Raw genomic sequence first — 57,671 nt, 5'->3', positions numbered from 1 at the left:
CCCCATTCTCCAAAGCCCGGCGGACTTCTTCAAAAAAAAGTTCGACCATGTCTTTGGCCTCCCGTTTGCTAAGGCCAAGTTTTTCAACTAGGTGTTCTGACATTTCAGCTTTAGTAAGCGCCATAAATTCAATCCCTCAAGGATGCTTGGAATCGCTGTTTTAATGCTGCTACACATCTTGCGACAATAGCAGCAATCTCCTCTTCCTCCAGTGTACGGGCAATATCCTGCAATACAAGACTCATCGCTAAACTCTTGTAACCCTCTGCGACACCCTTGCCTCGGTACACGTCGAATAAGTTTACGCCAACTAGCTGATTTGTGCCAATTTTCCTGCACTCATCCATAACCTCTTCTGCAGAAACACTTTCAGGCACTAAAACAGCTATATCTCGGCGATTTGCGGGGTAACGAGAAATCTCACGCGCACTAGGCACGACACGGCTTGCAGCCTTGTTCCACTCAATTTCAAACGCCACAGTGCGCGTATTCAGATCGAGCTTGCGTTCCAGTTCTGGATGGATCACACCAATAAAACCGATGCGCTCATCCTGCAAATAAATTGCGGCACTCTGCCCTGGATGCAATGCTGGATGAAACTCTGCTCTAAACTGGACTGCAGACAACAATCCTGTCAATTCCAGTATAGCCTCGACATCCCCCTTTAAATCATAGAAGTCCACTGGATTTTTTGCCAAATCCCAATGCTCTTCATGTTTATTACCCGTGATCACGCCAGCCAGCATCATCTCTTGCCGGATACCTAAATTGGCCTCCTCATCTGGCACAAAACGTAATCCCGTTTCAAACAAGCGCACTCGAGCCTGCTGACGATTTTGGTTATACACGGCGGCAGAAAGCAAACCTGTCCATAGCGAAAGGCGCATTGCCGACATTTCAACCGAAATCGGGCTAGGCAGCATCAGCGCCTCTTCCCCCGGATATAACAATTCCTGCAGTTTAGGATCAACAAAACTATAGGTAATTGCCTCCTGAAAACCACGATCTACCAACAGCGTTTTAACGCGTGCTAATGGCAAATCAGCTTCTTTGTGTTGCCCCATGACTAATTCGGCATGGACTGGTACGTCCGGGATATGGTTATAACCATAAACTCGAGCGACCTCTTCAATCAAATCTTCCTCGATCGCCATATCAAAACGCCACGTCGGCGCCAGTGCCTGCCAAGCATCCTGTTGCTCAGTAACCTGACACCCTAAACGACGCAGAATGTCACTGACCTGCTGATCAGGAATATGATGACCAATCAGACGATCAAGTTTGCTGCGGCGCAGCACAATGTTAGCCGGTTTTGGTAATGTCGCTTCACAAGTCACGTCAATCACTGGTCCTGCTTGCCCACCACAAATCGCCAGCAACAATTGTGTCGCGCGTTCGATTGCTCGATGCTGCAATGCCGGATCAACACCACGTTCATAACGATGTGAAGCATCAGTGTGCAAACCATAACGACGTGCACGCCCAGTAATTGCTAATGGTGCAAAAAAAGCACACTCGAGCAAAATATTATGCGTTTCACTACTGACCCCAGAATCAAGGCCACCAAAAATACCACCAAGCGCTAATGCCTTTTTATCATCGGCAATTAACAATGTATCCGGTTGTACCTTTATTTCACTACCATCCAGCAGACGTAAAGTTTCACCTTCCGTCGCCATGCGTACTACTATACCACCTTCAATACGATCTAAGTCAAAAGCGTGCATCGGCTGCCCTAATTCCAGCAGCACATAATTGGTCACATCCACCACGGCATCAATAGAGCGAATTCCGGCACGACGCAGTTTTTCACGCATCCATAATGGTGACGCAGCGTTAACATTGATCCCTTTTACCACTCGCCCCAAATAACGCGGGCAAGCTTGCTCAGCTTCAATACGGATCGGTAAGGTATCAGTAATCGTCGCTTCAACCGGCTGGATCTCAGGCTGATTAAGTGGTAACTGGTTTAACACCGCCACATCACGTGCGATCCCCAGAATACCCAAGCAATCGGCTCGGTTTGGCGTGACACTGATCTCAATCATGTTGTCATCAAGTTGCAGATAATCACGAATGTCAGTGCCGATCGGTGCATCATCAGGAAGCTCAATAATACCGGCGTGATCATCGGAAATGGCCAGTTCGGAAAACGAGCAGAGCATACCTTCTGAAGGCTCACCGCGCAGTTTGGCTGCTTTGATTTTAAAATCGCCCGGTAATAGCGCACCAACTGTCGCTACTGCGACTTTCAAGCCAGCACGACAGTTTGCAGCACCACAAACAATATCCAGCAACCGTTCCGCGCCGATATCAACTTTTGTTACACGTAGTTTGTCTGCGTTAGGGTGCTGAGCACACTCTACGACCTGCCCGACTACCACGCCACTAAACACACCAGCAACCGACTCTACGCCATCCACTTCCAGACCCGCCATAGTGATCTGTTCAGATAATGCCTCGCTACTGATAGGCGGGTTTACCCACTCGCGCAACCAGCTTTCACTGAATTTCATCTGATAACCGCCTTATTTAAACTGCTTGAGGAAACGTAGATCATTTTCAAAGAATGCACGCAGATCGGTAACTGCATAACGCAGCATGGTTAAACGTTCCATTCCCATGCCAAAAGCAAAACCTGAATAGACCTCTGGATCAATGCCTACATTGCGCAACACATTGGGATGCACCATGCCGCATCCTAACACTTCTAGCCATTTGCCATTTTTCCCCATTACATCCACTTCAGCAGAAGGTTCGGTAAACGGGAAATAGGAAGGACGAAAACGCACCTGTAGTGACTCTTCAAAAAAGTTATTCAGAAAATCGTGCAGTGTCCCTTTCAAATTGCTGAAACTGATATTTTTATCGACAATCAGTCCTTCCATTTGATGAAACATCGGTGTGTGTGTCTGATCGTAGTCATTACGGTAGACCCGACCTGGCGCAATGACGCGGATCGGTGGCTGTTGGTTTTTCATGGTGCGGATCTGTACACCCGAGGTTTGCGTGCGCAGCAAGCGTGTGGCATCAAACCAAAAGGTGTCGTGATCAGCTCGAGCAGGATGATGACTCGGAATGTTCAACGCGTCAAAATTATGGTAATCGTCTTCAATCTCTGGGCCATTTTCAACCCGGAAGCCTAACTCAGTAAAGAATTCGGTGATCCGTTCAATAGTGCGTGTAACTGGGTGTAGACCGCCATTTTCCATACGCCGCCCAGGCAGTGAAACATCGATCGTTTCTGCTGCCAAACGCGCATTGAGTGCCGCTGTTTCCAGCGCGTCTTTGCGCGCGTTCAGCGCGTCCTGTACCTGTTGCTTCGCCTGATTAATCACCGCCCCTGCTGCTGGACGTTGTTCTGCGGGTACTTCACGTAGCGACTGCATCTGCAAGGTGAAATGACCTTTCTTACCCAAATACTCAACGCGCACCAGATCTAGCGCGCTAACATCCTGGGCATCTTGTATGGCTGCTTCTGCCTTGGCAACCAGCTCTGCGAGATGTGGCATTATTTCCTCTTCTTTACTGGCCAATATGGCCTCAGTGATCGCTGACTGATCTGTCTCTGTGCATTGAAGTGTTAACTGATAATCCGCCCACTAACTTACTGCAAGATACCGTCAGCCGACAATGGTAAATTGACTCGCATAACGAGAAAAATCAAAGATATTAGTCTTAAAAAAAAAGCCTCCACACTGGGAGGCTTAGGCGCTATTTTCCTTTTCTTCTCTTTTGCGCGAAGCCCCTTCTCTCTCAGGTGCTAAGGTAAAAAAAGAAAAGGAAAATAGTGAGATCCATGCTTTCGTTTCCTTATCAAGGAAAAATTGGTTACTCAAAAGCAGAGTAGCCGTATTCGCACGTTAAGTTAAAAGAGGGAGCAAAAACTCCCTCTGAAAACTCGATTATGCCAGTGCTGCTTTCGCCTTCTCGACCAGTGCACTAAAAGCCACTTTGTCGAATACTGCGATATCAGCCAAGATCTTACGATCAATTTCAATCGAGGCTTTTTTCAACCCGTTGATGAACTTGCTGTAAGACAAGCCATTCTGACGAGCTGCAGCATTGATACGCGCAATCCAGAGCTGACGGAATTGGCGCTTGCGCTGACGACGGTCACGGTAAGCATACTGACCTGCTTTGATAACCGCCTGAAAGGCAACACGATAAACGCGCGAACGGGCACCGTAGTAGCCTTTCGCTTGTTTCATGATTTTTTTGTGACGTGCGCGTGCAATTACACCACGTTTTACGCGAGCCATATGCTCTCTCCTAACGTCTTATTCTTGATTAAAAAAAATGTTTATGCGTAAGGCAGACACGCACTAACCAGTACCAGATCATTCTTCGACACCATACCCTTTGGACGCAGGTGACGTTTACGCTTGGTTGCTTTTTTAGTCAGAATATGACGCAGGTTAGCATGTTTGCGCTTAAAACCACCGCTACCGGTTTTTTTAAAACGCTTTGCTGCACCGCGTACAGTTTTAATTTTTGGCATTTTTACTTAATTTCCACTTCGCATTGTTAAACAACGAACCAACAAGGCGAACCCAACGCATCCAGCAGCCGCATTAATCACCGCCACCGAGCGCATCCGATTACTTGATTGCCTTACTGTTTCTTCTTAGGAGCGAGCACCATAATCATCTGGCGACCTTCAATCTTGGTTGGGAAAGATTCAACCACCGCCAGATCACTATCTTCACACAGATCTTTGCGAACGCGGTTAAGCATTTCCACGCCAATCTGCTGGTGAGCCATTTCACGCCCACGGAAACGCAGGGTGATTTTGGCTTTATCGCCATCTTCCAGAAAGCGAATCAGGTTGCGTAGCTTGACCTGATAATCGCCATCATCGGTACCAGGCCGGAACTTAATCTCCTTGACCTGAATAACTTTCTGTTTTTTCTTCTGCTCTTTGTTGGATTTGCTCTTCTCATAGAGGAACTTGCCATAATCCATAATGCGGCAAACTGGCGGTTCAGCATTCGGGCTGATTTCCACTAAATCAACACCGGCTTCCTCGGCTTTCTCAAGAGCTTCATTTAGGCTAACAATACCAATTTGCTCACCATCGACGCCAGTTAGGCGAACTTCTTGCGCGCGGATCTCTCTGTTAATGCGATTGGGGCGCGCTGGTTGAACTCGTTTTCCGCCTTTAATACCTTATTCCTCCAGTTGATGAAGACTTCGACTACGGATCTCTTGCCGCAGTCTGTCTATAACTTCATTTACGTCTAGGCTTCCTAAGTCTTTGCCACGGCGGGTACGAACGGCAACTTGGCCTGTTTCTACTTCTTTATCCCCGCACACCAGCATGTATGGAACCCGACGCAAAGTATGCTCGCGAATTTTAAAGCCAATCTTCTCGTTTCTCAAGTCTGCTTTTGCGCGAATTCCGGCATCTTGCAGTTTTTTGGTTAATTGTTCAACGTAATCAGACTGGTTATCAGTAATATTCATCACCACCACTTGCACAGGTGCAATCCAAGTTGGATAAAAACCTGCATACTCTTCGGTCAGGATGCCGATAAAGCGCTCCATCGATCCAAGTACTGCACGGTGGATCATCACTGGTGTCAGGCGTTCGTTATTTTCACCTACATACGAAGCCCCTAGACGCCCCGGCAAGAAGAAGTCGAGTTGCACGGTACCACATTGCCATGCACGATCCAAACAATCATGCAAGGTAAATTCAATTTTAGGCCCATAAAATGCCCCTTCACCCGGCTGATACTCAAATGGAATGCCATTTTCACTCAATGCAGCAGCAAGATCTTCCTCTGCCCGGCTCCACATCTCATCACTACCGATACGCTTTTCTGGTCGTGTCGAAAGCTTAACAGCCACTTTCTCAAAACCAAAAGTGTGATACATATCGTAGACCATTTTGATGCAGCCGTTCACTTCTGCACGCACCTGATCTTCGGTGCAGAAAATGTGAGCATCATCTTGGGTAAAACCACGCACCCGCATTAAGCCATGTAATGAACCTGAAGGCTCATTACGATGACAACTGCCAAATTCTCCCATGCGCAGAGGCAAATCACGGTAGGACTTCAGACCTTGATTGAAGATCTGTACATGGCCGGGGCAGTTCATCGGCTTGATACAATACTCACGGTTCTCAGATGCGGTGGTGAACATGGCATCTTTGTAATTTTCCCAGTGCCCTGTTTTTTCCCATAGCACACGGTCCATCATAAATGGGCCTTTAACTTCCTGATATTGGTACTCTTTGAGCTTCATGCGCACAAAGGCTTCCAACTCACGAAAAATAATCCAACCATCATTGTGCCAGAACACCATACCTGGTGCTTCTTCCTGCATATGGTAGAGATCAAGCTGTTTACCAATCTTACGGTGATCGCGTTTGCTGGCTTCCTCTAGGCGTTGTAAGTAGGCATTTAACTGCTTTTTATCAGCCCAAGCCGTGCCGTAAATACGCTGTAACATTTTGTTTTTACTGTCACCACGCCAATAAGCACCTGAAGTTTTCTGTAATTTAAAATGGTGACAGAAACGCATATTTGGCACATGCGGGCCACGGCACATGTCAATATACTCTTCATGATGATAGAGCGCTGGGCTATCATCACGACTGATGTTTTCATCAAGGATCGCCACTTTGTAGCTTTCACCTCGTGCGATGAAAGTATCACGGGCTTGTTGCCAACTGACCTTTTTCTTGATGACATCGTAATCTTTGTCTGCCAGTTGATGCATCCGTTGCTCTAGCCGTTCTAGATCTTCCTGTGTCAGTGCATGATCAATGTCAACATCGTAGTAGAATCCATTATCAATCACCGGGCCGATTGCCATTTTGGTGTCTGGCCACAGTTGCTTAATCGCATGTCCTAGCAGATGCGCACAAGAGTGGCGCATGATCTCTAACCCTTCGATATCCTTAATGGTGATGATGGCAAGTTGCGCATCGGTTTCAATCGGATCACACGCGTCGATTAATTCACCATTAGCACGGCCGGCAATACAAGCCTTAGCCAGGCCTGGGCCGATATCCCGCGCAACATCGAGTGGGGAAACTGCATGGTCGTAATGACGTTGACTTCCATCAGGAAGAGTAATAACTGGCATTGATTATTCCTTATCCACAGTGGTGATCCACACGACAGACCACATGAAGAAATATAATATTATTTAATAAGATAGGTCATCACCGTTCTTCAGCTCTACTGTGCCGAATAGATACACACGTAACACGTTTTTCATAACGCACTCGGGTATGACGAGATAACCGACCGAGCATACTAGCATTATCAACAGGGTAACGGCTATAGCTTAACGGATAGAGTGGCTAGGATCACCCTATCTACTCAGCACTCACGCGTTATCCAGCCTGAACTAGCTCTAAAAATTCAGCACTGTCTCGAGTGTATCAGCGTACTACTGCATTTTCACGATTCATCCGTTAACCATTAGGGATGAATAAAAATAAACTTAACTAAAATATAGCCACAAACAGCAATCAACAGCGGTAGGACATAAAGCCGAAAGAATTGTAAAAAGATGGTGTGATGTGGCAATTTTATGCGCGCTTCTAACTGTGATCGCGTTTGCCCCTCACTGCCTTTCGCCTGTTCTAGGATCATCTGATTTTCCAGATTTTCACGTACAAACTTCACTTGACGTGCTATTCGTGCGCCTGAGGCTTGTAGTGCCAAACCAACAAACATCAGAAAATAGATGATAACAAAAACTAAATTCCGTCCTTCAAAAATACCGTGCTCCAAGGTTGGCAGCGGTGAGTTGCGCCAAAAGATATCCAACCACTCGGTATTGAAACGGATGACATCAATTGCCAAGTAGAGAAAATCGAGCATCACCGCATTGATCCCTCGCCACTCGGCACCATACTGCTGCATAAACCCCAGCAGTGAAATGACGGTTGAGATCAATGCCGGGATAAAAATTGCCCAGCCGAAAATGCGCTTAAGCATTGCAACGCGGCCAGCTTGTTGATAGGTCATTTGCTCTCCTAAAATCGCCTCAAGATTTATCTATCAAACAGCAACAACATAGCACTATGTCAGCCCGTATTATGCCTTTTTGTTACCATCCACTGATATTTGCGATACGTTAAGTATAAAGTAGTAAAAATTTTCATTTTAACTGATTAAACAGGAGTGAAAGGTCTATGGCTTATGGGCAACATATACAAAGCGTTATCTTCGATATGGATGGACTACTGATCGACTCAGAACCACTGTGGTTACAAGCTGAATTGGATATTTTTGGCGCGTTGGGGGTCGATCTCTCCCTACGTCAAAAACTGCCCAATACACTAGGACTGCGTATCGACCAAGTCGTTGAATTGTGGTACCAAGCAATACCGGCCCCCAATATTCCACAACAAATTGTCGCTGAACAGATTATCGAACGTACCATCGAGCTGATAAAACAAAAACGCCCGTTACTGCCAGGTGTACACCACGCTCTGGAACTGTGTCGTAACCTGAAACTGCCTATTGCACTTGCTTCTGCTTCACCGCTGCATATGCAACAGCAGGTATTACAACTGTTTGATCTCGAAAGCTACTTTGACCATCTTGTTTCCGCTGAACATCTGCCTTATAGCAAACCCCATCCCGAAGTTTATCTTGTTGCAGCAGAACGTCTCGGCACTCGCCCTCAGCACTGTATCAGCTTTGAAGACTCGTTCAATGGCATGATCGCGACCAAAGCAGCACGCATGTATTCGATAGTGGTTCCCGCCCCAGAGTATAGCCAAGATCCACGCTGGGCATTGGCTGATCATAAACTCACCGCACTGACCCAACTCACCGAGCACCATTTAAGCTAATCCATTAGCTATCAGTGCTGGCTATAAAAAGCCACAGGTGCCAACCTTACTGCTAACTGCTTATTCAAAAGCAGTTAGCAAAGCAAAATCGCACCTGAGAACTTAAACCAATTGGATCACTATAGCGCGCGTAAGATAGCTTCTACGCTCGCCTTGGCATCACCAAACAACATTTGACTGTTGTCTTTGAAGAACAATGGGTTCTGAACACCTGCATAGCCGGTATTCATCGAGCGCTTAAACACAACAACGCTTTGTGCTTTCCACACTTCCAACACTGGCATACCGGCGATCGGGCTGCGCGGATCTTCCAACGCTGCCGGGTTAACAGTGTCGTTGGCACCAATCACCAATACCGTGTCAGTATCTGGAAAATCGTCGTTGATCTCATCCATCTCAAGCACAACGTCATAAGGTACTTTGGCTTCCGCCAGCAAGACGTTCATGTGCCCAGGCAAGCGACCTGCCACAGGGTGAATACCAAAGCGTACTTTGATGCCACGAGCACGCAGTTTCTCAGTGATTTCAGCCACTGGATATTGAGCCTGCGCAACTGCCAAACCATAGCCTGGGGTGATGATCACTGAAGAAGAGTTCTTCAGTTGTTCAGCCACTTCTTCTGCTGTGGTTTCACGATACTCACCCATCTCTTCAGCGTTACCGGTTGAGGAACCATCAGTACCAAAACCACCGGCTATTACACTGACAAATGAGCGGTTCATCGCCTTACACATGATGTAAGAGAGGATTGCACCAGAAGAACCCACCAATGCACCGGTAACAATCAATAGATCGTTACTGAGCATAAACCCTGCTGCTGCGGCGGCCCAACCGGAGTAAGAGTTAAGCATCGAAACCACCACCGGCATGTCAGCACCACCGATAGAAGCCACTAGATGCCATCCGAATAGCAGTGCAATCACAGTCATCACCAACAGTGTAAATACCTGAACTGAACCACTGTCGGTTTGTAAAAACACCACTAACAACAGGAAGGAAACCACCAGCGCCGCCAGATTCAGTTTGTGGCGATGTGGTAACATCAATGGGTTAGATGAAATAATGCCGCGTAACTTACCAAAAGCAACGATAGAACCGGTGAAGGTAACCGCACCAATGAAGATACCAAGGAAGACCTCAGTTAAATGAATGTTCTTCATCGTGCTTAAACTGGTCAGATTCAGTTGTTTCGTCATAGCCAACTGCGCTTGCTCACCGAGCGCCGAAAGCACAGCATTCATCGGCGCAAATTCATGAGCAAAATGTCCATAACTGTTAAAACCAACCAGTACGGCGGCTAAACCGACAAAGCTATGTAGCATTGCTACCAATTCTGGCATCTCGGTCATTTCGACTTTCTGTGCCAGATAGATACCAATAGCACCACCGATGACCATGGCGATAAGTATCCAGGCAATATTGGCGGTGTGTGGGCCAAAAATGGTCGCCACTAAGGCAATAGCCATACCTGCCATACCAAACAGGTTGCCCTGCTTGGAAGTCTCGTGGCGCGAAAGCCCTGCCAAACTGAAAATAAACAAGATAGCGGCAACAATATATGCTGCTGTAACTAATCCTTCAGACATTTTTGTCACCCCTTAGTTTTTGCGGAACATTTTCAGCATACGCTGAGTCACGGTGAAGCCACCAAAAATGTTGATGCTGGCAATCAGTACAGCGATAAAGGAGAGCACGGCTATCCAACCACCCTGACCAATCTGCAGCAACGCTCCCACCACAATAATTCCCGAGATCGCATTAGTCACCGACATCAACGGCGTATGCAATGCATGGCTGACGTTCCACACCACGTAGTAGCCCACTACGCACGCCAATGCGAACACGGTAAAGTGCGATAAGAACTCTTTGGGTGCTGAGTCTGCGAACCAGCCGAACAGCACAATAGCCAAAGCAATCAGGCCATATTTCACCCAAGGAGAGGTCGGTTTCTTCTCAACTTTTTCAATTGGTGCTGCTTCCTGCTTCGGCTGTGCCGAAACTTGAATCGGTGGTGCTGGCCAGGTGACTTCACCTTCGCGTACTACGGTAACACCACGGATCACTGTGTCTTCAAAATCGATATTAATTTCGCCGTTTTTCTCTTTCGACAGCAGCTTCAACAGGTTGACTAGGTTGGTGCCATAAAGCTGTGAAGATTGGGTCGGTAACCGACTAGGCAAGTCGGTATAACCAATAATTTTGACGCCATTTTCAGTGACTGTGACTTTATCGGCAACAGTTAGCTCACAGTTACCGCCGTTTTGTGCTGCCAAATCAACAATTACACTGCCTGATTTCATTGAAGCGACCATCTCTTTGGTGATCAGCTTCGGTGCCGGCTTACCCGGGATAAGCGCAGTGGTTACGATGATGTCGACATCTTTAGCCTGTGCAGCAAACAGTTCCATCTCAGCTTTGATGAAAGCTTCTGACATCACCTTGGCATAACCATCACCGCTGCCAGCCTCTTCTTCGAAATCAAGTTCGAGGAATTCTGCCCCCATACTTTGAACTTGTTCTTTTACTTCTGGCCGCGTATCAAAAGCACGGACTATTGCACCCAGGCTGCCTGCGGCACCAATTGCTGCTAATCCTGCTACTCCCGCACCAATAATCATCACTTTTGCTGGCGGAACTTTACCTGCTGCCGTGATCTGACCGGTGAAGAAACGGCCAAATTCATGTGCTGCTTCAACAATAGCGCGATAACCAGCAATATTTGCCATTGAACTCAATGCATCCAGCGACTGCGCACGTGAAATACGCGGTACTGAGTCCATCGCCATCACCGTCACTTTGCGCGCGGCAAGCTTCGCCATCAACTCAGGGTTCTGGGCTGGCCAAATAAAACTGACCAACGTGCTCCCCTCTCGCATTAAAGCAATTTCGTCGTCTTGTGGGGCATTGACTTTGAGGATCAAATCCGATTGCCATATATCAGCCGTATTACTGATCGTTGCACCGGCTGCCTGGTAGGCAGCATCTTCAAAACTCGCCATTTTGCCCGCTGCACTTTCAACTGCAACGGTGAAACCCAATTTCAGTAACTGCTCCACCGTTTTCGGTGTGGCAGCAACCCGGGCTTCATTGGCCAACCGCTCTCTTGGTATACCAATACGCATAATCGTTCCCTTCTCATCTGTTGATGATGTTTATTATCTTCTCGCTCACCGCAAAAATAGCACAACCGAGTTATGCTTTCTGTTGTGAGCAAATAAAGACGCCATCTAATTGACTCGCTATGAACTTCAGTTATGGTACTGCTTACCACAACCTTACCCTTTTCAGGGTTACTCCCCCCTGAAAAGATCTGAAGTAAACTGTCGTGGATCCAACCAATAGTGCATAGCCACCACTGACTGTTGAAGCCGTTCAATTCTGTTAACTCTGGTTTGTCTATCGGAACAGGAAATTTGAGCAGCCGAACACTGCTTAATCAACAGGCACGAAATTTGCTTGGCTAATACCTCCCGTCATCTCCCCATTCATAAACAGAGTTGCAGAGTGAAACACACCACTCATATTACAATTGTCGCTGCATCACAAGCCATTTAGCACAGCGGTAATAACTGACTAACCAGCTTATTGACAGACATTCACACTGCCATCTTGACAATACCCTCACTGAAAATATGCATCATGATCCATAATTGCTTACGCTTTGCTAGCAGTTTTTACACAAGAAATTAGCCTAACGACATGACAAATTGCAAGTTTGAGTGAAAAAGATACGGTTTTTGACTTTTTTTCTTCCGCCAATCTCAATAGAAGCCGACAACAATTAACCCTCAACAGCAAATCCCTTGTCGCTGGCTGCCCTGTTATATCGTGAAACCCACATCGTTACCACTCTTCCAGATCACTCATCTGCGACTTCTTACTGCCAAGCAGGTTTTCCGCCGCCAAATTCACCTGACTGTTGGCAGCAAACACTAATAAGGGTATAAATAGCCACCAATCCCTAATTCAACTTGGCACTGCATCATTGCCCGTCGCTTGGACAACAGCTCGTTAGTTCCCTTCGCGAGCGAGAAAAACGAGATTAGTACCCTGGTCAGTTATCAAGATCGTCAATAAATAAATTTGACGGCAATATCGCGATGGCTTTACAGGTTAAAAAAACGTTACTACTGATGCTCTGGCAATATCTCCAACAAAAGGAATTCTTATGAAGCTCAACACCACTATTAGTTTATTTACTTTGTTATCACTGAGCACGTGTTATGCACATGCAGCACAAGAATTAACACCCGAAAGAGCTGCTGAGCTAAAGCCGTTTGAGCGTATTACGATTGTTGGTCGTTTTAACACAATCAGCGATGCCGTGAAGGCTGTTTCGCGCCGCGCGGATAAATCTGGCGCCGATTTTTTTTATGTCCAAGATAGTAACAGCGCCAGTAACAGCGGCAATTGGCGCGTTGTCGCCGATCTTTACCATAAAGACTCCGCTAAAAACAGTAACGAGTCAGAATACCGCATCATTGAAGGGCTGAAAGAGTTACCCAAAGCTGAAGCATTACGCCTTGAACCCTACGATACCGTAACGATACGCGGTTTCTATCGTAGTCAACCTGATGTCAATAGCGCGATCGCCAAAGCAGCAAAAAAGAAGGGGGCTGATGCTTTCTTTATCGTACGGCAAGTTGATGTCAATCAGAGTGGTAATCAGGCTATCACTGCTTATATCTATACAGCTGATGCACCAGTGCGTCAGGTTCAAAGCCCCGATCTTATTCCTGCTGACTCTGAAGCTGGCAGAGCGCTACTAGCGGCTGGCGGCGATCAAGCTGCCAAAGTGGAAATTCCAGGCGTCGCCTCTTCAGCCTCGCCCAGCCGTGCTATAGGCCGTTTTTTCGAGACTCAATCAACCCAAGGGCAACGCTACACCGTGACACTGCCAGATGGTACCAAGATCCAGGAACTGAATAAAACCACTGCAGCACAAATGACTGCTTTTGCTTCCGTCACCGTCTCCGGTCACTTTGGCAGTATGACTCATGCTTCTCATGAAGTAGCAAAGCGAGCTGCCGCCAAAGGCGCCAAGTACTATCACATAACCCGACAACGGCAGAACAATAGCGGCAACAATACCACCATCTACGTCGATCTGTTCAAGTAACACACTCGGTCGCGATTCATGTTGCAATCAGCAGTCGGTGAGCCTAGACACCGCCTGCTGTTACGGTTTACCACACCGGGCAAGGTGAGCAATTTAACAGCATCACTCCACTTGCCAGATAAAATTTTTCTGCTTTATATACTGGCATTTTATAAATTTTATGCTTACTGGTTGCTCTTCAAATGAGATTCTTCTATTTCTCTTCATTTTTTAACCATTTTGCAAACAAAGCTGCAAGTTTGTTCGAACGAACAGAATTAAACGCCTAAACAAAAAATTTTATTCTCTTTCGAAAAGGGATTGTGTAATACTTACTATCGCTACGTGGAGATTAACTCAATCTAGAGGGTGTTATAATGAATCGTACTAAACTGCTGGTTGGCGCTGTAATTCTGTCTGCTACTATGCTGGCTGGTTGCTCAAACAGAGCGCAAATGGACCAACTGTCTTCTGACGTTCAAGCTTTGAACGTTAAAGTTGACCAACTGAACAGCGATGTAAGTGCAATCCGTTCAGACGTTCAAGTTGCAAGAGACGAAGCTGCTCGTGCTAACCAGCGTTTGGACAACCAAGTTCACTCTTACAAAAAGTAAGAGACTTCGGTGAAGTTAAAAAAACGGCGCATTCTATGCGCCGTTTTTTTATTTTTGAGCTACCCCAACACCGCAGTCGTTAAACGTGAAATAGAGCATAGCCGTTGCCGATCATCAAAAATTTCTATCTGCCATACTTGGTTATGACGCCCAACATGCAGTGCCCGGCAAACGCCTCTTACCTGTCCCCCCAATACGGCTCGCATGTGATTTGCGTTAATTTCCAAACCGACCACCTTCTGGTTACCTTCCGTGCAGAGGTAACCGGCAATCGATCCCATCGATTCAGCAAGTACCACCGATGCACCACCATGCAATAAACCAAACGGTTGGGTTGTTCGCTGATCAACCGGCATCACTGCCTCCAGAGACTCTGCGGTAATGTGAGTGAACTCAATACCAACATGGCTAATCATACAACCATCACCAATTTGGTTAAGTTTTTCCAGCGTGATCTCTCGCTTCCAGATATTCACTGCACTATCTCCAGTAATGCCTGTAGTGGATGGCGTAAGCCGTGCCCTTCAATACGCTTCACTTGGCTACGACATGAGTAGCCGCTAGTCAGACAGCGCTGTGCCGGCAACTTCTGTAATACCTGCTGCCAAGAGAGGGCATAAATAGCACGCGAGTTTTCTACATTCACTGTTTCGTGTCCATAAGTTCCCGCCATACCACAGCAACCCACGTTTACATTGACTAGCTTGACACCAAAGTGGGCGAAAATTGCCTGCCATTGTGCCGAGCTGTTCGGCAGTGCCGTAGTTTCGGTACAGTGCCCTAATAGATACCAGCACTCCTCAGTTAGCGGTTGCTGCGTTCCCGACAACAGCGGCTGTAACCACTCATGTACCAATTGTACCTGGAACTGGTTACTCTGCTCAGGCAAAACTTGTTTATATTCATCGCGATAACATAATACCAATGCCGGATCGACCCCTACCATCGGCATATTAAGCCTGGCGACGCGATTGAGTAATTCACTTGTTTTCTTTGCCGTTTTGGCGAAGCGTGCCAGAAAGCCTTTGACGTGCTGTGCTTTGCCATTGGGTGAGAATGGTAACAGCACAGGTTGGTAGCCCAGCCGTTCTACTAAGCGGATAAAGTCTGCCACCACTTGGGCATCGTAATAGCTGGTAAACGGATCTTGTACCACCAGCACCCGCTGTTTCCGTTCGTTATCAGTCAATGCCTCCAACTGCTCCAGCGTCATATTCGCCGCACTATGCCCAGCCAGTTGTTGGCGCAATGTCGGATAAGAAAGTGTTGGCAAATCAACCATGCCAATGGTCGCTTTGCTCAGTTGTTGTAGCCAGGGCTGCTGTAGGAAGAAATTAAACAGCCGTGGTGCTTTCGCCATTAATGGCGTATAGCTTTCGACACTGGCAACAATATGATCACGTACTGGACGTAAATAACGTGTGTGATAGAGCTGTAAGAAACGGGCACGAAACGCGGGCACGTCAATTTTGATTGGACACTGTGTTGCACAGGCTTTACAAGCCAAGCAACCTGACATTGCCTCTTTCACTTCATGAGAAAAATCATATTCCCCTTTCATCGCCCGCCAACTATTGCCCGTTTTCTCCAACAACGCGCGTAGACTCACTTTGGGCTTGGCCAACTGTTTTTCTAACAATAACGGATCGACCCCCTGCTCAGCCAGTAATCTCAACCACTCACGTACCAATGTTGCACGCCCCTTTGGCGAATGAATGCGGTTTGCGGTCACTTTCATTGAGGGGCACATCGGGCTGCGCAGATCAAAATTGAAACAGAGCCCATTGCCATTGCACTCTAACGCGCCCCGGTAGGAGGTGCGTACTGCTAGCGGGATTTGGCGATCAAAGCTGCCACGTTTCACGGCATCGACCGTCATCATCTGCCCATCCATAGTCGCAGGTGGGCAAATTTTTCCTGGGTTGAGGCGGTTAAGGGGATCAAACGCCGCCTTGATCACCCGCAGTTCCTGGTAAAGCGTATCGCCAAAAAATGCCGGGCTATACTCTGCCCGAAACCCTTTACCGTGTTCACCCCACAATAACCCACCATATTTTGCCGTGAGCGCGACCACCTGGTCAGAGAGTTGCTTTAACAATATCTCCTGTTGTGGATCACACATATCTAGCGCAGGACGAACATGCAGCACACCCGCATCGACATGGCCAAACATGCCATAACTTAAGTTGTGACTATCAAGCAACTGACGGAATTCAGCAATATAATCGGCCAGATGCTGTGGCGGAACACAGGTATCCTCAACAAATGGCAGTGGCTTAGCAGCACCTTTGGCGTTACCTAGTAGACCAACTGCTTTCTTGCGCATGTTGTAGATACGTTCGACACTGGCAAGATCATCACAAACTTGGTAGCCAATCACTCCAGCCTGTTGGCTGGTCATTAATTGATCCAACTGCTGGCAAAGTGCAGTGAGCTGCTGGTTAATCAATATCTGATCCGAGCCGGCAAACTCAACAATGTTTAGCCCCAACATCTCCTTCTCCGGCACATCAGTAATAAGATCACGCACGGAATGCCAAACGATATCTTCACGCGCCAGGTTTAAGACTTTTGAGTCAACCGTTTCGACCGAGAGTGCTTTCGCTGCCAACATCAGCGGCGCATTACGTAATGCAGAATCGAAAGAATCATATTTAACGTTCACCAAGCAGCGCACTTTCGGCAGTGGCGTAATATTCAGCGTAGCCTCGGTGATAAAAGCTAAGGTACCCTCAGAACCGGTCAAAATGCGACTTAAATTAAATGTCTGCAAATCATCACTGAACACATGGCGTAGATCATAACCCGTCAGAAAACGGTTAAGCTTAGGAAACTTTTCTAGGATCAATGCGCGCTGTACACGACAACGGTTCAGCACTTGCTGGTAGATGTTGCCTTCGCGTGTCTGTTCTGTCGCGATCGTCTCTGCCAGTGCAGTTGGCATCGCGCGGGTATCAATGATATCGCCACCCAGTAACACCGCTCGCAACGCAATAACATGATCGGAGGTTTTGCCGTAAACCAGAGAACCCTGGCCAGAGGCGTCGGTATTAATCATGCCGCCAATCGTGGCTCGGTTGCTGGTCGAAAGCTCTGGTGAGAAGAAGTAACCAAATGGCTGCAAATATTGATTGAGCTGATCTTTAATCACGCCAGCTTCCACCCGCACCCAGCCCTGTTCCAGATTGATTTCTAGGATCTGGTTCATGTAACGCGACATATCCACCACAATGCCACAGTTTAGCGACTGACCATTAGTACCGGTACCGCCACCTCGTGGGCTGAAAGTCAATGCCTGAAAATCAGCCTGCTGGGCTAAACGAGTCAGTAACACCACATCAGCTGTTGAACGGGGAAAAACCACCGCATCAGGCAAAAGCTGGTAGACGCTGTTGTCGGTCGCCATACTCAGTCTATCCGCATAGCGGGTGGCGACATCCCCCACAAAGCCACTCTGTTTGAGCAAGGACAAAAAATCTAACACCGGTTGAGCAAGGCCCGGAGCCTGACGAATTTGTGGGATCATGGACGTTATGACTCTTCTTCTCTGTTTTTAGATCGACAATTGAGGTCTGCAACCAGACCATCCGTATTCTCACTGCTTCTCACTTAAGGATAAATGCATCGCGCCTCCTCACCGCTATTCGCCTACCTGCCAGCGGAGAAAACGCGCGGCGGTTGATCGGCAATCGGCTTTGCGCACTAAACGCTAACACATTTCGTTTCACTAAGGCAGCCTGGGCTAGAATTATCATTTTCTGCCGGTGAGTTGCTAACAACGCGTGCGATTAACCAAGAAAATTGCCACAATAGCATTCACAACAAGTTACAACTGGATCAATCAGAACATAGCGGATTTTTCCGACACAGGATCAAGCGTACTCATGATACAACCATCACGCCGATACGATTTGCCAACCATTATTTTTGCTGTGCTGTTTATCGCCGCAATGTGCATTACCAGTTTCTGGGTTATTCAACCATTCATTCTTGGTTTTGCCTGGGCTGGCATGGTAGTCATCGCCAGTTGGCCGTTATTGATCAAAATCGAACGCCTGTTATGGGGGCGCCGTTCATTGGCCGTGTTCGTGATGATCTTATTGCTGATTGTGGTGTTCATTTTCCCAATCACATTGTTAATCAATAGCATGGTCGACAATAGTGCCGCCGTTGTCAGTTGGTTCAATACCCCAGGCAAAGTAGCAATCCCCGAGCTGGCCTGGTTAAAAGCAATTCCGATGATAGGTGACAGTATCTATAGCAACTACCACCAGTTGATCAGCACTAATACTTCTACCCTGCTGGCAAAAGTCCAGCCTTATATTGGTAAAACCGTCAGTTGGATGTTCTCACAAGCCGCTCAACTGGGGCGCTTTTTAGTTCACTGTATTCTGATGCTACTGTTCAGCGTGCTACTCTATGCCCGTGGCGAACAGGTGAGTCTGGCGATCCGCCATTTTGCGGTGCGCCTTGCTAATAGCAGAGGTGACGCTGCAGTGCTGCTCGCTGGCCAAGCCATCCGAGCGGTAGCGCTAGGTGTTGTGGTCACTGCGCTGGTGCAATCGGTACTTGGTGGTATTGGCTTGGCGGTAGTCGGAATTCCTGCTGCAACGCTGCTTACCGTACTGATGTTTATCTGCTGCCTAGCACAACTCGGCCCTCTGCTGATTCTGATCCCTGCCATCCTCTGGCTCTATTGGAGCGGTGATACCACATGGGGTACCGTGCTGTTGGTATGGAGTTGCTTGGTTGGCACGCTCGATAACTTTTTGCGCCCAGTATTAATTCGTATGGGTGCCGACTTACCGCTCTTCCTGGTACTGTCTGGTGTGATTGGAGGGCTACTGGCTTTCGGCATGATTGGATTATTTATTGGCCCAGTGGTCCTAGCCGTTTCCTACCGCCTGATCAGCGCCTGGATTGACGAAGTTCCCAAGCCAAATGACCATCAAAATGGCGACTGACTAAAGTCGCCCTCATGGGATACATCGTTAACAAAAAATCTGACCAAGGAGTCGTTATGGAGCGAAGTGTTTTTTATATCTCGGATGGTACTGCAATCACCGCAGAAGCATTAGGTCATGCCGTGCTATCACAATTTCCTATCCATACCACTACTTACACCTTGCCATTTGTCGAAACACCAGCGCGCGCGCACGAAGTTTGCAAACAGATTGATGATATTTACCAACAGACCGGTACTCGCCCTCTGGTTTTTTACTCGATCATCTCGACAGAAGTTCGGCAGATCATCATACAGAGCAAAGGATTTTGCCAAGATATTGTACAGGCACTCGTCGCACCGCTACAGTCGGAGCTGGGCATCAATCCGATCGCAGTAGCAAACCGCACTCACGGCCTGACAGAAAGCAACTTAAGCAAATATGACGCTCGTATCGCGGCGATTGAATACACCTTGGCACATGATGATGGCATTTCACTACGTAATCTGGAGCAAGCACAGGTGATCCTACTAGGGGTCTCTCGTTGTGGCAAAACGCCGACCAGCCTCTATTTGGCGATGCAATTCGGTATCTGTGCTGCCAACTACCCGTTTACCGCCGATGACATGGATAATCTCTGCTTGCCGGCAGCATTAAAACCATTCCAGCATAAGCTATTTGGCCTAACCATCGATCCAGAACGATTGATCGCTATCCGGGAAGAACGGCGAGAAAACAGCCGTTATGCCTCAGCACGCCAATGCCGCATGGAGATCTCAGAAGTAGAAGCACTATTTCGTCGCCATCAGATCCGCTATCTCAACACCACCAACTACTCAGTAGAGGAAATATCGACTAAAATCTTGGACATTCTAGGCATGAGCAGAAGAATGTTCTAAAAAATATCGCCCTCTGCGCACGAAAGGAAGACACAGCACTGATCACGTCTGTTCACGTGCGCAGTCTCACACAGTGACGGGAAAGATCCATTTCGCATAAAAAATTATATATAATTCGATTTCCATATAACCAAGCCTATCGTCAAACTGTTACGATGCTCGAGTTGTTGCACGTCACTGCATCAATAACCTCATGAATAAAAAAGAGAATTGGAGAGACCGGGATGAATTTACCGCTCGTATTGAACGTGCTGGTTTTTACTGCTTTGCTACTACTGTTGGCACAAACTCGCCACAAGCAGTGGAGTCTGGCAAAAAAAGTGTTAGCTGGGCTGATACTGGGTGTGGTGTTTGGTTCACTACTACAGTTGATCTACGGCGCAGAAAACCCTGTGTTAAAGGAATCGATAGGTTGGTTTAACATCGTCGGCAATGGCTATGTACAACTGCTACAAATGATCATCATGCCATTGATCTTTGCCTCTATTTTGAGTTCTGTCGCTAAACTGCACAACGCCTCTTCCCTCGGCACCATCAGCCTACTGACACTCGGCACACTGTTATTTACCACCTTCATTGCGGTGTTAGTCGGTGTCTTAGTTACCAATCTGTTCGGCCTGACCGCCGACGGCCTGGTGCAAGGAAGCCAAGAAACTGCACGCCTCTCAGCGATTAACAATAACTACGTCGACAAAGTTGCCAATCTCAACATACCACAACTGATTTTGTCGTTTGTACCGAAAAATCCTTTTGCTGATCTGACCGGAGCCAAACCAACCTCAATCATCAGTGTGGTGATTTTTGCCACTTTTCTTGGTATTGCCGCGTTACAACTGTTGAAAGATGATCAACCCAAAGGCGAACGCGTGCTCGCTGCGATTGATACCCTGCAAGCATGGGTGATGAAGCTGGTGCGTTTGGTAATGAAACTCACACCTTATGGTGTCATGGCATTAATGACCAAAGTCGTCGCCAGTTCCAACATTCACGAAATCGCGAAATTAGGCAGTTTTGTTGTTGCCTCTTACCTTGGCTTGGCGTTGATGTTCGTTGTTCATGGCCTGTTACTCAGCGTTAGTGGAGTAAACCCTCTCAAATTCTTCCGTAAAATCTGGCCAGTACTGACTTTCGCTTTTACCAGCCGTTCCAGTGCTGCCACCATCCCACTTAATATTGAAGCGCAGACGCGTCGTCTTGGTGTCCCTGAGTCGATCGCCAGCTTTTCTGCCTCGTTTGGTGCAACTATCGGTCAAAATGGATGTGCTGGGCTCTATCCAGCGATGCTCGCAGTGATGCTGGCACCAACAGTGGGTATTAACCCGCTTGATCCGGTTTGGATTGCAACGTTGGCCGGGATTGTCACTATTAGTTCCGCCGGTGTTGCCGGTGTCGGTGGCGGTGCAACTTTCGCAGCACTGATCGTTCTTCCCGCGATGGGGTTACCGGTGACACTGGTGGCGTTATTAATTTCAGTCGAGCCGCTGATTGATATGGGGCGAACTGCACTGAATGTAAGTGGTTCGATGACCGCCGGAACCATCACCAGTCAACTGATGAGGCAGACCGACAAGCAGATTATGAATAGCGACCAAGAGCACCAACTGACTCATCACTCATAACCTGGCGATAACTTGATTGCTTATAGGTATAGGCATCGACGACTGATTGTCGATGCCTGTTTGATGTGATAGCGACTACTTTAAGTACTCACCAGAACGCAGTGCCGCGATGCGTTTGTCCAACGGTGGGTGTGTCAGAAACAGCTCGCTGAATGACTTGCCTTTACCGTTAATACAAAACGCCATCATGCTGCCCGCTTCTTGTGGCTCATAGCTGGTCTTCAGCCGCTGTAGTGCGGCGATCATTTTTTCACGCCCCACCAGCTTAGCGGAACCGGCATCAGCATGAAACTCACGATAACGCGAGAACCACATGGTAATAATGCTGGCCAAAATACCGAACACCAACTCCAGCACCATCGATATGGCAAAGTAGATCATCGGGTTGCCACCACTTCCTTCGCCCTCACCATCACGGTTGCTCAGGAACGCAGAAGCTGCTTGGGCAAGAATACGCGAAATGAAAATAACAAAGGTGTTAAGTACGCCCTGTAGCAGGGTCATGGTTACCATATCACCATTAGCAACATGGCTGATTTCATGGGCGATCACCGCTTCAGCTTCATCACGACTCATGTTTTGCAGTAAACCGGTACTCACAGCAACCAGTGAAGCATTGCGACGCGCTCCAGTAGCAAAAGCATTAATATCAGGTGCATGATAGATTGCCACTTGAGGCATAGTGATGCCGACTTGTTGTGACTGGCGACGCACAGTTTCTAATAGCCAACGCTCCGTCTCATTGCGTGGATTTTCGATCACTTCTCCACCCACCGAACGCAATGCCATCCATTTAGACAGCAGCAATGAAACAAAAGCACCACCGAAGCCAAACAGTGCGGCCATGATCATCAAACCTTGCACACTACGTGACTGGATCCCCGTCAGGCTGAGTACCAGCCCGAAAACCAACATCACTGCCAAGTTAGTGAGCAGGAATAGAGCTATACGCATCATAGAATGTTTACTTCCTCATAAATGTTAACAACACAATGTGCAGATACCCTGATGGTATGGGTATTTGTCAGTTTTTCAAGTCATTCAGCAGTATCTTCCACTAACCATAGATAACTTTACCAAACTGTCACCCTTCTTCACCGTTAATCAGATAACGAGCGATGACTATTGAGTTTTCTGGCTAAAAGAGGCCAGCACCGAGCCTAGCATATAGCGCTCTACAAATTATATACCTAAAGTGTTGCAGTCGATGCTGAAGTGAACAATAAGGGACAACGTGACAAACAGAGTGAACTTGACCAGGATAACAGAGAGAACAGCAGGTTAAGAAGAATAAATAGTAGGACATTGCTTGAAGCTGGCGGTGAGAGAGGGATTCGAACCCTCGATACACTTTCGCGTATACACACTTTCCAGGCGTGCTCCTTCAGCCACTCGGACATCTCACCGCTTAGCAGCACGTCACTGTGCTCACTGCGGCGCTACTATAGAGAGAGCTCATTGAGTGGTCAAGTCTATTTTTGCTCTCGACCACTCGGTTGCTTGCATCACAACCAGCAACAAACTGGCCTATCCGGAGCGACTGCTGTCTGCTGGCGAGAGACAAACCCGTTAAAGCGTTTTTACTGGAATGGCAGATGGTTCTACAAACTGCTGTTTTAACTCTTGTTTACTTTTCAGCACCAGTTCGCCATCAGTATTAATCGTCATATGTTGTGCGTCAGTATTATGCATTGCCTGCCAGAGCATTACCGCTTGCAGGCAACTCTCTTTCTGTTCTGCGGTTAATGCAACACCATCACCCCACTTACCTAACTCAACCGCCCGTGCCAAGCGCTGATAGATTTCTGGTGTCATTGAGGCAATCAACTCTGTGACTTGCATATTGTTATCCTATGTTCTTAACCTGCTATCTGTTCGCCCGTTTCACTATCCACAAAGCTTAACGCCGCTGAATTGACGCAATAGCGCTCTCCGGTCGGTTCCGGGCCATCGGGGAACAGGTGCCCCAAATGTGCATCACAGCTTCCACAACGGATCTCGATACGTCGCATATTATGCGAATAATCTTCAAGATAATGAATGGCATGCTCAGAAACTGACTGATAAAAGCTTGGCCAACCACAACCTGCATCATATTTGTTTTCAGAATAAAACAATGGAGCACGGCAGCAGAGACAATGATAGACCCCCTCACGCTGGTTGTGCAGCAACTTACCCGAAAATGGTGCTTCGGTACCGCCATCTTGCGTCACATAATGCTGAATTTCGCTCAATGCTGCCAGTGAGATGTCACCGTTTGGTTGGTTAGCCATCTGTTCGCCTCCTCAAAGCAAGATCGGGTAATTAAGGGTACAGGATCAAGTTACCCATGTTATGATTGTTGCGTCAAGTGTAAATGAGACGTGAAAAGCAGTCGCACCGCCTAGGCTACGATTTGATTTGTCGCAACTCTTGACACGATTCCGCTTGACGCATGACAAGGTTTTTGTAATTTTACGCCCAACCTTTTTATTCACTAACAAAATAGCTGGTGGAATATATGACTATCAAAGTAGGTATCAACGGTTTTGGCCGTATCGGTCGCATTGTTTTCCGTGCTGCTCAGGAGCGTTCTGACATCGAGATCGTGGCAATCAACGATCTATTAGATGCTGATTACATGGCTTATATGCTGAAGTACGACTCAACCCACGGCCGCTTCAATGGTAAGGTTGAAGTGCAAAATGGGCATCTGGTTGTCAATGGCAAAACTATCCGTTGTACCTCAGAGCGTGATCCAGCAAACTTGAAATGGAATGAAGTAGGGGTCGATATTGTCGCTGAAGCTACCGGTCTGTTCTTGACCGACGAAACTGCACGCAAACACATCGCGGCAGGCGCCAAAAAAGTGGTACTGACTGGTCCATCTAAAGATGACACACCAATGTTCGTGATGGGTGTAAACCATAACAGCTATGCTGGGCAGGACATCGTCTCTAACGCCTCTTGCACCACCAACTGCTTGGCACCTCTGGCAAAAGTGATCAACGACAAGTTCGGTATTGTTGAAGGCCTGATGACAACCGTTCACGCCACCACAGCAACACAAAAAACCGTTGATGGTCCATCACAAAAAGATTGGCGTGGTGGTCGCGGTGCGGCACAAAACATTATTCCATCTTCCACCGGTGCAGCTAAAGCCGTTGGTAAAGTTATTCCTGAACTGAACGGCAAACTGACCGGTATGGCTTTCCGCGTACCAACCCCGAATGTTTCTGTGGTCGATTTGACTGCACGTTTGGCAAAACCGGCTAGCTACAAAGAGATCTGTGCTGCAATTAAAGCAGCGGCTGAAGGCGAGCTGAAAGGTGTTCTTGGTTACACCGAAGATGAAGTGGTTTCTACCGATTTTAACGGTGAAAAACTCACTTCAGTGTTTGATGCCAAAGCCGGCATCGCGCTAAACGATAACTTTGTCAAACTGGTCTCTTGGTACGATAATGAAACCGGTTATTCGCATAAAGTTCTTGATTTAGTTGCTCACATTGCCAAGTAATCAGCTAGCTGGTAACAGCACACCGTCTGGTACAGCAACGTAAACAACGCTGCCACTACCAGAGAAAATGGGGTAGTTCTTCTGCCCCATTTTTTTGTAACCCGCGCGTACTGCCAACCGCAATTCAGCATTCCCCGTCAACTGCAACAGCCATCATTGTTATCATTTTCATTACCAGGTTAGACACCGACCGCTCGTCAAAACTACTAGCAACCGACAACCACTGAGCATTTCGAGCACAGGAAGGGGAACTGGCATAGCTCTGGGCGATTCACTGCTGACAGCAGCATATTTTTTCCACTCTATTTAGCCGTTGATTTAAACTGTGCCAGCTCCAGGCCGGTCCATCCATAAAAGGTAACCATATGAATAATAAAATCTTCAACTTACCTGTTCTGCAACAACTCACTCCGGTGATCTCCTTGTCTCAGCAAGATGAGTTGCCAATCCTAGTGATTTCACATGCTAAATTCCGTGCTGCTATTGCACTGCAAGGGGCTCATTTACTCAGTTGGCAACCTTCAGGGCAACAGGATGTGATCTGGTTAAGCGAAAAATCAGTGTTCAAACACGGTGTCGCTATCCGAGGCGGGATACCAATCTGTTGGCCGTGGTTTGGCCCAGCCCAACAACCGCAACATGGCTTCGCGCGTACCTCGACTTGGCAACTTATCTCTCATGACGAAGACAGTGACCAGGTTTCACTCACTTTGATGTTGCAAGATAATGCGCAAACCCGAGAGTATTGGCCGCACAGTTTCACGCTGCTGGCCGATTTTACTTTCAGTGAACAATGCAGCATCAAGTTAGCGTCACAAGGCAACTATCACGCCTATGCTGCGCTACACAGCTATTTTCGCATCGGGGCAATTGAGCAGATCACCCTTGCCGGTTTAGGCAACCAGTTTATTGATCAACTGGCGCAAGGGACATTAAAAGCACAACATGGGGAATTAACAATTAAGGGGCGAATTGATCGTATTTATACTCAGGCCAACACAGCCACAGTGATCAACGATCCCTCATTACGGCGCAATATTGAAATCCATCACCAGCAGATGAGTGATGTGGTCGTCTGGAACCCGGGTGCAGAGTTAGCTGAGCACATGGCCGACATGACAAATGATGGTTTTAATCAAATGGTGTGTGTTGAAACAGCCCGTATAAACACCCCATTGATTGCCGATGATAGCCAACCAGCACATCTAGCGGTAAATATCTGCACGCAGAAAATACCACCAACCTAGTCGACTGCCGCATCAACTTGGTGTGTTCAGTGAGTGGATGCGGCGACTTTCGACATACCATAAACTAAAAGTGATAGGTTATCCCGGTCCACAGCATACCCGAGAAGGTGTGATCAACCATTGGGCTATTTTTGATTTCACTTGCCAAACGGGTATAACGCCCAGTAAAGAATGCAGCCCAATTGGCATTGATACGGTAATTGATCATCACTTCTGCATAAGGCGACCAACTATCACTGGGTTTGTAAGCTGCAAATCCACTGCGGCGTGCTTCGTGATGAGCCACTCCAAAGTAATACTGGTTCTGATTAGCACTGTTCCAGTTCACGCCAATACCGGGCACAACCATCCAGGCACCAGATTGATAGCGCCGAATATAGGCAATATCGCCGACCCATCCGGTACTCTGCCTTAGTGTATCCACAGTCAAGGTACTACGCAGACTGCCCCATGCGGCATGATGTGCATAAGAGAAACCCGCCATAACGGTACTACGACGTCTATCTAACAACTTCATGCGCTGGTCATCGCTTTCTTGCGGTTTAAAATTCAGTGGTGAATAGAGCGCTATGACACTCAACTGATTCTGCTGAGTACGCCATAAATTGTAACCGACCAGCAGGGTATGAAAATGGAAGTCATCACTGACATAGTTCACAACCGGCATAGGAAAAACACGATTTTGATAACCACGATAAGGCTTTGGTGTCACCAGTGCCGACACACCGATTGACCATTGTCCGGCCTCGGCACCCTGCATAATTAGCAACGAGGAAACTATCACTGGCAGTGCATTAAACTGAGATATCTTCACGGGCGTTCCCCATAAATCCAATAAAGATTAATGAAATAGCTCACGCCAAGCGGCGTTTTTGTAGCAGAAATTTACAATAAAAAACAGTGTCAGTAAGTGATTGAGCAAGAAAAAATCAACCCCCTGCGTTGCTCTGGTTCAGATTTTTGAAAATCGCTGCAAATAAACCCGTTAGCCATCTATTACTACTCGGACACTACACGAAGTTAACGAACCATTGTCTACAGGCAATTTTCCTGCGCCTAACTAAGATTAACCCAGAAGGTGAATTTATGCTTAGTCCAGTAGCCAGAATAAACAGCTCGCCATTAATGGCCTATCGAGTTGACGGTACTCTTACTGCGCTTCGGCATGACCTGTCACTTTTGGGGATCAAAACATAAACGCCAGATCATTTTTCAACCTGTGCTAGTAACGAAAAGACGGGCATCGACATGAATATATTTGACCACTATCGCCACCGCTACGACGCAGCCAAGGAGGAAGAGTTTACACTGCAGGAGTTTCTTACTATCTGTCGCCAGGATCGCAGTGCCTACGCCAATGCAGCGGAACGTTTGCTAATGGCCATCGGCGACCCCGTTATGGAAAATACCGCGCTCGAACCGCGTCTCTCTCGCCTATTCTCTAACCGAGTGATCGCGCGTTATCCCGCATTTGAGGAGTTCTATGGTATGGAAGAGGCTATCGAACAGATAGTCTCTTATTTGAAACATGCCGCACAAGGTCTGGAAGAGAGAAAACAGATCCTGTATCTGCTTGGGCCGGTCGGTGGTGGTAAATCCTCACTTGCCGAACGCCTGAAAGCGCTGATGCAGTTAGTTCCAATTTATACCTTAAGCGCTAACGGCGAACGTAGCCCGGTTAACGATCATCCATTGTGTCTGTTTAATCCACAGGAGGATGGCCGTATTCTTGCGCAAGAGTACAACATTCCGGCGCGTTATCTTGGCACCATTATGTCTCCTTGGGCGGCCAAGCGACTGCATGAATTTGGTGGCGATATCTCCAAATTCAAAGTAATAAAAATCCACCCATCGATACTGGAGCAGATCGCGATTGCCAAAACAGAGCCGGGTGATGAAAACAACCAAGATATTTCGACCCTGGTTGGTAAAGTTGACATTCGTAAGTTGGAAAAGCACGCACAAAATGATCCCGACGCCTATGGCTACTCGGGTTCGCTCTGCCGTGCCAACCAAGGGATGATGGAATTTGTCGAAATGTTCAAAGCGCCAATCAAGGTGCTCCATCCACTGTTAACCGCAACCCAAGAAGGCAACTATAACGGTACTGAAGGGATCTCTGCATTACCATTTAGCGGCATCATTCTGGCGCACTCGAACGAATCAGAGTGGGTGACATTCCGTAATAACAAAAACAATGAGGCTTTTCTCGATCGTGTTTACATCGTCAAAGTCCCCTACTGCCTGCGTATTTCCGAAGAGACGAAAATTTACGACAAACTACTTAACCACAGTGAATTGAGCCAAGCGCCAAAAGCACCCGGCACGCTGGATACTTTGGCACGCTTCGTGATCCTTTCACGGCTAAAAGAGCCTGAAAACTCAAGCATCTACTCAAAAATGCGCGTCTACGATGGGGAAAGTCTGAAAGACATCGATCCCAAGGCAAAATCGTACCAAGAGTATCGCGACTATGCCGGTGTTGATGAAGGTATGAGTGGCCTGTCGACACGCTTTGCTTTTAAGATCCTGTCGCGTGTTTTCAACTTTGACCACACTGAAATTGCTGCTAACCCGGTTCATCTGTTCTATGTGCTGGAGCAGCAGATTGAGCGTGAACAGTTCCCGAAAGAGATAGCAGAAAAATATCTCGAGTATCTCAAAGGATATCTGATCCCGAAATATGCTGAATTTATTGGCAAAGAGATCCAGACTGCCTATCTTGAGTCCTACTCTGAATATGGACAGAACATTTTTGATCGCTACGTCACCTATGCCGACTTCTGGATCCAGGATCAAGAGTATCGTGATCCTGATACTGGACAGCTCTTTGATCGCGAAGCGTTAAATGCCGAGTTAGAGAAGATTGAGAAACCTGCGGGCATCAGCAATCCCAAAGATTTCCGCAATGAAATTGTCAACTTCGTGCTACGTGCTCGTGCTAACAACAACGGCCGCAATCCAAACTGGACCAGTTATGAAAAACTGCGCACGGTAATCGAAAAGAAAATGTTCTCCAATACTGAAGAACTACTGCCAGTCATCTCTTTCAATGCGAAAACCTCTACCGAAGAGCAGAAGAAGCATGATGACTTTGTCTATCGGATGATGGAGAAAGGATACACTCGTAAACAGGTTCGTCTACTGTGCGAATGGTATCTGCGCGTAAGAAAGTCTTCATGATCATCGTGTTGGAAAACTCACTGACGCCCTGTTACCAGGGCGCTTTTCAGTTGCTGATCAACTGGCAACAGGCTGCTAAACCATTGGCAACGTTATCGGGGGAAGGATATGGCACATTTTATTGATCGTCGACTGAATGGCAAAAACAAAAGCATGGTCAACCGCCAGCGTTTTTTGCGCCGTTACAAATCGCAGATCAAACGCTCAATTTCTGACGCCATCAACAAGCGCTCAGTGACAGATGTTGATAGTGGCGAATCTATTTCAATTGCTAATGGTGATATTAGTGAACCGATGTTCCATCAAGGCGCTGGTGGTCGACATCACCGTGTTCATCCAGGCAATGATCAGTTTGTACCTCGTGATCGTATCGACCGCCCACAAGGCTCAGGTGGTGAGGGAAGTGGTCAAGGTAGTGCCAGCCAAGATGGTGAGGGAAAAGACGAATTCATCTTTCAGATCTCCAAAGACGAATATCTGGATCTGCTGTTTGAAGATTTAGCGCTACCCAATCTGAAAAAAACCGAGTATCAACAGATGACCGAATTCAAAACACACCGCGCCGGTTATAGCACTTATGGTATTCCGGCTAATATCAGTGTGATTCGGTCATTACAGAACTCATTAGCTCGCCGTACCGCAATGACCGGAGAAAAGCGCCGCCTGCTACATCAACTTGAAGATGAACTCACACTATTGGAAAACAGTGAACCGGCACAGTTACTAGAAGAGAAGCAACTACGCAAGGAAATTGCCGAATTACGTAAAAAAATTGCCCAGGTGCCATTTATCGACACCTTTGATCTACGCTACAAAAACTATGATCGCCGTCCTGAACCCTCAAGCCAAGCGGTGATGTTCTGCCTGATGGATGTCTCTGGTTCGATGGATCAACCAACCAAAGATATGGCAAAGCGTTTTTATATTCTGCTCTACCTATTTCTGAGCCGAACCTACAAGAATGTTGAAGTCGTCTACATCCGTCACCACACTCAGGCTAAAGAAGTCGATGAACAGGAGTTTTTCTACTCACAGGAGACTGGCGGCACCATTGTCTCTAGTGCACTAAAGTTGATGAGTGAAATTATCGCTCAACGTTACGATCCGGTTCGTTGGAACATCTACGCTGCCCAAGCGTCTGATGGTGACAACTGGGCCGATGATTCACCCTTGTGCTATGAGCTACTAAGCAAAACTATTTTGCCGCTTACGCGTTACTACAGTTATATTGAGATCACGCATCGTGCGCATCAAACGTTGTGGCGCGAATATGAAAGTCTGCAAGCCAAATTTGAAAACTTCGCCATGCAACATATTCGAGAACCCGCAGACATTTACCCAGCGTTTAGAACATTGTTTCATAAACAAACCGCTCAGCGCGGATAACACTGGCATAAATCCGCCGTAGAACAGAATGATGAACAAAGAGAGTGAGCCTAATCAACCATAAAAAATAACTTGCAACTACGCCATCATTGACTAGTTTTATTACTAAAGCCCAATTAACCAACTTGATAGAAAGGTATTTCCATGTTGAAAAAAGCACTGTTGTTATCCGCCATCACACTCAGTGTTACTGCCTTCACTGTTTCAGCAGTGGACAGCGTGGCAATTCATAAAGAAGCGGCAGAGAAACATGAAGCGGCAGCTAAATATCACAAGAAAGCAGCCAAGCATCACAAAGATGCCAGCAAGCATCATAAGAAAGCTAACCCTGCCAACAAAGATGCAGAGCAAGCGGTCCAAAGCTCCAAAGATGCTTATCAAAAGTCACTAGCCGCCGAGGCAGCGAGTAAAAAATTGCAGCAGTAACACCATGAGTGTGATATTACTGATCGCCCGAACAAACTGTTAGGTACTCTTCTTGGTGGGCTATCATCAGCCACACCAAGTTTGACTTTTACTGAAAAATATTTGCTAGCTGTAACTTTGTCACCAAAATGACGCTTTTTACTACTGGTGACGGGTTTTGCTTTTTTCTAAGAAAAAGATGTAGCTATACAGATAATTAACGTTATGCCGTTTGAGCATGATTCAAAACCCATCGTTAAGGATAAGAGAATTTCCATTATTTTACTTTTTCATTACATTTAGAATAACTTTAAGTAACATCAAGGAGTTATAAGTTTTATTATTGAAACCTTGCTCACCAATCCGCCCCTCACTAACCATTAATGACTGACACAAACCGCAATATCCGCAGTTTGTGAAAGCGCTCGTAGTAGCTAATCTTATAAATGCAAGCATTATCTATATAACGAGAGGTCACTATGTTAAAACTTGCCCAACTACTACTTATCTCTGCTTTAGCGTTTTCTCCTGTTGTCGCTATTGCAAATTCAGCAGTCATTTACATCACCGCGGAAGTTCTGGATCCAGAGAGTGAAAGAGGAAAAGCACTAGTAGCGAAACTTGCAGAGGAAGAAAAACAAAATCAACGAAAGAACATCTCAGCGAAACTGCCTAACTTAGAACAAAAAAACGCCACGAACAACCAACACAAGGGGGAAAAGAGCAGCACTGGATCATCTGACAGCAAATTACTTGATAAAAAATCAGCAGAATAGAGATAGCATGTGGCCAAACAATAACGAAAGAGCGCAGAATGATGGAACTTATCGAATGAAAAGCCCAGCATAGGGTGCTGGGCTTTTTTATACCGACTGCTGTGTGGCTAAGAAAAAATTAAACTCACTGATATAAAAATAAAAAATTCTAGCGAATCTTCACCCCAGGCGCCGGTGCCCTGGGGTGCCGACAACTATCAGCCAGTGATTAGAAAATATTAGCCGTGGCTACGCAGGTACTCATCCATATCGGTTTTCAGGTTATCCGATTTGGTACCAAAGATAGCCTGAACACCAGAACCGACCACCACCACACCAGCGGCGCCCAGCTTCTTCAGCGCATCCTGATTGACCTTCGTGACACTAACAACGCTAACGCGCAGACGGGTAATACAAGCATCTAAATTGGTGATGTTCTCTCTGCCACCAAATGCTGCCACCAATGCCGCTGACATTTCAGAACGACTCTGAGCTTGTACCTCTTCGGTGTTCTCTTCACGGCCAGGCGTCTTCAGATCCAGCTTCGTGATCAATACGCGGAAAATCACATAGTAAAGCAAGCCATAAGCCACACCCACTATCGGGAACATCCAGATATTAGAGCTATTACCACTTAGGATAATAAAATCAATCAGGCCATGTGAGAAACTGGTGCCATTACGCATATCCAGCAGGATACAGATTGGGAATGCCAAACCGGCCAAGATAGCGTGGATCACATACAAGATTGGCGCAACAAACATGAACGAAAATTCGATCGGTTCAGTAATACCGGTCAGGAACGAAGTCAATGCTGCTGAAAGCATGATGCCGCCCACTTTGGCACGATTCTCTGGTTTTGCAGAGTGCCAAATCGCTATTGCTGCCGCAGGCAGGCCGTACATTTTGAACAGGAAGCCACCCGCCAATTTACCCGCAGTTGGGTCACCGGCAATGTAGCGCGGGATATCACCTCGGAATACCTGCCCTGCTGCATCGGTAAATTCACCAATCTGGATCTGGAAAGGCACATTCCAGATATGGTGCAAACCAAACGGTACCAAACTACGTTCAACCACACCGTAGATCCCAAACGCCAGCACCGGATTCTGATAAGCCGCCCACTGCGAAAACTTCTGGATCGCTGCACCAATTGGTGGCCAGATAAAGGCTAATGCTACCCCGACCAGAATTGCCGCGACACCTGAAATAATCGGTACAAAACGTTTACCGGCAAAGAAGCCCAGATACTCTGGCAGTTGGATACGGAAGAAGCGGTTAAACATATAAGCGGCTATTGCACCCGCAATAATCCCCCCTAGCACACCGGTATCAGCCAAATGCTGGTCGGCTATCTCCTCCGGCGATATCCCCAACACCAGCGGTGCTACAACCGAAGTGGTCTTCACCATAATGCCGTAAGTGACGACCGCAGCCAAAGCTGACACACCATCATTATTGGTGAAACCTAATGCAACACCGATGGCAAAAATCAATGGCATATTGGCGAACACTGAACCGCCCGCTTGCGCCATAACATGAGAAACAACCGCTGGCAGCCAAGTAAAGTTGGCGGAACCGACACCGAGCAGGATACCTGCTACAGGCAACACGGAAACCGGCAACATGAGCGATTTGCCCACTTTTTGCAGGTTTGCAAATGCATTCTTAAACATAATCGAATCTACTCCTAAGTGATAAAGCTTTGCTGCTTCCAGCAAGCGACGAAACTCGCCAGAGGGGAGCGTTTCAAGCTGCCTGAATCTCCCTTTGTATTTTTACACAGGGTAAAATAAATAGCTCGAACAATGTTTGATTGCTGTCACGTTTCAACAACTGCAAAAATCAGAAGTTAAGCTCATTTATTCTACTATGGCAAAACTATCAAGCTGTGTTAATTCACTGGATGACCTATTGTCATATAACACAACTCACCTCAATCTGCTCACTTTCTAATGATATCAAGCTGCACATCCCATCGGTTTCAACACAGCAACCGGAAACAGCTTGAACACAGATCCGGCAATAGCCTGTTCTGTTTGTTGATTAAAGTACAAAACATCAACCACCGCGCGAGTGATATTTGCCAAGCGCGGACATCAACAAAAAAGCGTAAAAAAATGTGACCCACTCACCAAAGCGACAGAGTGTATCACCGGAAAAACTGAAAAAATAGCCATCGTTTTCAATGCAATCTTGCTAATCAATCACCCGTGGACACGACATCCCTTTTGCCCGCTACAGATCGCTATTCGCAGTAAGGTCGCTATAACCGCAACCGAGAATAGCGCTAGCTGCTACTATTCACTGTCACCCTAAACAATACACCGAACGAACCATTCATCTGCCCAGTCACTCATCACTCACCATCAATAATCCGATCCGATCGCTGACACGCACTGATTGATTGTTATAGGAGTCACAAGTACTTTTCAGGCTGGCAACGCGTTCTCAGTCCGAAAACAATGACACAATTATCCCGCTCGCCAACATGGCTCAATCGCATGCATAAAATTAAGGGTAGACAATTTTCGCGTTTTAGCACTTGAACCTGTGCGCTCATTAAGTGTGATGTAGCGGGATTGTTGTCCTCTACCCAGTTAACCCCGAGTTGAGCAACACAACATAACGGTGGGAATAATCTGTACGGACGAGAGAGTAAACGATGTGGGGGAAAATAGCCTGCTGACAACTCTCAGCTTTTATCTTTACCTAAAATGGCAGAGAGATCCTGTTTCAGCAATGACATCTGACTAGCATATTTCTCTTTGTGCTCAGCATCTTCGATCAATTGAACCACGGTCTCGGACAAGGTACTCCCACGCCGATGTGCCAATGCGGCCAAACGTTGCCAAACCAAAAACTCCAAATCAATCGACTTCTTACGGGTATGCTGATGTTCAGCATTAAAATGGCGCTTACGACGCGCACGAATAGTCTGCTTCATCCGGTTATCGAGCGCTGGAGCCATATGCTGTTTGATCCAGTCCAATACCTTCACCGGTTCATTTTCCAATGTTAATAGTTGTGCAATCACTGCCTCTGCTGCGCTCTTTTCAAGATACCGGGTGATTGGCTCCCCTTCTCGATGTTTCTTTACCAGGTATTGCCACTTCCAGCCGCTCTCCAAATTTTCTAGCTGTTGATATTTCATTATGAACTCTTCTATAACGGGATAACGTTAGCTGGATACTGACACCTCACCACAACCGCGCGAAGAGCATACCAGATTTACTGATATCCCCCGATAACTAAAACCACATCAAGTCACTGTTGGCAACTTCTCGGCAACCTGACGCGACCATGCCATCCGTCAAATGCGCTTAGCGCATTAGCATCACTGCCTCGATGCTGGCAAAGGATCTCATGCTATCTTTGCCCGTTCTGCCGTCAGCGCAGCAATCCTCATAATCACTGCCACCGCCTGTTCCATACCCTCTAACGAGATAAACTCATGTTTACCATGAAAGTTATATCCTCCAGTAAACAAATTAGGACATGGTAGCCCTTTAAAAGAGAGCTGTGCTCCATCAGTACCGCCCCTGATCGGCTTATTGATCGGTTCAATATCGCAATCACGCATCGCCTGTTGAGCTATCTCCACCACATGTGGATATTCAGCCACCTGCTCGCGCATATTGTAATAACTATCCTCCATCGCCAACTCAATATAGCATTCACGTGGCAAGCCACGCCCCAGCTTCTCAGCAATGTCGATCATCCGGCGCTTGCGTGTCTCAAAACCCTGCTGTTCAAAATCGCGGATCAGATAGTGCATCTGTGCAGACTCAACACTCCCCTTAATGCAGTCAAGATGGTAAAAGCCCTGATAGCCTTCGGTCTGTTCCGGTGTCTCCTCTGCCGGTAACATCTGATGAAAGCGTGTCGCCAACGACAAGGCATTCACCATCACTCCCTTGGCGCTGCCAGGATGCACGTTATTACCGACAATTTTCACAGTGACAGAAGCAGCATTAAAGTTTTCACACTCCAATTCACCGACACCACCACCATCAACGGTATAGGCCCATTGTGCATCGAACATCTGCAAATCAAAATAGTGCGCGCCTTTACCAACCTCTTCATCGGGGGTAAACGCCACGCGAATTTCGCCATGAGGTACCTGTTGCTGCTGCAGCCGTACCATCGCAGTGACAATCTCGGCAATGCCCGCTTTATCATCAGCGCCCAGTAGCGTTTTACCACTGGCAGTAATCAACGTTTTTCCCAGCATTTGATGCAAAATTGGAAACGTGACTGGAGATAGCACCTCATCACCTGGCCCTAATGCAATATCACCACCGCGATAATTTTCAATCAATTGTGGTGATACCTGCTTACCAGAAAAATCTGGAGCGGTATCAAGATGAGCAATAAAACCGATCACCGGCACTGGCCAGCTAACATTAGCCGGCAAGGTTGCCATCAAACAACCACGATCACTGAGCGTCACCTGCTCAAATCCCAGTGCCATCATCTCTTTTTGTAAAAAACGCGCCAGCCTTAGCTGCCCCTCACTACTTGGTACCTGTTTAACATTCACTCTCGACTGCGTGTCAAAAGCCACATAGTTAAAGAAACGTTCAAGTAATTTATCCATAACTCCCCCCCGATATTCGACTGCTAATTATGCGGAACCGATTCGGATCAAATCTTGCGTCACATCATTAATAACCAAATTTAGAGTGCTATCTGCTAACTATCATTGAGGTAGATGGTTTGCCTAACGACGAACATACCGTAACTACAGCATAGACACTACTCAGTAAGTATTTCGAACAACATTCAGGAATAAGGCAGCCACTCAAATAGCGCTAATGAATTAAACCATTACTGCTGCCGAACCACCCGCTTCAGTTCACTGAACAACTGCAATAATCTAGCCACGGTTTGACTTTCAATTGTCTGCCGCTGCGTCTATCATGCCGATGCTAAAAATTTTGTTGCTCGCCAAATGACGCGACTGCCGAACGATGGCAGATTAAATGTTCGTTTGGTCGTTTCTGATCAAATCGCTCAATGCGTGAGTCGCTCACGCCCACTCTGCTCGTGCTGGAGGTAATCAGGGCATAAATGACTAAAAAATCCTCGTTACTAAAACTAGAATCGATAAGCAAGCGCTTTGGCGATAAAGAAATTGTCAGTAATTTCAATCTTGAAGTTAAGGATGGTGAGTTCCTTACCATTCTTGGCCCTTCCGGTTGCGGAAAAACCACCGTGCTACGCCTGATTGCTGGTTTAGAGCAAACCGACCACGGAAAAATTATTCTCGATGGGCAAGACATCACCGCGCTTGCTGCTGAACATCGCCATGTTAATACCGTGTTCCAGAGCTATGCACTGTTTCCGCATATGACCCTCTTCGATAATGTTGCCTTTGGTCTGCGGATGCAGAAAACGGCACGCGACGAACTGACACAACGCGTCGAACAGGTACTGCGCATGGTGCAGCTCGAAACTTTCGCACAACGCCGTCCACATCAACTTTCTGGGGGGCAGCAACAGCGTGTCGCTATCGCACGCGCCGTGGTGAATAAACCGAAGATTCTACTGCTGGATGAATCACTCTCGGCACTCGATTACAAGTTACGCAAGCAGATGCAAAACGAGTTGAAAGCACTGCAACGTAAACTTGGCATCACCTTTATCTTTGTCACCCACGATCAGGAAGAGGCACTCACCCTTTCAGACCGGATTGTAGTGATGCGTGATGGCCAGATTGAACAGGATGGCACGCCGCGTGAAATCTACGAAGAACCGAAAAACCTGTTCGTCGCCAGTTTTATCGGCGAGATAAATATTTTTGATGCTACGGTGTTAAAACGCCTTGATCCACAACGGGTACGCGCTCAAGTAGAAGGACGGGAGTGTGATCTGTATGCCACACTGCCGGTTGTCACTGGGCAACGGTTAAAAGTGCTATTGCGACCAGAAGATTTACGAGTTGAAGAGGTCAACGACAGCGCAGCCATCGATGGGTTGATTGGCTATGTGCGTGAACGCAACTACAAAGGCATGACACTTGAATCAGTGCTGGAACTGGAAAATGGCAAAATGGTGATGGTCAGTGAATTTTTCAATGAAGACGACCCCGACTTTGACCACTCACTCAATCAGAAAATGGCCATCACATGGGTAGCAAGTTGGGAGGTTGTACTGGAAGATGAAGAAACCCGCTAATCTGTTGCAGAATCTGGTGATCACCGTTGTCGTTGCCTGGCTAGTGCTATTCGTTTTTTTGCCAAATCTGATGATCATCATCACCAGTTTTCTCACCCGTGACGATAGCGAGCTGGTTAAACTGATTTTCACACTCGACAACTACACTCGGCTGTTCGATCCACTCTACGCCCAAGTGATGCTGCACTCACTCAACATGGCACTGATTGCTACCATCTGCTGCCTGATCCCCGGCTACCTGTTTGCATTCACCTTAGTGCAACTGCCACAAAAGATACGACCACTGCTGCTGTTTTTACTGATTGTGCCATTTTGGACTAACTCACTGATCCGCATCTATGGCCTCAAACTGTTCCTCAGCACCCGTGGCTATCTGAACGACTTCCTGCTCTGGAGCGGTCTGATTGAAACGCCTCTGCGCATCATGTACACACCGGTCGCAGTGATCCTCGGGCTAGTCTATATCCTGCTGCCATTTATGATCCTGCCAATCTATGCCAGCCTAGAGAAACTGGATCGCTCCTATATTGAAGCCGCACGTGATCTTGGTGCCAACAAACGACAAACATTCATTCGCATCGTCGTCCCGCTCACCATGCCCGGCATTATCGCAGGTTGTCTCCTGGTGTTGTTACCCGCAATGGGCATGTTCTACGTTGCCGATTTAATGGGTGGTGCAAAAAACCTATTGATCGGCAATGTCATCAAAAGCCAGTTTCTCAATCAACGTGACTGGCCGTTTGGTGCTGCTACCAGCATTACACTCACACTGCTGATGGGAGTATTGCTCTGGATCTACTATCGCAGCGCAAAATTATTAAACAGTGGTGGGGAACTGGGATGATCAACCGTCTACTGCGTACCGGATTGATGGCGCTGATCTATGCCTATCTCTACTTACCGATCATGCTATTAATCATCAACTCGTTTAACAGCTCACGTTTTGCTATCAACTGGCAGGGATTTACCACCCAGTGGTACCACTCGCTACTCAACAACGACAGCCTACTACAGGCTGCTGGGCACTCACTGATCATGGCGTTATTGACTGCCAGTTGTGCCACACTGCTTGGCTCGCTTGCTGCTGTAGCGCTCTATCGTTATCCATTTCGCGGCAAACCCTTCGTTGGCGGAATGCTGTTTGTGGTAATGATGTCACCCGATATTGTGATGGCAATCTCACTGCTAGTACTGTTTATGCTGCTTGGTATTTCACTTGGTTTCTGGTCACTGCTGTTTTCACACATCACCTTCTGCCTGCCATTTGTGGTGATCACCGTCTATTCACGGCTGAAAGGGTTTGATGTCAAGATGCTGGAAGCGGCGAAGGACTTGGGGGCGTCAGAAGCAGTGATTTTGCGTAAAATTATTCTGCCGCTTGCCATGCCGGCGATTGCTGCCAGTTGGCTACTGAGCTTCACACTGTCGATGGATGACGTTGTTGTCTCTTCGTTTGTCACCAGCCCAAGCTACGAGATCTTACCGCTAAAAATCTACTCAATGGTGAAGGTGGGCATCTCACCAGAGGTCAATGCCCTCGCCACTATTTTGTTACTGTTCTCACTGCTATTGGTACTGCTCAGCCAGTGGCTATTGCGTGAGCGGCGCAGTGCCCCCCTCAACACCACGAAGCACAGCCGCGATGACACTGATAGATGTTAACGCTATCGCACTAACAAATTTGACAAATAACAGCAAATTTGACAAATAACAGCCAAGCCCCCCGCCTGCTCCCGTGCTGCGATACAGTACCGGGGCAGGTTGCAGTTAATGGCTAATGGCTAATGGCTAATGGCTAATGGCTAATGGCTAATGGCTAATGGCTAATGGCTCACCAGCAATACCTCAATCCCCAGCTTGCGTAACCCTTCAAGACTATCAGCAGCAATGTCACTGTCAGTGATCACCATGTCAATACGCTGCGTATCAATGATCTTGTGCAGACTGGAACGGCTAAATTTAGTTGAATCGGTCACGACGATGATACGCTCTGCCACTTCACACATCCGGCGGTTCAAACGCGCTTCATCCTGGTTATGCGTACTGACGCCACGCTCCAAATCTATTGCATCAACACCCAAAAACAGCATATCAAAGTGGTAATTAAGCAATGACTGATCGGCTTGATCACCATAAAAAGATTGCGATTGACGACGTAACTGCCCACCGGTCATCAACAACTCCACGCCCTCGGCTTCTAGCAGCGCATTTGCCACATTGATACCGTTGGTCATCACAATCACCCCCTGATGCTGTCGCATCAAACGTGCAATCTCATAAGTGGTGGTCCCTGAATCGAGGATCACTCGATGCCCCGGTTTAATCAGCGAAACCGCCAAACGTGCAATGCTACGCTTCAAACTGGTATTGAGTGCGCTCTTATCTTCTACCGAAGGTTCACTAACCGAGTTAACAGGTGCGCACACCAGCGCACCGCCATAGGCGCGCAACGCAATTCCCTGCTTCTCCAAAAAAGCCAGATCATTACGGATAGTAACGGTTGATACACCAAAAAAATCTGACAGATCATTAACTTGAACGCTTCCTTGCTGACGCAGCCGTTGAATAATATGCTCACGTCTCTCGCTAGTACCCATGAGACGTTTCTCAGGTACAGAATTGCTGTGACGCACAGATAACCCTTTCATAACACCCTTTGTTTCATTTTGTTTCTTTTATTAACGCACTTATCCAAACGGAAAGCAAGTGCCAAGCATAATTGGCTTCTTTTCATTCGTCTATGACTAAAAACTTTCGTTGCACTTCTTTTGTGAAACAGATCTCAATTTCATTACCTTTCTCTTTGCTTTGCATTTACGATATAGCACTATCAAAGAAACAAATCGAAAGCTACAAGATCGATAGCAGCACCATCCATACAACAACACGACAACAACACGGGGAAGAAAGTGAAACATTTAACCGAGTTTGTGGCTCACCATAAACAGGGCAAGCGTTGTGGCATTTTCGCTGTCTGTTCCGCACATCCGCTCGTCCTTGAAGCCGCCATGCAGCACGCCAAGCAGAATCAAGCGCTACTGCTAGTTGAAGCTACCTCTAACCAAGTCGATCAGTACGGTGGTTACACCGGTATGACACCCGCCGACTTCCACAGTTTCATCCGGCAGTTGGCAGAAAAACAAAATTTCCCTCAGGAAAAGTTAATTTTAGGCGGTGATCATCTTGGACCAAACCGCTGGCAGCACCAGACTGCTGCCGAAGCAATGGCGCAAGCTGATGAACTGATCCGCAGCTATGTGGCCGCAGGGTTCAAAAAAATCCACCTTGATTGCAGCATGTCCTGTGCTGACGACCCAATCCCGCTCACTGATGCAATTGTCGCTGAACGCGCCGCACGCCTAGCCAGCATCGCCGAACAAACCTGCCTAGCAGAATTTGGTCATTCAGATTTAGTGTATGTCATCGGCACCGAAGTACCAGTACCGGGCGGTGCGCATGAGACACTGGAGAGCCTGGCGGTCACAACACCTGAAGCGGCCAACGCCACACTAACAGCACACCATCACGCCTTTACACAACACGGATTAGCCGCCATCTGGCCGCGTATCATCGGCTTAGTAGTACAGCCAGGCGTTGAGTTCGATCACACCCAAATAATTGACTTTCAACCAGAGAAGTCACTGGCACTGAGTCAATTGATCGAAAATTCAGAAACTATGCTGTTTGAAGCACACTCCACCGACTACCAAACCCCACAAGCACTGAAACAACTGGTTGAACAGCATTTTGCCATCTTAAAAGTGGGCCCGGCACTGACCTTTGCACTGCGTGAAGCGCTATTCTCACTGGCAGCGATTGAACAGGAACTACGCCCTGCCCACCAATGCTCCGGCCTACGCGAGGTGATGGAGATGGTGATGCTCGACCAACCGCAATACTGGCAGCAACACTACCACGGCACGCATGGCGCCAAGCGACTGGCACGCAGTTACAGCTACTCCGATCGGGTGCGCTACTACTGGCCTGAACAACAGATCGACCAAGCCTATGCACGCCTGCTTACCAATCTGGCCAATCAAGCGATCCCACTGCCGCTGATCAGCCAATATCTGCCACTACAGTATGCCCGTGTGCGTGAAGGCGTGATTGCAGCCACACCATTAGCGCTAACGATCGACCACATTCAAGACGTGCTGCGCCAGTACCATGCTGCCTGCTTGGGTGAAGCACAGTAACCCGGGTGACACGCAATACCCTTGGTTTAGCGTCATAACCTGGTATTACCACGATAAGAAGAAGGGAAAAATATGCCAAACATCGTATTAAGCCGTATTGATGAGCGCTTGGTTCACGGCCAAGTAGGGGTGCAATGGGTAGGATTTGCTGGTGCCAATCTGGTACTGGTGGCCAATGATGCCGTTGCTGAAGATAGCATTCAGCAAAACCTGATGGAAATGGTACTGGCAGAAGGGATTGCCATCCGCTTTTGGCCACTACAGAAAGTGATCGATAACATTCACCGTGCTGCCGATCACCAGAAAATTCTGCTGGTATGCAAAAACCCGCAAGACTTTCTCACCTTGGTACAGGGCAACGTGCCGATCAAACGTATCAATGTCGGCAATATGCACTACGCCGAAGGCAAAACACAAATTGCAAAAACCGTCTCGGTTGATCAGCAGGATATTACTGCATTTCAAGGGTTAAAAGCCGCAGCGGTAGAGTGTTTCGTACAAGGTGTCCCGACTGAACCTGCCCAGGATCTTTACAAACTCCTTTGAGGTATCTGTTATGGAAATTAGCTTATTACAGGCAATTGCATTAGGCATGCTGGCATTTATTGCCGGGCTGGATCTGTTCAATGGCCTGACCCATATGCACCGGCCAGTGGTACTAGGCCCACTGGTTGGCTTGATCCTCGGGGATCTGCAAACCGGTATCTTAACCGGCGGGACACTGGAGCTGGTCTGGATGGGATTAGCACCACTGGCTGGCGCACAGCCTCCCAACGTGATCATCGGCACCATTGTCGGCACTACATTTGCTATCAGTACCGGCGTTGCTCCGACCGTCGCAGTCGGTGTTGCGGTACCGTTTGCCGTCGCGGTACAGATGGGGATCACCTTCCTATTTTCTATCATGTCTGGCGTTATGGCGCGTGCGGATCGCATGGCCGCTAACGCCGACACACGCGGTATCGAACGGATCAACTATTTGGCACTGCTGGTACTCGGTAGCTTCTACTTCCTGTGCGCTTTCCTGCCGATTTACTTTGGTGCTGAACATGCCAAAACAGCAATAGAGGTATTACCACAGCGTCTGATTGAAGGGCTAAGCGTCGCGGGTGGGATCATGCCCGCGATTGGTTTTGCCGTGTTACTGAAGATCATGATGAAAAATGTCTACATTCCCTACTTCATCATTGGCTTTGTTGGCGCAGCCTGGCTCAAGTTACCGGTCTTAGCGATTGCCGCTGCCGCACTAGCGATGGCGCTGATCGAACTTATGCGTAAAGACCCCGCCCCTGTGCAAACCTCCAGCGTAAAGAAAGAGGAATTTGAAGATGGCATCTGACATCCACACAGCATCGCCAAAAACGGCAGCAACCCCATCCGTGCTAACTGACAGTGACAACGTCTATGAAGATCAGTCAATTGGTGCCGAACTGACACGCAAAGATATCAACCGCATTGCCTGGCGCTCGATGTTATTGCAGGCTTCATTTAACTATGAGCGTATGCAAGCTTGCGGATGGTTATATGGTTTGCTGCCAGGGCTAAAAAAAATCCACACCAATTCGCGTGATTTAGCACGTTCAATGAAAGGCCATATGGGCTTCTTCAACACCCATCCTTTCTTGGTGACCTTTGTTATTGGCATCATCTTGGCGATGGAACGTTCCAAGCAAGATGTCAACAGCATTCAAAGCACCAAAATTGCGGTCGGTGCTCCGCTGGGTGGTATCGGTGACGCCATGTTCTGGCTAACACTACTACCCATCTGTGGCGGGATTGGTGCCAGCCTAGCGTTGCAAGGCTCCATCCTTGGTGCAGTGGTATTTCTGCTGCTGTTTAACTTGGTGCATTTCGGATTACGTTTCGGCCTAGCTCACTACGCTTACCGCAAAGGAGTGGCTGCTATCCCTCTGATTAAAGCCAATACACGTAAAGTTGGCCACGCTGCCTCGATTGTGGGTATGACAGTGATTGGCGCTCTGGTCGCTACTTATGTGCGTCTTAGCACCACATTGGAAATCACTGCCGGTGATGCCGTAGTGAAACTGCAAGCTGACGTGATAGACAAACTGATGCCAGCATTTTTACCACTGCTCTACACCTTAGGCATGTACGCCCTGGTGCGCCGAGGCTGGAGCCCATTGCGCTTGATCTGTATCACCGTACTGCTGGCGATTGTGGGCAAGTTCGCCCATTTCCTATAGTCAACTATTGCCTAGCAGATACTGATTAATAGCAACAGCGAGCGACAACAACAATCACCGTTTAGACAGAGAGTTAGAGCCTTTTCCAGCCCGTCGGCACCATGGCAATTAAAGTCGTCCTCATGGTCTGGGCTCTGATTCAACTAACCGGTTACTACCGTCATTACAACGAGATAAGAAGCGTACTTATGTTAAGTATCATTTTGAGTGGTCATGGGCGTTTTGCCAGTGGACTGGAACAAGCAATGCTGCAAATCCTTGGCGAACAGCCACAAATTGTCGCCATCGATTTTCCGGCGGAATCCACCACCGCCCAGTTACAGCACCAGTTTGAACAAGCCATTGACAGCCTTGATGAGAGCCAAGGGCTGATCTTTTTGACCGACCTGCTCGGTGGCACCCCGTTCCGGGTTGCTGCAACCCTGGCGTTGCAAAAGCCAGGGCGAGAAGTGCTGGCTGGAGTCAATCTGCAACTGTTGCTGGAGATGGCACTTGAGCGCGACGGCCTGAGCAGCGAGCAGTTTCGCCTGATGGCACTGGAGTGTGGTCACCGTGGCTTAACCAGCCTGGCCGATGAGATGAACCGACAACGCAGTAACAGTGCTGTCGAAGAGGGGATCTAACCGTGCTACTGCGTGCCAGACGGCTATTAACCGAACACGGATGGTTAGATGATCATCAACTGCGTATCGAAGGCAACCGGATTGTAGCCATTGAACCGATTGCCAGCGGTGTTACCGCACGCGATGCCGAATTGCTGTGCCCCGCCTACATTGATGTTCATGTCCACGGCGGTAGTGGCGTGGATGTGATGGATGAAGATCCTGGCGCACTCGCAACACTGGCATTGCACAAAGCGCGCGAAGGGGTGGCTTATTGGCTGCCCACCACTGTTACCGCGCCGTTGCCCGAGATCAACGCAGCGCTAACGCGGATTGCCAACCATTACCACCACCCTACGGCTGGTGCTGTGGTGCTAGGCAGCTATCTGGAAGGCCCCTACTTTACCCCACAGAACAAGGGCGCACATCCACCGGAACTGTTTCGTGAACTGGATGTTGCCGAGCTGGCGCAATTAATCGCCATATCACAGAACACACTGCGTATGGTGGCATTAGCACCGGAAAAACCAAATGCACTAGCGGCAATCCGTTACCTGAAACAGCAAGGTATTCGGGTGATGCTCGGGCACAGCGCCGCCAGTTATGAGCAGACCATCGCGGCATTTGATGCCGGAGCCGATGGACTGGTGCACTGCTTCAACGGCATGACCGGTTTACATCATCGTAATCCCGGTATGGTCGGTGCCGGGTTAAGTGATACACGTGCCTGGTTGGAGATCATCGCGGATGGTCATCACCTGCATCCGGCAGTGATGCATATTTGCTGCCAGTGCGCTGCTACACGCACATTATTGGTGACTGATGCCATGCGTGCCGCCGGTATGCCCGATGGGCAATATGAAATTTGTGGTTATCCGGTGCAGTTACAACATGGTGTAGTACGCACAGAGAGTGGTGGCTTAGCAGGCAGCACGCTGGCGCTGGATGCAGCAGTGCGTAACCTGGTCAATCAGGTCGGCATCCCCGCTGAGCAGGCGATCCGAATGGCATCACTACACCCAGCCAAATTACTGGGGATGGCACAGACTCTCGGCTCAATTGCACCCGGTAAGTTAGCCAGTGTGATTGCCTTAGATCAGCAACTGAGGCTACAGAACAGTTGGATTAACGGTGTCGCTACCGACTTATAGCGTGATCATCGGCAGCAGCCAACCCCTTCTGGCAACACCGCCTCACATCAACATAACCGTGATCTGGTGCACTGTTAGCAACCAAAACCTAGGTTAGCGCTGTTATGTCAACAGCGCAGCCAAGTGAGGTTGCTTATTTAACGCGCTGCCCACACACGGCTATCACATCGCCAACAGCATCTTTCTTTTCCTTTTCACAACAAAAATCAAACAGGCAAGAAAACTCATGTAATTAATTGATTAATTATAAAAAACAAAATAAAACCATTATACACAGATATTTTTACTTTATTTTCACTGTACCACTTGACCTTTCATTTTCTTTTAAGTAGATTTTCAATCAAGCGCAAACTCAATCATTCGAAAGAAAACGAAAGAGACTGCTTCCTTGTGTACCCATCAAATATGTACTGCTAAGGATCCTGTTATGAGCAAACCTCACATTGCTACCGCCACCAGCCCACTGACTTGGACTGAAAAAGAGATCCGCCAACAACCTGCTTGCTGGCTAAAATCGCTAAAGAATATTGAAAGCCACCGCAGTGCTATCGATGCCTTCCTAACACCACTGCTACAACACGCTAATCTTCGAATTGTGCTCACTGGAGCAGGTACATCGGCATTCATTGGTGAAATTATTGCCCCCTGGCTGGCCAGCCATACCGGGAAAAATTTTGTTGTTGTCCCCACCACTGACCTCGTGACCAACCCTGTCGACTATCTCTACCCAGAACAACCGACCCTCCTAGTCTCTTTCGCCCGTTCAGGTAACAGCCCAGAAAGCGTCGCGGCCGTTGATCTGGCAAACCAGATTGTCAACCAGTGTTACCACTTGGTGATCACCTGCAATGAGAGTGGCAGCCTGTATCAAAATGCTAAACAACATAACCACTCACTGGCACTGTTAATGCCCGCTGAGACCCATGATCGTGCCTTTGCCATGACCAGTAGTATTTCGACCATGATGGCAAGTTGCCTGGCGATCTTTGCCGCTGATGTGATTAACAGTAAACGCTTTGAAGATGTCGCGACGCGCTGTGCGCAGATCATTGCTTCGCAAGGTGATTTTAATCAGATCGTATTTGGTGATCTGCCATTTAAACGCGTGGTCTACCTTGGCAGTGGTGGCTTACAAGGGATTGCTCGTGAATCAGCATTGAAAGTGCTAGAGCTAACTGCTGGTAAACTGGCGGCATTTTATGACTCACCTACCGGTTTTCGCCATGGCCCCAAATCGCTGGTTGATGATGAAACCTTGGTGGTGGTGATGGTCTCCAGCCATCCCTATACCCGCCAATATGATCTCGACCTACTGGCTGAACTGCGTCGTGATCAGTTGGCAATGCGTGTGGTGGCGATTGCCGCAACCACCAGTAGTGAAATTGAAGCGGGTCCGCACATTCTGATGCCGATTGCACGTGATTTTATCGATATTGAACAAGCATTCTGTTTTTTAATCTATGCCCAGATCTTCGCCCTCAACTCATCGCTGAAAGCAGGCATCACCCCAGACACTCCCTGTGCTAACGGTAGCGTTAACCGTGTGGTACAAGGCGTCGTTATTCACCCCTGGAAAGGCTAAGAGGCTCACCATGTGCATTATTTCCACCAAATATCTGTTAGCAGATGCGCAGGCGCGCGGCTATGCGGTACCCGCCTTTAATATCCATAATGCAGAGACGATTCAGGCGATCCTGGAAGTCTGCCAAGAGATGCAATCACCGGTGATCCTAGCGGGTACACCGAGCACTTTCCGGCATATCGGCTTTAACCAGATTTATGCACTCTGCGAGTCCTATTCACAGCACTACCAAATACCACTGGCACTGCATCTTGATCATCATGAATCACTCGCGGATATCCGCACAAAAGTACTCAGTGGTGGGCGTAGCGCAATGATTGATGGCAGTCACTTGGAATTTGACGATAACGTTAAATTGGTGCAGTCGGTGGTCGACTTTTGTCACCGTCACGATTGCAGTGTCGAAGCCGAATTAGGCCGTCTTGGTGGTGTTGAAGATGATGTCGAGGTGGATGACGAGCACTCATTGTTAACAGATCCTCAACAAGCACGCCGTTTTGCCACCTTAACCGGAGTCGACAGCCTGGCTGTGGCGATTGGTACTGCACACGGGCTCTATACCAACGGGCCAAATATCGACTTCAAACGGCTGGCAAAAATCCGCGAACTGGTCTCAATCCCACTGGTATTGCATGGCGCCAGCGATGTACCTGATGACTTAGTACGCCGCACAATCGAACTTGGCGTCTGTAAGGTTAATATCGCCACCGAGCTGAAAATCGCGTTCGCGGCTGCGGTGAAAAAGTGGTTCAGCGACAATCCAGAAGGCAATGACCCACGTTACTATCTGCGTGCCGGTATGGATGCCATGAAACAGGTCGTTAGCGACAAAATTACCGTTTGTGGTTCCGACGGAAAACTGGTTCCCTAGTTGCGCGTTATGCAATCACTTGTCTTATGTTACTACGGCATTATCCTGGCAATCTGGGTAATGCCACTTCAACGACCTATACCCGTCATCCTGCACGATGCAGGGAACTCACTGCAACGCCAAGGAACTTGGGTATATCAGTCGATAGTCAAAAAAAAGGACTCTCGTTATGAAAACAGTGATCAAAAGTACTTGGTTAATTCTGAGCATCAGCAGCAGTGTTCTTGCGACACAGCACCCATTGAGTAACGACAATATCGCCCTCTCATTTGATGATCAGAGTGGCAGTGTGACAGTGGAAAATAAGCTTTCAAAACAAAAAATCGTCCCCAAAGAGTTATTCTTTCTTACCTTACCTAATGAACAGGTGATCCACGCCCGTGATTTCCAGATAAAAAATGTCCACCAACATGATAACGCTATCGAGATTGACTATCTGCATCCAGACTACCGTGTTCAGGTTGTACTCAACGCACTCGCAGGCAAATACGCCAGTGTCGACTACACCTTCGAAGCAATAGGAAAAGCGCGTGATGTAGCAAAAATCACCTTGTTTCCGACCAAAGGGCAAGCACAAGCCCCCTACGTTGAGGGGGTGATCAGCAGTTCACCGATTATTGCCGATAGCTTTTTTATGCTGCCACGCAAGCCGATCGTCAATACCTATGCCTACGAAACCAGCACCAACCTGAACGTTGACCTGAAAACGCCACTGACACCCACTGCTGCCAATAACTACACGGTCTACTTTGGAACCTTTAGTGAGCCAAGCCAACTACGCCGTAGCGTCAACCAATTCATTGAAGCAATACGCCCTCGCCCCTACCAACCCTACCTGCACTATAACAGTTGGATGGATATCGGTTTCTTTACCCCATACAGTGAGGGCGACGTCTTAAACCGCATCAATAGCTACGCCGAGGCGTTGATCAGCAAACGGGGGGTAAAACTGGATGGTTTCCTGCTCGATGATGGCTGGGATGACCTCACTGGCAAATGGCTATTTGGCCCAGCATTCAATAATGGCTTTGGGGTAATTAAACAGCGCGCTGACCAATTCAACACTTCAGTCGGTTTATGGTTATCGCCGTGGGGCGGCTATAACAAACCGCGTGATATTCGGGTTTCTCACGCGGCAAGCAACAACTTTGAAACTGTCGACGGTAAATTTGCCCTCTCAGGTCGAAATTATTTCGAGAACTTTAACCGTCAGATCAACAAGCTGATTACTGAACAACACATTACCTCATTCAAACTCGATGGCATGGGTAATGCAAATACCCATTTGGATGGCAGCCCGTTCGCATCTGACTTTGATGCCTCGATTGAGTTGATCAAAAATATGCGCGCGGCTAACAACGATCTGTTTATCAACCTGACTACTGGCACCAACGCCAGCCCATCTTGGCTGTTCTATGCTGACTCTATCTGGCGTCAGGGCGATGATATCAACCTCTATGGTAAAGGCTCTGTGGTACAACAGTGGATCACCTACCGCGATGCAGAAACTTACCGCTCGATTGTCCGTAATGGCCCACTCTTTCCACTCAATTCATTGATGTATCATGGCATTGTCAGTGCAGAGAATGCCTATTTTGGCCTGGAGAAAGTACAGACAGACAGCGATTTCGCTGACCAAGTATGGAGCTACTTCGCCACCGGCACCCAACTGCAAGAACTTTACATCACCCCGTCACTGCTCAATCCGCACAAGTGGGATGTACTGGCCGAGGCGGCGAAATGGGCACGAGCCAACAGCCAAGTGCTGGTGGATACTCACTGGATAGGTGGTAACCCCACACGGTTAGAACCCTACGGTTTCGCCTCCTGGAGCAAGGAAAAAGCCATCATCGCGCTACGTAACCCTGCCGATCAACCTCAGGCTTACTATCTGGATCTGAAGAAAAGTTTTGAAATACCACCAGGAGAAACAACGGAATTTGCCCTCAAAACTGTCTATGGCGACAACCGCACACTGCCGTATGACTACCTATCACCGGTTGTTATTCAACTTAAACCACTGGAGATGTTAGTCATCGAAGCGATCCCGCAACCCTAATGGGACAGAGGTTAAATCCAGCACTGCAATAACATCGAGTTGGCGCTATAATCGCGCGCCAACTCCCTGCCAAGTCACACACGCCAATTCAGCTTATCTGGTGGGAGATTGACATCGACAACCACTCGTTTAATCCACTATTGCTAAAGGATGCACTACATGAAAACGTGGTCACATCTGATCGCAGCCAGCGTGATGGCACTCACGCTGCACTCTGCTCATGCCGAGAGTGATAACAAAACACTCTACTTCTACAACTGGACCGAATATGTCCCTTCCGGGCTGCTAGAGCAGTTCACCAAAGAGACCGGTATCAAGGTGATCTACTCCACCTATGAGTCGAATGAAAGCCTGTATGCCAAGCTAAAGACCTATAAAAAAAGTGGCTACGACCTGGTGGTGCCGTCAACCTACTTTATTGCCAAAATGCGTAACGAAGGGATGTTACAACCGATCGACAAGCGCAAACTGAGTAATTTTCACCACCTCGATCCCAACCTGCTCAACAAACCGTTTGATCCAAACAATGACTACTCGATCCCCTATATCTGGGGAGCGACGACAATTGGCATCAACCGTGAAGCAATCGACCCTAAAACCGTCAGCGCTTGGGCCGATCTCTGGCGGCCACAATATCGTGACAGCCTGCTATTGACCGATGATGCCCGAGAGGTGTTTCAGATTGCGCTACGCAAACTGGGTTACTCTGCCAATAGCACTAACCCTGAAGAGATCGAAGCCGCCTATCATGAACTGAAAAAATTAATGCCTAATGTGCTGGCATTTAACTCCGATAATCCTGCTAACCCCTACATGGAAGGGGAAGTGGATCTTGGGATGATCTGGAATGGCTCCGCTTATATGGCACGACAAGCAGGTGCCCCGATCGAGATCATCTGGCCAAAAGAGGGCGGTATTTTCTGGATGGATAGCCTGGCAATCCCAGCCAATGCAAAAAATGTTGACGCTGCTTTGCAAATGATCGACTTCTTGCTGCGCCCTGAAATTGCACTACAGGTTGCCAGCACCATCGGTTACCCGACACCTAACCTGACGGCAAAAAATGCGTTGCCGCCAGCAATCGCTAATGATAAATCGCTCTACCCTGATCAACAGGTGCTTGAGCGTGGAGAATGGCAAAATGATGTCGGTGACAGCAGCACACTGTATGAAAGCTATTTTCAACAATTAAAAGCGCGCCGTTGAACAACCTGCTGCTCTCGCTACTGGCCGAACTCAAAGCAAAAACGGGAGCAGCCACTGATGCTCAGCACTAACCATTCACCACCGATGACAACCGAGCACTGGCGATCAAACTGGGCTGTTCAAACCGTGTAGTTAAGCAGCGCCGCCCCCCTAGCCCCACCAGCATCGCCATAACGCGCCGCCATAATTTCTGGTAGTTTCGCCACCGGTAACAGATGCGCTGGCAAGCGTTGCGGCAGTTGGCGGTAAAGCTCGGCAAAATTAGATAAGCCACCGCCAATCACCAACAGATGCGGATCGATAATCGTCAACAGATTCGCCAGACAGATCGCCAGTATCGCCATAAAACGGTCAACATGTGCTAGCGCCTGCTGCTCACCGGCATAGTAATTGGCAATAATCGCCGGTGCCGACAAGGGTTGTTGATAGAAGTGGGCATACATCCACTCAAAACCACGGCCAGAAATATAGTTCTCGATACAGCCCGACTGACCACAACCACAACGCACTCGCGGAATATCGCACCCCAACACGTCAAGCGCATCGACCGGTAGGCGTAGATGCCCCAACTCGCCGGTACACTGATTACGCCCAGAGACAATTTGGCCATTCACCACCAGCCCACCGCCCATGCCGGTTCCCAGAATAATGCCAAGTACTGTTGGATAGTGACGACAGCGCTCATCCCACGCTTCGGAAAGGGTAAAGCAGTTGGCATCATTATTGACGCGCACTTCGCGTTCAATCCGAGCACTGAGATCCGCCGGCAGAGGTTGCCCGATCGCCGCCGGCACATTGACAGTGAACAGCGTACCATCATCATTCTGCACACCAGGAATGCCAATACCCACTTTACCGGGCGAACCACAGAAGTGATCCGCCTGCTGAGTCAACTGCTGTAACACATTGAGTAATTCTTGATAATTATCACGTGGCGTCGGCACCCGTTTCTGCCAGACGGGCAGCAAATCAGCATCAAAAACAGCCAACTCAATTTTGCTACCGCCGATATCAAAACCGTAATACATCGTTTCCTCTATTTTGCTACGCGAACTGCACTCTAAACCTCAATCGCACTTTTTCGCCACCCTGCCAGCAGCAGCCAATGGCGAAGTAGCGCTACTGTCCGCTCAAAATCCGTGCTGGCTCAAGCCGACTGGCACGCCTAGCCGGATACCAGCTCGCCAACAGGCTTAATACAATTGCAGTTGCCAATACAATCAGCACATCAAGCCCATGTAATTCAGAAGGTAAAAAATCGATAAAGTAGACATCACCAGAGAGGAAGGCATGGCCAACCCACTGCTCTATTTTCTTGATAATCGCCGTCAATTGCCACGCAGCAAGGCTACCAAGCACCACCCCACTCAAACTGCCGACCAAGCCCGCTAACAGCCCATACCAGATAAAAATGGCACGGATAAAACGATCTTTCGCCCCCAACGTACGCAACACCGCAATATCGCCACTCTTATCCTTCACCGCCATCACCAGTGTTGACACAATATTGAAGCAGGCAACACCGATAACCAATATCATCGCCAAATACATAATCGCGCGGATCATCTGAATATCGCGATACATGTAACCATAACTGCCGATCCAGCTTTTGACATAAACATAAGTATTGGTCGCCAAGCCTGCCTCTCGAACCAACTTATTGGCAGCAAACACTTGGTCAACCTTAATCGCGATACCGCTGACATCTTGCCCCATCTCCAGATAATGTTGTGCATCACTGAGCGGCACCAACGCTAAACTGTGATCAATTTGACCACCCAACTGCAAAATCCCCGCTACTTTTAGCCGGATACGCTTAGGCTGCAACAACTTCATCTCTGGATCACTGTTTGGGATCATCACAGTAATATAGCTACCAGGCTTGACCGCTAACGCCTGTGCCACACCTTGCCCAAGGATCACCTGCTGCTCGCCAGCACGAAAATTAGCCCAGGCATCCGCCTGCACAAATTGCGGTAATGCGCTAATGCGGCTCTCGCTAGCCGGATCTACACCTTTTACCTGCACCGCGCGCAACTGGGTACCACTCTCCAGCAGACCGGTGAAATTGATATAAGGCGCTGCAGCCAAAATGCCGGGCACTTGTTCAACCCGTGTCAAGATCTCAGGCCAATCAGAAAACGGGGGATTAGCAGGTTCAATCTCGCCATGCGGCAATACCGCCAAAATACGATTGTGCAGCTCACGTTCAAACCCATTCATTGCACTCAGGCCAATGATCAACACCGCTACACCCAGTGCAATGCCCAGTGTCGAGAGCAGAGAGATCAGCGACACCATGCCGCCACGCCGTCGACCACGACTAAAGCGCAGCGCTACGCGCAGAGAAAAGGGCAACAGATGCATCACGCCTCCCCCATCAGTATCGATTGCGGCTGTAACTTGCCATCAACCATCTCTAACTGACGATCGAGCCGCTTTGCTAACTGCAAATCATGGGTGACGACCAAAAATGCCGTACCTTGACGCTGGTTCAGCTCCAGCAGCAGATCAAAAATGGCATCAGCAGTACGTTTATCCAAATTACCGGTCGGTTCATCCGCCAGCACCAAGGCGGGATTATTGACCAGTGCTCGTGCAATAGCGACCCGCTGGCGCTCACCACCGGAGAGTTCAGCCGGACGATGCCGACTCCGTTTCGCCAACCCGACCGCCGCCAACATCTGCTGAGCCCGCTGTTCTGCCTCTCGGCGGTTAGCCCCGCCAATCAGCAACGGCATGGCGACATTCTCCAACGCACTAAAATCAGCCAACAAATGATGAAATTGATAAATAAAACCGAGCTGACGATTGCGCAACTCAGCCTTGGCAACCGCCGAGAGCGCACTTAATGACTGCCCTTTGTAGATCACTTCACCCGATGTAGGTTGGTCCAACCCCCCCAGCAGATGCAGCAACGTACTTTTGCCTGAACCGGAACTACCGACAATCGCCATTAACTCACCCGTTTGCATCGCAAAGCTGACTTGATGCAACACGGGCGTAGTAAAACTCCCCTCCTGATAACTTTTGCTCAATTGGTTACAGTGCAATAATTGCGTGTTACTCATAGCGTAAAGCCTCCGCAGGTTGTACGGCGGCAGCGCGCCATGAAGGGTAAAGAGTTGATAATAAAGAGAGGACAATGGCAGAAAGCACGATCAGCGTAACCTGTGAGGCTTCAATCACCACAGGCAGCTCTACTCCATCAGTCAAAATACCAATCAGCGGCATTAGACTATCAAGATGGCTCGCTAACAGCACACCGAATAACGCGCCGAGCAGAGCACCGATAATACCGGCACTGGCACCTTGCACCATAAACAGCAGCATAATCTGTGCGCGAGTTAACCCTTGAGTTTGCAAAATAGCCACTTCACCCTGCTTCTCCATCACCAGCAACCCCAAAGAAGTGATGATATTAAATGCTGCCACCGCCACAATTAGCCCTAACAGCAGCACCATCATATTTTTCTCCATCCGTACTGCTTGGAACAACTCGCCTTTACGCTCACGCCAATCGTTCCAGATCAACCCAGATGGCAACGGTTGCTGGCTAAGCGTATCGACCGCCAACGGCTGCTGTAAAAACAGCCGCCAGCCGGTGATTTGTCCGGTTGGATAACGTAGCAGACGTGAAGCATCTTGTTGATTAACCAATAACTGATAGCTATCGACTTCGCTGTTAGCGCGGAAAGTCCCAATCACGGTAAACAAACGTTGACTAGGAATACGCCCCATCGGGGTAAATTGACTGGCGCTAGGCACCATCAGCCGCAATTGATCCCCCACCTTTAGCGCTAACTGTTCAGCCAGTTGCTCACCCAGGATCACGTTATATTCACTCGGCTGTAACTGTTGCTGTGTCACATTGACCAAATGTGCAGCCAGCGGTTCTTTCTGTTGTGGATCAACACCCAGCATCACCGCAACGGCAACGCTACGCGCACTTTGCAGCACCACCTCTGCCGTTGTGAGTGGCACCACTTCGCTGACACCCGGTAATGATTGTGCCAACTGTTTCGGCAAATGTTCGGGATCCAGCGGACCTTGTGGCGTCGTCAACAACACCTGCGGCATTAAGCGTAAAATATTATCTTGCAGATTTTTTTCAAAACCATTCATCACCGATAGCACCGTCACCAGCGCCATCACCCCGAGCGTAATACCAATACTCGACAGCCAAGAGACAAATCGCCCAAAGCGATCTGAGGCTCGCCCACGCAAATAGCGTAAGCCAATAAACAATGCGACAGGTTGATACATGAAATCCGCTTATTAGCAACAGAGTAAAGGTCAATTTGACCGCTGATGATAAAGGCTAGACCAACTTTAGGGAACCTTCGAAAGCGTTTTATTCTGTTAACGCCAGTCGTGGAGAAAAGAGCTTAGAGAGAAATACTCAGTAGAAGGGATTTTAAAAACCATTCACCAAACTTAAAAATCAATAGGTTAAGGTTTTCTTGCTGATTTGGGGTGCGTATTGCTGCGTATTGGGGCTTATCGCTTGTGGTCATCGCCACCGTTTTGCCGTGTTACGCTGCGTTGCTCTCCGCACTCTCTCCCTGGTGGCTGGGGGGTAGCAGCTCTTGTGGCAGCGTCGCTCCAGCAACAGGTTGGGTCTGGTTTAATGCTCCGTCAATCTCTGTCATGCTGGTGAAACAGTAGCCGCACAACATGTTTTGACACTGATGATAACTGCGACGTACCAGCACGCTTAACTCTACACTGGTACGGGTCTTTGCCGTAGCCCGGCAACGAGGACAGCGCATTGCCATACGCAACCTCCTTCTTGGTAGTTGATATCGGCGGTATTATAGCAAATAATAAATTAATTTGTCAGCGTCAAATAACAAAAATTTAGAAAATTAATATTTTCCCTTTCATGCCATATGATGAAAGGGAAAATAAAAAACCATTTTCATCTTACAGAAGATGTTACAACAACCAGGCTATTCTGGTTTCAATTCTGTTTAGAGGAACAGGATTAGCGAGCCCTCTCCAATAAGCACTATCTCTTATTAATTGTAAGCGTCCGGTAGCCTCACCTTGCCGCAGCGAATAAAGCCTTTCATTATTCTCGCCATCACATCCTCTGCTTGAGAATAAACCATGCCATACACCAAACAGCAAAAACAGCAGCATCTTGAT

52 protein-coding genes, 1 tRNA gene and 1 other annotated feature (1 of these 54 running past the window's edge) are annotated in these 57,671 nt (G+C 48.1%); of the genes, 26 read left to right on the top strand and 27 right to left on the bottom strand.

The genetic code is table 11. The features are described from left to right. From ihfA to EOJ37_RS07880, 8 genes are all read right to left on the bottom strand, one after another. On the bottom strand, positions 1-124 hold the 5' portion of the coding sequence (ihfA, locus tag EOJ37_RS07915; protein WP_127959390.1) for an integration host factor subunit alpha. 173 nt of this gene lie to the left of the window's left edge; only the first 124 of its 297 coding nucleotides appear in the window; its start codon is at positions 122-124; its stop codon lies beyond the left edge, outside the window. A gap of 4 nt (positions 125-128) precedes the next feature. Beyond that, positions 129-2,516, bottom strand: a complete 2,388-nt coding sequence (pheT, locus tag EOJ37_RS07910) for a phenylalanine--tRNA ligase subunit beta (protein WP_127959389.1) — start codon at positions 2,514-2,516, stop codon at positions 129-131. 12 nt (positions 2,517-2,528) lie between these two features. After that, entirely contained in the window at positions 2,529-3,512 is a 984-nt protein-coding gene (gene pheS / locus EOJ37_RS07905; RefSeq protein ID WP_127959388.1) for a phenylalanine--tRNA ligase subunit alpha, read from the bottom strand. A gap of 168 nt (positions 3,513-3,680) precedes the next feature. Continuing rightward, positions 3,681-3,807 (bottom strand) — a sequence feature (Phe leader region). Positions 3,808-3,905: 98 nt separating this feature from the next. After that, on the bottom strand, positions 3,906-4,262 hold the full coding sequence (rplT, locus tag EOJ37_RS07900; RefSeq protein WP_127959387.1) for a 50S ribosomal protein L20: 357 nt from the start codon (positions 4,260-4,262) through the stop codon (positions 3,906-3,908). 41 nt (positions 4,263-4,303) lie between these two features. Further along, complete coding sequence (gene rpmI, locus EOJ37_RS07895; RefSeq protein ID WP_037399812.1) at positions 4,304-4,501, bottom strand: 50S ribosomal protein L35; 198 nt, start codon at positions 4,499-4,501, stop codon at positions 4,304-4,306. 113 nt (positions 4,502-4,614) lie between these two features. Then, positions 4,615-5,166: a translation initiation factor IF-3 gene (gene infC / locus EOJ37_RS07890; protein ID WP_127959386.1), complete on the bottom strand. Its 552-nt coding sequence runs from the start codon at positions 5,164-5,166 to the stop codon at positions 4,615-4,617. 3 nt (positions 5,167-5,169) lie between these two features. Next, positions 5,170-7,098, bottom strand: coding sequence for a threonine--tRNA ligase (gene thrS, locus EOJ37_RS07885; protein WP_127959385.1), 1,929 nt, complete (start codon positions 7,096-7,098; stop codon positions 5,170-5,172). A 341-nt stretch (positions 7,099-7,439) separates the two neighbouring features. After that, entirely contained in the window at positions 7,440-7,991 is a 552-nt protein-coding gene (locus EOJ37_RS07880) for a YniB family protein (protein ID WP_127959384.1), read from the bottom strand. A gap of 167 nt (positions 7,992-8,158) precedes the next feature. Here EOJ37_RS07880 and hxpB point away from each other — a divergent pair, with 167 nt between their 5' ends. After that, positions 8,159-8,824, top strand: a complete 666-nt coding sequence (hxpB, locus tag EOJ37_RS07875) for a hexitol phosphatase HxpB (RefSeq protein ID WP_127959383.1) — start codon at positions 8,159-8,161, stop codon at positions 8,822-8,824. Between the two features lie 119 nt (positions 8,825-8,943). On the opposite strand, the gene pntB is transcribed toward hxpB, so the two are convergent. Next, positions 8,944-10,410 (bottom strand): Re/Si-specific NAD(P)(+) transhydrogenase subunit beta, encoded by a 1,467-nt coding sequence (gene pntB / locus EOJ37_RS07870; protein WP_127959382.1) that lies wholly within the window; start codon positions 10,408-10,410, stop codon positions 8,944-8,946. 12 nt (positions 10,411-10,422) lie between these two features. After that, entirely contained in the window at positions 10,423-11,946 is a 1,524-nt protein-coding gene (gene pntA, locus EOJ37_RS07865; RefSeq protein ID WP_127959381.1) for a Re/Si-specific NAD(P)(+) transhydrogenase subunit alpha, read from the bottom strand. A 1,046-nt stretch (positions 11,947-12,992) separates the two neighbouring features. On the opposite strand from pntA, the gene ydgH reads away from it, so the two are divergent. Further along, positions 12,993-13,943, top strand: coding sequence for a DUF1471 family protein YdgH (gene ydgH / locus EOJ37_RS07860; protein WP_127959380.1), 951 nt, complete (start codon positions 12,993-12,995; stop codon positions 13,941-13,943). Between the two features lie 356 nt (positions 13,944-14,299). Beyond that, entirely contained in the window at positions 14,300-14,536 is a 237-nt protein-coding gene (locus EOJ37_RS07855) for a major outer membrane lipoprotein (protein WP_127959379.1), read from the top strand. Between the two features lie 59 nt (positions 14,537-14,595). Here the strand turns inward: EOJ37_RS07855 and EOJ37_RS07850 are convergent, their stop codons facing one another. After that, on the bottom strand, positions 14,596-14,952 hold the full coding sequence (locus tag EOJ37_RS07850; protein ID WP_162473669.1) for a hotdog fold thioesterase: 357 nt from the start codon (positions 14,950-14,952) through the stop codon (positions 14,596-14,598). Between the two features lie 56 nt (positions 14,953-15,008). Then, the gene (ydiJ, locus tag EOJ37_RS07845; RefSeq protein WP_127959377.1) at positions 15,009-18,062 is read right to left on the bottom strand and encodes a D-2-hydroxyglutarate dehydrogenase YdiJ; all 3,054 of its coding nucleotides are present in this window, start codon (positions 18,060-18,062) and stop codon (positions 15,009-15,011) included. A 358-nt stretch (positions 18,063-18,420) separates the two neighbouring features. Here ydiJ and ydiK point away from each other — a divergent pair, with 358 nt between their 5' ends. The 3 genes from ydiK (at position 18,421) to EOJ37_RS07830 (ending at position 21,997) form a co-directional block, all read left to right on the top strand. Continuing rightward, entirely contained in the window at positions 18,421-19,500 is a 1,080-nt protein-coding gene (gene ydiK / locus EOJ37_RS07840) for an AI-2E family transporter YdiK (protein WP_127959376.1), read from the top strand. Positions 19,501-19,556: 56 nt separating this feature from the next. Next, positions 19,557-20,378, top strand: coding sequence for a posphoenolpyruvate synthetase regulatory kinase/phosphorylase PpsR (gene ppsR, locus EOJ37_RS07835; protein WP_127959375.1), 822 nt, complete (start codon positions 19,557-19,559; stop codon positions 20,376-20,378). A 224-nt stretch (positions 20,379-20,602) separates the two neighbouring features. Then, positions 20,603-21,997 (top strand): L-cystine transporter, encoded by a 1,395-nt coding sequence (locus EOJ37_RS07830; protein ID WP_127959374.1) that lies wholly within the window; start codon positions 20,603-20,605, stop codon positions 21,995-21,997. 75 nt (positions 21,998-22,072) lie between these two features. Here the strand turns inward: EOJ37_RS07830 and htpX are convergent, their stop codons facing one another. From htpX to msrB, 4 genes are all read right to left on the bottom strand, one after another. Then, on the bottom strand, positions 22,073-22,954 hold the full coding sequence (htpX, locus tag EOJ37_RS07825) for a protease HtpX (RefSeq protein ID WP_127959373.1): 882 nt from the start codon (positions 22,952-22,954) through the stop codon (positions 22,073-22,075). 359 nt (positions 22,955-23,313) lie between these two features. After that, positions 23,314-23,403 (bottom strand) — tRNA-Ser (locus tag EOJ37_RS07820). Positions 23,404-23,566: 163 nt separating this feature from the next. Next, positions 23,567-23,839, bottom strand: a complete 273-nt coding sequence (locus EOJ37_RS07815) for a YeaC family protein (protein WP_127959372.1) — start codon at positions 23,837-23,839, stop codon at positions 23,567-23,569. 17 nt (positions 23,840-23,856) lie between these two features. Further along, on the bottom strand, positions 23,857-24,270 hold the full coding sequence (gene msrB, locus EOJ37_RS07810; protein WP_127959371.1) for a peptide-methionine (R)-S-oxide reductase MsrB: 414 nt from the start codon (positions 24,268-24,270) through the stop codon (positions 23,857-23,859). Positions 24,271-24,497: 227 nt separating this feature from the next. Here msrB and gapA point away from each other — a divergent pair, with 227 nt between their 5' ends. Beyond that, entirely contained in the window at positions 24,498-25,493 is a 996-nt protein-coding gene (gene gapA / locus EOJ37_RS07805) for a glyceraldehyde-3-phosphate dehydrogenase (protein WP_162473668.1), read from the top strand. A gap of 365 nt (positions 25,494-25,858) precedes the next feature. Beyond that, a complete protein-coding gene (locus EOJ37_RS07800) occupies positions 25,859-26,740 on the top strand; it encodes a D-hexose-6-phosphate mutarotase (protein WP_127959369.1) in 882 nt (293 codons plus the stop codon). Positions 26,741-26,804: 64 nt separating this feature from the next. On the opposite strand, the gene EOJ37_RS07795 is transcribed toward EOJ37_RS07800, so the two are convergent. Continuing rightward, positions 26,805-27,500: a MipA/OmpV family protein gene (locus EOJ37_RS07795; RefSeq protein ID WP_127959400.1), complete on the bottom strand. Its 696-nt coding sequence runs from the start codon at positions 27,498-27,500 to the stop codon at positions 26,805-26,807. 488 nt (positions 27,501-27,988) lie between these two features. Here EOJ37_RS07795 and EOJ37_RS07790 point away from each other — a divergent pair, with 488 nt between their 5' ends. The 5 genes from EOJ37_RS07790 (at position 27,989) to EOJ37_RS07775 (ending at position 32,490) form a co-directional block, all read left to right on the top strand. Continuing rightward, a complete protein-coding gene (locus tag EOJ37_RS07790; RefSeq protein ID WP_127959368.1) occupies positions 27,989-29,923 on the top strand; it encodes a PrkA family serine protein kinase in 1,935 nt (644 codons plus the stop codon). Beyond that, complete coding sequence (locus tag EOJ37_RS14965; RefSeq protein WP_276318275.1) at positions 29,920-30,048, top strand: hypothetical protein; 129 nt, start codon at positions 29,920-29,922, stop codon at positions 30,046-30,048. Before EOJ37_RS07790 ends, EOJ37_RS14965 begins: the two co-directional genes overlap by 4 nt. Beyond that, complete coding sequence (locus tag EOJ37_RS07785) at positions 30,032-31,309, top strand: YeaH/YhbH family protein (protein WP_127959367.1); 1,278 nt, start codon at positions 30,032-30,034, stop codon at positions 31,307-31,309. The genes EOJ37_RS14965 and EOJ37_RS07785 overlap by 17 nt, the downstream gene beginning before the upstream one ends. 147 nt (positions 31,310-31,456) lie before the next feature. Next, complete coding sequence (locus tag EOJ37_RS07780; RefSeq protein ID WP_127959366.1) at positions 31,457-31,735, top strand: hypothetical protein; 279 nt, start codon at positions 31,457-31,459, stop codon at positions 31,733-31,735. Positions 31,736-32,193: 458 nt separating this feature from the next. Further along, complete coding sequence (locus EOJ37_RS07775) at positions 32,194-32,490, top strand: hypothetical protein (protein ID WP_127959365.1); 297 nt, start codon at positions 32,194-32,196, stop codon at positions 32,488-32,490. A gap of 218 nt (positions 32,491-32,708) precedes the next feature. Here EOJ37_RS07775 and ptsG read toward each other — a convergent pair whose 3' ends face one another. From ptsG to pepT, 3 genes are all read right to left on the bottom strand, one after another. Beyond that, positions 32,709-34,145 carry a PTS glucose transporter subunit IIBC gene (gene ptsG, locus EOJ37_RS07770; RefSeq protein WP_127959364.1) on the bottom strand — a complete coding sequence of 479 codons (1,437 nt, stop codon included), beginning with the start codon at positions 34,143-34,145 and terminating at the stop codon, positions 32,709-32,711. Between the two features lie 1,019 nt (positions 34,146-35,164). Next, entirely contained in the window at positions 35,165-35,623 is a 459-nt protein-coding gene (gene matP, locus EOJ37_RS07765) for a macrodomain Ter protein MatP (RefSeq protein ID WP_127959363.1), read from the bottom strand. A gap of 210 nt (positions 35,624-35,833) precedes the next feature. Beyond that, a complete protein-coding gene (pepT, locus tag EOJ37_RS07760; RefSeq protein ID WP_127959362.1) occupies positions 35,834-37,069 on the bottom strand; it encodes a peptidase T in 1,236 nt (411 codons plus the stop codon). A 473-nt stretch (positions 37,070-37,542) separates the two neighbouring features. Here pepT and potA point away from each other — a divergent pair, with 473 nt between their 5' ends. Genes potA through potC form a run of 3 tightly spaced genes read left to right on the top strand, consistent with a single transcriptional unit; the run spans position 37,543 to position 40,311 of the window. Beyond that, the gene (gene potA, locus EOJ37_RS07755; RefSeq protein ID WP_127959361.1) at positions 37,543-38,649 is read left to right on the top strand and encodes a spermidine/putrescine ABC transporter ATP-binding protein PotA; all 1,107 of its coding nucleotides are present in this window, start codon (positions 37,543-37,545) and stop codon (positions 38,647-38,649) included. Next, entirely contained in the window at positions 38,633-39,493 is an 861-nt protein-coding gene (potB, locus tag EOJ37_RS07750) for a spermidine/putrescine ABC transporter permease PotB (protein WP_127959360.1), read from the top strand. The genes potA and potB overlap by 17 nt, the downstream gene beginning before the upstream one ends. Beyond that, entirely contained in the window at positions 39,490-40,311 is an 822-nt protein-coding gene (potC, locus tag EOJ37_RS07745; RefSeq protein WP_127959359.1) for a spermidine/putrescine ABC transporter permease PotC, read from the top strand. The genes potB and potC overlap by 4 nt, the downstream gene beginning before the upstream one ends. 161 nt (positions 40,312-40,472) lie before the next feature. On the opposite strand, the gene EOJ37_RS07740 is transcribed toward potC, so the two are convergent. Then, positions 40,473-41,297, bottom strand: coding sequence for a DeoR family transcriptional regulator (locus EOJ37_RS07740; RefSeq protein WP_420820627.1), 825 nt, complete (start codon positions 41,295-41,297; stop codon positions 40,473-40,475). 261 nt (positions 41,298-41,558) lie between these two features. Here EOJ37_RS07740 and kbaZ point away from each other — a divergent pair, with 261 nt between their 5' ends. The 10 genes from kbaZ to potD all read left to right on the top strand — a co-directional run bounded on the left by kbaZ (position 41,559) and on the right by potD (position 52,520). Next, entirely contained in the window at positions 41,559-42,845 is a 1,287-nt protein-coding gene (kbaZ, locus tag EOJ37_RS07735) for a tagatose-bisphosphate aldolase subunit KbaZ (protein ID WP_127959358.1), read from the top strand. 72 nt (positions 42,846-42,917) lie between these two features. Continuing rightward, on the top strand, positions 42,918-43,391 hold the full coding sequence (agaV, locus tag EOJ37_RS07730) for a PTS N-acetylgalactosamine transporter subunit IIB (RefSeq protein WP_127959357.1): 474 nt from the start codon (positions 42,918-42,920) through the stop codon (positions 43,389-43,391). A gap of 10 nt (positions 43,392-43,401) precedes the next feature. Next, positions 43,402-44,184: a PTS N-acetylgalactosamine transporter subunit IIC gene (agaW, locus tag EOJ37_RS07725; RefSeq protein ID WP_127959356.1), complete on the top strand. Its 783-nt coding sequence runs from the start codon at positions 43,402-43,404 to the stop codon at positions 44,182-44,184. After that, positions 44,174-45,049: a PTS N-acetylgalactosamine transporter subunit IID gene (gene agaE / locus EOJ37_RS07720; RefSeq protein ID WP_127959355.1), complete on the top strand. Its 876-nt coding sequence runs from the start codon at positions 44,174-44,176 to the stop codon at positions 45,047-45,049. Before agaW ends, agaE begins: the two co-directional genes overlap by 11 nt. A gap of 188 nt (positions 45,050-45,237) precedes the next feature. Then, positions 45,238-45,672, top strand: a complete 435-nt coding sequence (gene agaF / locus EOJ37_RS07715) for a PTS galactosamine/N-acetylgalactosamine transporter subunit IIA (RefSeq protein WP_127959354.1) — start codon at positions 45,238-45,240, stop codon at positions 45,670-45,672. Positions 45,673-45,674: 2 nt separating this feature from the next. Then, entirely contained in the window at positions 45,675-46,802 is a 1,128-nt protein-coding gene (gene nagA, locus EOJ37_RS07710; RefSeq protein ID WP_127959353.1) for an N-acetylglucosamine-6-phosphate deacetylase, read from the top strand. Positions 46,803-47,229: 427 nt separating this feature from the next. Further along, positions 47,230-48,384, top strand: a complete 1,155-nt coding sequence (locus EOJ37_RS07705; protein ID WP_127959352.1) for an SIS domain-containing protein — start codon at positions 47,230-47,232, stop codon at positions 48,382-48,384. Positions 48,385-48,394: 10 nt separating this feature from the next. Further along, positions 48,395-49,255, top strand: coding sequence for a tagatose-bisphosphate aldolase subunit KbaY (gene kbaY, locus EOJ37_RS07700; protein ID WP_127959351.1), 861 nt, complete (start codon positions 48,395-48,397; stop codon positions 49,253-49,255). Between the two features lie 169 nt (positions 49,256-49,424). Continuing rightward, positions 49,425-51,314, top strand: a complete 1,890-nt coding sequence (locus EOJ37_RS07695; protein ID WP_127959350.1) for an enterotoxin — start codon at positions 49,425-49,427, stop codon at positions 51,312-51,314. A 159-nt stretch (positions 51,315-51,473) separates the two neighbouring features. Beyond that, the gene (gene potD / locus EOJ37_RS07690; protein WP_127959349.1) at positions 51,474-52,520 is read left to right on the top strand and encodes a spermidine/putrescine ABC transporter substrate-binding protein PotD; all 1,047 of its coding nucleotides are present in this window, start codon (positions 51,474-51,476) and stop codon (positions 52,518-52,520) included. A 119-nt stretch (positions 52,521-52,639) separates the two neighbouring features. Here the strand turns inward: potD and nagK are convergent, their stop codons facing one another. From nagK to EOJ37_RS14665, 6 genes are all read right to left on the bottom strand, one after another. Further along, positions 52,640-53,548 carry an N-acetylglucosamine kinase gene (gene nagK / locus EOJ37_RS07685; protein WP_127959348.1) on the bottom strand — a complete coding sequence of 303 codons (909 nt, stop codon included), beginning with the start codon at positions 53,546-53,548 and terminating at the stop codon, positions 52,640-52,642. 91 nt (positions 53,549-53,639) lie between these two features. Then, positions 53,640-54,887, bottom strand: a complete 1,248-nt coding sequence (gene lolE / locus EOJ37_RS07680; RefSeq protein ID WP_127959347.1) for a lipoprotein-releasing ABC transporter permease subunit LolE — start codon at positions 54,885-54,887, stop codon at positions 53,640-53,642. After that, on the bottom strand, positions 54,887-55,591 hold the full coding sequence (lolD, locus tag EOJ37_RS07675) for a lipoprotein-releasing ABC transporter ATP-binding protein LolD (protein WP_127959346.1): 705 nt from the start codon (positions 55,589-55,591) through the stop codon (positions 54,887-54,889). Before lolD ends, lolE begins: the two co-directional genes overlap by 1 nt. Further along, entirely contained in the window at positions 55,584-56,786 is a 1,203-nt protein-coding gene (gene lolC / locus EOJ37_RS07670) for a lipoprotein-releasing ABC transporter permease subunit LolC (protein WP_127959345.1), read from the bottom strand. The genes lolD and lolC overlap by 8 nt, the downstream gene beginning before the upstream one ends. Before the next feature lie 269 nt (positions 56,787-57,055). Further along, complete coding sequence (locus EOJ37_RS07665; protein WP_127959344.1) at positions 57,056-57,298, bottom strand: Ogr/Delta-like zinc finger protein; 243 nt, start codon at positions 57,296-57,298, stop codon at positions 57,056-57,058. Between the two features lie 160 nt (positions 57,299-57,458). Beyond that, on the bottom strand, positions 57,459-57,671 hold a 213-nt coding region (locus EOJ37_RS14665), incomplete at its 5' end, for a hypothetical protein (RefSeq protein WP_206194034.1).

This window comes from Serratia microhaemolytica (assembly GCF_004011885.1).
Lineage (GTDB): Bacteria > Pseudomonadota > Gammaproteobacteria > Enterobacterales > Enterobacteriaceae > Serratia_G > Serratia_G microhaemolytica.
The sequence above is the reverse complement of the archived record's forward strand: the minus strand, read 5'-3'. Positions and strand labels throughout refer to the sequence as shown.

Bases quoted from the DNA above. Each gene is read 5' to 3' on its own strand.
- pheT (WP_127959389.1), bottom strand. From the start codon at position 2,516: ATGAAATTCAGTGAAAGCTGGTTGCGCGAGTGGGTAAACCCGCCTATC.
- pheS (WP_127959388.1), bottom strand. From the start codon at position 3,512: ATGCCACATCTCGCAGAGCTGGTTGCCAAGGCAGAAGCAGCCATACAA.
- rplT (WP_127959387.1), bottom strand. From the start codon at position 4,262: ATGGCTCGCGTAAAACGTGGTGTAATTGCACGCGCACGTCACAAAAAA.
- rpmI (WP_037399812.1), bottom strand. From the start codon at position 4,501: ATGCCAAAAATTAAAACTGTACGCGGTGCAGCAAAGCGTTTTAAAAAA.
- thrS (WP_127959385.1), bottom strand. From the start codon at position 7,098: ATGCCAGTTATTACTCTTCCTGATGGAAGTCAACGTCATTACGACCAT.
- EOJ37_RS07880 (WP_127959384.1), bottom strand. From the start codon at position 7,991: ATGACCTATCAACAAGCTGGCCGCGTTGCAATGCTTAAGCGCATTTTC.
- hxpB (WP_127959383.1), top strand. From the start codon at position 8,159: ATGGCTTATGGGCAACATATACAAAGCGTTATCTTCGATATGGATGGA.
- pntB (WP_127959382.1), bottom strand. From the start codon at position 10,410: ATGTCTGAAGGATTAGTTACAGCAGCATATATTGTTGCCGCTATCTTG.
- pntA (WP_127959381.1), bottom strand. From the start codon at position 11,946: ATGCGTATTGGTATACCAAGAGAGCGGTTGGCCAATGAAGCCCGGGTT.
- ydgH (WP_127959380.1), top strand. From the start codon at position 12,993: ATGAAGCTCAACACCACTATTAGTTTATTTACTTTGTTATCACTGAGC.
- EOJ37_RS07855 (WP_127959379.1), top strand. From the start codon at position 14,300: ATGAATCGTACTAAACTGCTGGTTGGCGCTGTAATTCTGTCTGCTACT.
- EOJ37_RS07850 (WP_162473669.1), bottom strand. From the start codon at position 14,952: ATGATTAGCCATGTTGGTATTGAGTTCACTCACATTACCGCAGAGTCT.
- ydiJ (WP_127959377.1), bottom strand. From the start codon at position 18,062: ATGATCCCACAAATTCGTCAGGCTCCGGGCCTTGCTCAACCGGTGTTA.
- ydiK (WP_127959376.1), top strand. From the start codon at position 18,421: ATGATACAACCATCACGCCGATACGATTTGCCAACCATTATTTTTGCT.
- ppsR (WP_127959375.1), top strand. From the start codon at position 19,557: ATGGAGCGAAGTGTTTTTTATATCTCGGATGGTACTGCAATCACCGCA.
- EOJ37_RS07830 (WP_127959374.1), top strand. From the start codon at position 20,603: ATGAATTTACCGCTCGTATTGAACGTGCTGGTTTTTACTGCTTTGCTA.
- htpX (WP_127959373.1), bottom strand. From the start codon at position 22,954: ATGATGCGTATAGCTCTATTCCTGCTCACTAACTTGGCAGTGATGTTG.
- EOJ37_RS07815 (WP_127959372.1), bottom strand. From the start codon at position 23,839: ATGCAAGTCACAGAGTTGATTGCCTCAATGACACCAGAAATCTATCAG.
- msrB (WP_127959371.1), bottom strand. From the start codon at position 24,270: ATGGCTAACCAACCAAACGGTGACATCTCACTGGCAGCATTGAGCGAA.
- gapA (WP_162473668.1), top strand. From the start codon at position 24,498: ATGACTATCAAAGTAGGTATCAACGGTTTTGGCCGTATCGGTCGCATT.
- EOJ37_RS07800 (WP_127959369.1), top strand. From the start codon at position 25,859: ATGAATAATAAAATCTTCAACTTACCTGTTCTGCAACAACTCACTCCG.
- EOJ37_RS07795 (WP_127959400.1), bottom strand. From the start codon at position 27,500: ATGCAGGGTGCCGAGGCCGGACAATGGTCAATCGGTGTGTCGGCACTG.
- EOJ37_RS07790 (WP_127959368.1), top strand. From the start codon at position 27,989: ATGAATATATTTGACCACTATCGCCACCGCTACGACGCAGCCAAGGAG.
- EOJ37_RS14965 (WP_276318275.1), top strand. From the start codon at position 29,920: ATGATCATCGTGTTGGAAAACTCACTGACGCCCTGTTACCAGGGCGCT.
- EOJ37_RS07785 (WP_127959367.1), top strand. From the start codon at position 30,032: ATGGCACATTTTATTGATCGTCGACTGAATGGCAAAAACAAAAGCATG.
- EOJ37_RS07775 (WP_127959365.1), top strand. From the start codon at position 32,194: ATGTTAAAACTTGCCCAACTACTACTTATCTCTGCTTTAGCGTTTTCT.
- ptsG (WP_127959364.1), bottom strand. From the start codon at position 34,145: ATGTTTAAGAATGCATTTGCAAACCTGCAAAAAGTGGGCAAATCGCTC.
- matP (WP_127959363.1), bottom strand. From the start codon at position 35,623: ATGAAATATCAACAGCTAGAAAATTTGGAGAGCGGCTGGAAGTGGCAA.
- pepT (WP_127959362.1), bottom strand. From the start codon at position 37,069: ATGGATAAATTACTTGAACGTTTCTTTAACTATGTGGCTTTTGACACG.
- potA (WP_127959361.1), top strand. From the start codon at position 37,543: ATGACTAAAAAATCCTCGTTACTAAAACTAGAATCGATAAGCAAGCGC.
- potB (WP_127959360.1), top strand. From the start codon at position 38,633: ATGAAGAAACCCGCTAATCTGTTGCAGAATCTGGTGATCACCGTTGTC.
- potC (WP_127959359.1), top strand. From the start codon at position 39,490: ATGATCAACCGTCTACTGCGTACCGGATTGATGGCGCTGATCTATGCC.
- EOJ37_RS07740 (WP_420820627.1), bottom strand. From the start codon at position 41,297: ATGAAAGGGTTATCTGTGCGTCACAGCAATTCTGTACCTGAGAAACGT.
- agaV (WP_127959357.1), top strand. From the start codon at position 42,918: ATGCCAAACATCGTATTAAGCCGTATTGATGAGCGCTTGGTTCACGGC.
- agaW (WP_127959356.1), top strand. From the start codon at position 43,402: ATGGAAATTAGCTTATTACAGGCAATTGCATTAGGCATGCTGGCATTT.
- agaE (WP_127959355.1), top strand. From the start codon at position 44,174: ATGGCATCTGACATCCACACAGCATCGCCAAAAACGGCAGCAACCCCA.
- agaF (WP_127959354.1), top strand. From the start codon at position 45,238: ATGTTAAGTATCATTTTGAGTGGTCATGGGCGTTTTGCCAGTGGACTG.
- EOJ37_RS07705 (WP_127959352.1), top strand. From the start codon at position 47,230: ATGAGCAAACCTCACATTGCTACCGCCACCAGCCCACTGACTTGGACT.
- kbaY (WP_127959351.1), top strand. From the start codon at position 48,395: ATGTGCATTATTTCCACCAAATATCTGTTAGCAGATGCGCAGGCGCGC.
- EOJ37_RS07695 (WP_127959350.1), top strand. From the start codon at position 49,425: ATGAAAACAGTGATCAAAAGTACTTGGTTAATTCTGAGCATCAGCAGC.
- potD (WP_127959349.1), top strand. From the start codon at position 51,474: ATGAAAACGTGGTCACATCTGATCGCAGCCAGCGTGATGGCACTCACG.
- nagK (WP_127959348.1), bottom strand. From the start codon at position 53,548: ATGTATTACGGTTTTGATATCGGCGGTAGCAAAATTGAGTTGGCTGTT.
- lolE (WP_127959347.1), bottom strand. From the start codon at position 54,887: ATGCATCTGTTGCCCTTTTCTCTGCGCGTAGCGCTGCGCTTTAGTCGT.
- lolD (WP_127959346.1), bottom strand. From the start codon at position 55,591: ATGAGTAACACGCAATTATTGCACTGTAACCAATTGAGCAAAAGTTAT.
- lolC (WP_127959345.1), bottom strand. From the start codon at position 56,786: ATGTATCAACCTGTCGCATTGTTTATTGGCTTACGCTATTTGCGTGGG.
- EOJ37_RS07665 (WP_127959344.1), bottom strand. From the start codon at position 57,298: ATGGCAATGCGCTGTCCTCGTTGCCGGGCTACGGCAAAGACCCGTACC.